Here is a 56,542-nt window from a genome sequence, read left to right on the forward strand (position 1 = left end):
AACTGATTTGGGAATCCACTTTGTCCACACGGCCTAGTAGACAAAATATAACTACCTTGTAAGGTCAATAAATCATTGAAATTAAAAAATTTAATTAAGTTCGGTTAAACCCAAACCTACAACACAAACCGGCTCAGATCGGTGTTTTTCGACAGGCCGTCGACTTTTTCACGCACATAAGCGCCCGTGATCTCAATGGTTTCGCCGCCACGGTCGGTGGCGTGGAAGCTGATGTCGTCCAGAACGCGTTCCAGCACGGTGTGTAGGCGGCGGGCACCAATATTTTCCACGCTGGTATTTACCGCCACGGCCACATCGGCAATGGCATCGACGGCTTCTTCGGTGAAGGAAAGCGTCACGCCTTCGGTACCCATCAGGCCAACATATTGCTTTACAAGGCTGGATTCAGGCTCTGTCAGAATGCGGCGGAAATCATCGCGGCTCAGGGCTTGCAACTCTACCCGGATGGGCAAGCGGCCTTGCAGTTCGGGCAATAGATCGGACGGCTTGGCCACATGGAAGGCACCCGAGGCGATGAACAGAATGAAGTCTGTCTTCAAAGCGCCGANAGCGGCAAGAGATCGCGCTGCACGCCTTCGCGGCTGACATCGGCCCCTTGACGCTCTGCACGTGCGCAAATCTTGTCGACCTCATCGATAAAGACTACGCCTTCGGTCTCGGCCAGAAGCAAGGCTTCTTGCGTGATGGAATCCTTGTCCAAAAGCTTGTCGCTTTCTTCGGTCACCAAAGGCTCATAGGCTTCGGCCACGGTGGTTTTGCGCGTGCGCTTCTTGGTGCCAGACAAGTTCTGCAGCATGGTGCCCAGATCAATCATACCGCCAGGGGCGCCAGGAAATTCCATCATCGAGGCGGCAGGAGAGCTCACGTCAAAATCAAGCTCGATCTCTTTGTCGGCCAAGAGACCGCCGCGTAGTTTTTTGCGGAATGCTTCGCGCGTGCCTTGGCTCGCCTCGGTACCGACAAGGGCGTCCAGAACCCGGTCTTCTGCCATGGCTTCGGCTTTGGCGCGCACATCTTTGCGGCGGCGGTCGCGCACCAGATGAATGGCTGCCTCCACCAGATCTCGGATGATCTGATCCACGTCACGGCCGACATAGCCGACTTCGGTAAACTTGGTGGCTTCGACCTTTACAAAGGGTGCGCCGGCCAGCTTGGCTAGACGACGGGCAATCTCGGTCTTGCCGACGCCCGTGGGCCCGATCATCAAAATATTTTTGGGTGTCGTTTCTTCGCGCAGCTTTTCCGGCAAGCGTTTCCGCCGCCAACGATTGCGTAGCGCGATGGCCACTGCGCGCTTGGCATCAGACTGGCCAATCACATGGCGGTCAAGCTCGGAAACAATTTCACGGGGGGAAAGGTCAGTCATTCTACAGTCGCCAATTGTTCTAGGGTCAGATTGCCATTGGTATAGACACAAATATCGGCAGCAATCGCCATGGCTTTACGGGCGATGGTTTCAGCGTCGAGGTCTTGCTCATAAAGGGCGCGAGCAGCGGCCAAAGCGTAGCCCCCACCCGAGCCGATGGCCGCGACCGCATGGTCGGGTTCCAGCACATCACCTGTGCCGGTCAGCACATAGGTGCCATGTTTGTCGGCGCAGATCAGCATGGCTTCTAAGCGGCGCAAATAGCGGTCGGTTCGCCAATCCTTCGCCAGTTCCACGCAGGCGCGCAGCAATTGGTTGGGAAAGCGCTCCAGCTTGGCTTCGAGGCGCTCAAACAAGGTGAAGGCGTCAGCTGTCGCCCCGGCAAAGCCCGTCAACACGGTGCCGCCTGCCAAGGTTCTAACCTTGCGCGCCCCATGCTTCATAACTGTATTGCCAACCGAGACTTGCCCGTCGCCCACGACGACCACTTTGCCGCCTTTGCGCACTGCCAAAATCGTTGTGCCGCGCCAGTCGGCGGCGGGACGTTCAAAATCGCTCATGCCTATGTAATGGCGTCTGTGCGGGCTGACTTCAAGGCGCGCGCCGCCCTCTTAGCTGGTACGGCGCAGTCCCTCGATGGTGGGTGCAGGGCTCAAGCCATCGGCCCGGGCCGCCCAATTGCGGGCGTGGGCTTCAAATTGGTCAGCAGACATGGGCGAGCCAAAGAGATAGCCTTGGCCTAAAGTCGCGCCGCGTTTCTTCAAGAAGGCCGCTTGTTCTTGGGTTTCAACCCCTTCGGCAACCGTCTCATAATTCAGACCGCCAGCCATCGCGATGATGGTCTCAATCATGGTCGGCGCATTGCGGTCCTTGCCCAAAGCGCGGATAAAGCTTTGGTCGATTTTAAACACGTCAAACGGCATACGGGTAAGCGCAGCCAAGTTGGAGTGGCCTGTCCCAAAGTCATCAATGGCAATTCGCACGCCCTTATCGCGCAAGGGTTCCAGCAGGCGGATCACCCGGTCTGGATTGCTCATGGCGATAGATTCGGTGATCTCCAACTCAAACAGCGAGGCGGGTAGGCCCGTCTCGGCCAAAATACTTTGCACCTTGGCTGTGAAGTTGTCGTCATTAAACTGCATGGCCGACACATTGACCGCGACGCGAAGGGCAATGCCCCGGCGCAGCCAAGCGGCCGCCTTTTTTGCGGCATCGCGCATGATGTAATCGCCCAAAGGTGCGATCAGACCAGTTTCTTCTGCGGCGGTGATAAATTTGGTGGGCGACACCATGCCTTGGGTCGGATGGTTCCAGCGCACCAAGGCTTCGCAGCCATGAATGCGGCCGGTGCCCAAGTCCACTTTCGGCTGGAAATAGGCCATGAACTGGCCTTGCTCGATCCCCGCACGAATTTCATTCTCCAAGACCAGCTTTTCCAACGCGCGCTGGTTCATCTTGCGGGTGAAGAACACGCTGCGGTTGCGACCGCCGTTGCGGGCATGGCTGAGGGCTAGATCGGCAGAGCGCAAAACTTCTTCGCCTGTCTCGCCATCTTGCGGGAAGATCGCGATACCCGCGCAGGCCCCAAGCACGATGCGGTGGCCACCCAGTTCAAAGTGCTGGCGCAAGCCCGCAGCAACCAATTGCGCAAAGCGGCCGGCTTGGGTCGGGTCATCAATATCGGGGATCAACACGGCAAATTCTGAAATTCCCGTCCGCGCAAGCAGCGCAGGTCGGGCAATACAGGTCTGCAGGCGTACAATCCGGTCGGACGCCCGCACGGCCGCCGAAAGTCGTTCCGCCACAAGGCCCAATAATTCCTCGCCCGCAATCTGGCCGAGCGTTTCTTGCACGCGGATAAATTTGTCGACGTCGATGGAGATGACAGCCCCTACCAGATTATTTGCCGCATTGGATTTGGCGGCCTCATCGGTTTCTTGGCGGAAGCGGTCTCGGTTGGGCAGCTCGGTGATGGTGTCTACAAAAGCCAATTGCTGGATACGCTTCATGGAAGCATCCAAGCGCTGCATCATACGGTTTAAGGCACGAGCCAGAATCTCAAGCTCATCGCCAGAGCGAATATCGAGGCGAACGCCCAGGCGCTTTAGATTGGTCTGTTGGGCAAATTCGGTCAGGTCGCGCAACGGATCGGTAATCCGCGTCACAAAGGCATAGAAGGCCGCAGTCGCCAGCACCGCTGACAAAGTCGACCCGCCAATGGCCCAAGCTAGGGCTGGTCCACGACCAATTGTAAAGCTTAGCATGACGATCATGCCCAGCATCACAAGACTCATCAAGCCAAGGAAAGCCAAAGTAAGCTTCCCGGCGAGCGTCTTTAGGATGTTTTCCAGCCAGTCTTTCACTAAACTTTGCGCCCAAAAGTTCGGGATTCGGCGACAGAGCCAATCAGTTCCCAGAACACCTTATCCTGTTTGCACACATTAGGTTGACGTGGCCTTAACCCGCAGGCCGCAGATGCACACTGTAACCAGCACGATCGCTGGTTTCCTTTGTCTTCCCAAAGCGCTAAGAGGGGGCCGTTCGCGCCAATTTATGGCGGGTTCACCTAGACCATCAGCGGAAAGATCTCATCGTGCGAACGGCTACCATTCAGCGCAATACGAAAGAAACGCAAATCTCGGTCACCATGAATTTGGACGGGACGGGCATTGCCAAGGTTTCGACTGGAATTGGCTTTTTTGACCATATGCTGGAAAGCTTTGCTAAGCATGCGCTGATTGATCTGACGGTTGAGACCAAGGGCGACCTGCATATCGATATGCACCACACGGTCGAGGACACCGGCATTGTGATGGGCCAAGCACTCAAGAGCGCTTTGGGTGACTTTGCCGGCATTCGCCGCTTTGGCCATGCCTATATCCCGATGGACGAGACCTTGTCGCGCGCTTCCCTTGATTTGGCCAACCGGCCCTATTTGGTCTGGAATGTGCATTTTGAGCGGCCAAAGGTCGGCGAGATGGACACTGAATTGTTCAAGGAATGGTTCCATGCCTTTGCAGGCAATGGGGGCGTGTGTCTGCATGTCGAAAACCTCTATGGGCAGAATACGCACCATATTATCGAGAGCTGTTATAAAGCCCTCGCGCGCGCCCTGCGGGTCGCGATTGAAATTGATCCCCGTTTGAATGGGGCGGTCGCCTCCACAAAGGGCGTCCTTTAAGGCACGGAAATGCTTACCTTAATTGACTATGGCTCTGGCAATCTTCGTTCCGCGGAGAAGGCGTTGGTTGCAGCAGGAGCGCGCGATGTCTGTGTGACAAGAGACCCCGATCGTATCGCTAGGGCCGATCAGATCGTTTTGCCCGGTGTGGGTGCCTTTGCCGATTGCGCGGCCAATCTGGATGCCGTCGATGGTCTGCGCGAAGCTTTAGAGACCCGCGTGCGCGAAGAGGGTGCGGCCTTCCTTGGGATTTGTGTCGGCATGCAACTGCTCGCCGATGTGGGTATTGAGTTTGGTTCAACTCCCGGCCTTGGTTGGATTGGCGGAAAAACGTCGGTCATTGAACCGGGCGCGGCAGAGTTGAAGGTCCCCCATATGGGCTGGAACACGGCTGAGCCCACCGGCAGTGCGGTGTTGGAGAAGGCGTGGGGCGGCGCGCAAGATGTCTATTTCGTCCATTCCTTTGCGTTTCGCGCGGCGCATGCAGGCGATGTCGCAGCTTGGTGCACTTATGGGGCGGATCGGTTTGCCGCCGCCGTCCAGAAGGACAATGTGATGGGCGTGCAATTTCACCCCGAAAAAAGCCAAAGGGCCGGCCTCGCCCTTTTGGAAGAGTGGCTAAAGCAATGATCCTGTATCCCGCAATTGACTTGAAAGACGGACAGGCCGTGCGCCTCTATAAGGGCGACTTTGCGCAAATGACGGTGTTTGACACCGATCCAGCGGCACGCGCGGCAAGCTTTGAAGCCATGGGCTTTGGCTATTTGCATATTGTGGATTTGGATGGTGCCCTAAAGGGAGCCGGGGCAAATCTCGACGCCATTGCCGCCATTCGCGCCCGGACAAGCCTGCCCATGCAAGTGGGCGGCGGTATTCGCGACTTGAAAGCGATTGAGAAGACCCTTTCCATGGGCGTTACCCGCGTCATTCTAGGCACGATTGCCGCCAAACAACCCCAGTTCGTGCGCGAAGCCGCCAAAGCCTTTCCGGGCCAGGTGGCGGTAGGCATTGATGCCATTGACGGCATGGTCGCGGTTGAAGGGTGGGTGGAGACAACGAATTTGGCGGCGCTAGACCTCGCCCGCCAGTTTGAAGATGCAGGCGTGGCCGCCTTGATCGTTACCGATGTCGGGCGCGACGGCACCAAGACTGGGATTAACATCGACTTCACCGGTGCGATTGCTGATGCGGTCGCCATGGATGTCATCGCGTCTGGCGGCTTGGCAGGGGTGCAGGATATTGCCGCCCTCAAAGTCCGTCCGGGTACGCCAGTAGCGGGGGCGATTTTGGGCCGGGCGTTGTATGATGGCCTGATCGACCCGGTCGAAGCCTTAATGGCTGCGGCATGAGCCTAAAAGTTCGCATCATACCTTGCTTGGATGTGAAGGACGGCCGCGTTGTTAAAGGCGTCCAGTTTGAAGGGCTACGCGATGCGGGCGATCCGGTCGAACAAGCCCAATTTTACGACGCCGAGGGGGCAGACGAAATTTGCTTTCTCGATATCTCGGCCAGTCATGAAGGCCGGGGTACGCTTTTAGACGTCGTCCGTCGCACGGCAGAAGTCTGCTTTACGCCTTTGACGGTTGGGGGCGGTGTGCGCACGACTGACGATTTCCGCGCACTTCTGCTCGCGGGGGCCGATAAGGTCGCGATCAATACATCCGCCGTCAAAGACCCGAACTTAGTGACTGCTGCCGCGCGCCGCTTTGGGGCCCAATGTGTCGTGGTCGCCATTGACGCCAAGCAAACAGGCCCAGAACGTTGGGAAATCTTCACCCATGGTGGCCGCAATCCAACCGGCCTAGATGCATTGGCCTTTGCCAAGGACGTCGTTGACCGTGGTGCGGGGGAGCTTTTGGTCACCTCCATGGATAAGGATGGCACCAGGTCGGGCTATGATTTGGCCCTGACGCGCGCCATAGCCGATCGCGTCTCGGTGCCCGTGATCGCTTCGGGTGGGGTTGGCAATTTGGGCGATCTCGTCGCTGGCATCACGCAAGGCCATGCCAATGCCGTTCTGGCAGCATCGATTTTTCACTTCCGAACCCATACATTGGCCGAGGCGCGGGCAGCTTTGGCTGCAGCCGGTGCCAAAGTGCGGCAACCGATCCAAGGAAACCTGCGATGAGTGAAACCTTAGGCCACGCCTTAGACCAGCTGTTGGCGGATGTAGCTGAAAAAGCCAAAGCCGATCCAGGCCAAAGCTATACCGCGAAACTGCTGCAAGGCGGTCCAGTCTTATGTGGCAAGAAGCTAGGCGAAGAAGGTGTTGAAACCGCTTTGGCCATTGCTGGCGGCACGGCAGAGGAAATCGCTAAGGAAGCTGCTGATCTTCTCTATCACTTAAGTGTAGGTCTCCTCGCACGGGGGGTAACCGGGGCCGATGTCGCCGCCATTCTAGAAGCCCGCCGTGGCACATCGGGCCTAGATGAAAAGGCTGCGAGAGCACAATCATGATCGGCGAGCTGCATATTCGATTGGCTGAAGACGCCGACGCAGAAGCTTTAGCAGCCTTTGGTGCCAAGACATTTCTCGCCACCTTTGGCCACCTCTATCCACCAGAAGACAAAGAATTTTTCATGGCCGCCCGCTATAGCTTGGAGCGGACCTTGCAAGATATTCGCGATCCCGTCAGGGCTATGACCGTGGTTTATCACGGCGATGATCTGGTTGCCTTCCTCGATTGTGGACCTTTGACCCTGCCTGTAGAGGCCCCTGAGCCTGACGCCTTGGAGCTTTATCGCCTTTATCTCGATGAAACCCAAAAGGGCACGGGTCTGGCTCACAGATTGATGGACATGGCGATCGATTGGGCGCGCGAAAAACCGGCCCCTGCCCTTTATCTCGGGGTGTGGTCACAGAATGAGCGCGCCAAGCGCCTCTACACCAAATATGGCTTTGAAATTATTGGTGCCTATCACTTCAAAGTCGGCAATACACTCGATGATGAGCGGATCATGCGGCTCGCGCTCTAGGTTGTGGCGCTTAGACCAGACCCAAAGCTTTGGACAGAGAAAATAGGCTCGTTACAGTCAAGACCGTGCCGACCAGATACAACAATTGTTTGGCGGGGACCCGCTTGGCCAAAATCGCCCCGAAGGGGGCTGCCATCAGGCCGCCAATGATCAGGCCGACGGTAGCCAGCGTAAAGGCTTCCCAGCCCAAGGTGGCGATAAAGGTGGCTGAAATAACCGTGGTGAGGAAGAATTCTGCCGTATTGACGGTTCCGATCGTCATGCGCGGCTCTGTCCCCTGAACCAATAGGTTGGAAGTCACCACTGGCCCCCACCCGCCGCCACCGACCGCGTCCAAAAAGCCACCAACCAAACCGAGGGGTCCGGCATATTTGGCTGTCCGATGGGGTTGGCCCTTTGTCATGCGCCAACCGCGCCAGAGCAGATAGACGCCGATACAGGCCAAATAGGCCATCACATAGGGCCGTGCGGTGTCCGCATGAATATTGGCCAAGAGGTAGGCCCCAGTAATCCCGCCAATCATGCCGGGGATAACCAGTGTTGCGAAAAGCTTCCAATTTACATTGCGGTGGATCGTATGGCTTACGGCTGAAGCGGCCGTGGTAAAGACCTCAACAATATGGACCGTCGACGATGCTTTGGCCGGCGGCATGCCCATGACACTGACCAATAAGGTGCTGGTGATCACGCCAAAGGCCATGCCTAAAGCCCCATCCACCAATTGCGCGACAAAGCCGACCGCGATGAACGGCCAGATGTCGTGCCAATGATGGCTGATGAACTCAATCACAAAAAGCGCTCCAAGGCTGGCTTCGTTGAAAGTTATCTATAAGCATCTGGGTTTATCCTAGCGATGAATGCAAGCTGCAAACAGCCGTTAGAGATACTATTGAACAGAGGTGCCGGAAAAATCGACATGTCAGGTCCGCATCGCTTGTCGCGCTTTGGCCAGCCTGCCAATCGCTTCCCGCAGAACCGTCTCTTGCTTGGCAAAACAGAGGCGGATGATGGGTGGGGCTTCCTCGGGCTTTTCGTACAAGCTCTGCAGCGGAATTGCGGCAACGCCATAGGTCTTTACGGCTTCAAAACAGAAATCAAGCGCGGGTCGATCAATGCCGGATTGTTGTAGGTCAAGGCACATGAAATAGGTTGCCGCACTGTCGAGCACGCAAAAACCCTGATCCGACAGCCCCTGACGCAAATTCTGATACGCGGCTTGATAGCCTAGGGCTTGCTCTTCAAACCAGGCTTTATCCCAGCCAAGCCCTTGCGCCACCGCGCCTTGTAGATGGGGTGGCGTGGTGAAGGTCAGAAATTGATGGGCTTTGCCAATCACCTTGGCAATCTCAGGGGCGGCACAAACAAAGCCCACTTTCCAGCCTGTCACGCCAAACATCTTACCCGCTGAGCCGATCTTAACCGTGCGGTCCGCCATGCCGGGCAGGCCCAGCAGCGATCGGTGTGGCTGATCGGTCAGGCGTACATGCTCCCACACTTCGTCACAGATGGCGATCAGATCATGGTCGTGGCAGAGTTTCCCAAGGCCCATAAGTTCTGCGTGGCTAAAGCTTCGCCCGGTCGGGTTCATGGGATTATTGAGGACAATGGCGCGGGTCTTTGCCGTGATGGTCGCTTCAATCTCGGCCAAATCGAGATGCCAATGCGGCGGCTGCAGCGTGACGGTGCGCGGGATGGCGCCAGCCCGTGCGATCAAGGGGCGATAGGCGTCATAGGCTGGGTCAAGCACGATCACCTCATCGCCGGGGGACAGAAGCGCCAGAAAGTTTGCCGCCAAGGCCTCCGTTGCGCCCGAGGTAACAACCACCTGCTCAGCGCTCAGTGCCAAACCCTGATGGGCGGCGTAATGCTCTGCCACCGCTGCCCGAAGCGCTGGAATCCCCAGCATGGGGGGATATTGATTGCTGCCGGTCATCAGCCCCTCGCAGGCTAAACGTCGCAGCGCTTCTGGGCCTTGGCTGTCGGGGAAACCTTGGCCCAGATTGATGGCATCATGCGTGCGGGCCAGACCCGACATCACTTCGAAAATTGTGGTCGGCAGGTCCGAAAAATGGGGGTTAAAGCCCGTACTCACAGCCAATCTGCCACTGGAAGACCTTTGGAAGTCAGGAAATCGCGGTTGAACAATTTGCTCTGATAGCGGCTGGCATAGTCACACAAAATGGTGACGATCGTTTTGCCTGGTCCCAAGTCCTTGGCCAAGCGCATCGCACCCACAACATTCAGGGCCGCAGATCCGCCAATGGTTAAGCCCTCATTCTTGACCAGATCAAACAAGACCGGGAGCCATTCCTCGTCCTCGACGCGATAGGCATAATCGACCAGCACATCTTCCAGATTTGCGGTTACACGGCCTTGGCCAATCCCCTCGGTGATCGATGTGCCCGTCGCCTTCAACTCACCATCCTTGTACCAATGATAGAGCGCAGCCCCGCCCGGATCGGCGATACCGATGGCGATGTTTGGGTTGCGGGCTTTCAGCGCGCGGCTGATGCCGCCCAAGGTCCCGCCGGAGCCGACCGAACAGATAAAGCCATCAATTTTGCCCTCGGTCTGCTCCCAGATTTCTGGGCCGGTGGTTTCCTCATGTGCGCGGCGATTGGCAAGATTGTCAAACTGATTGGCCCAAAGGCCGCCTTGTTCTTCAGCAATACGCCTAGATACTTTGGTGTAATGGTCAGGGTGGGAAAAGGCCACGGCATCGACTTCGACGAGTTCAGCGCCAAACAGTTTCACCGCATCCTTCTTCTCTTGCGATTGCGTGCGTGGCATGACGATGATGCAGCGATAGCCCAAAGCATTGGCCACCATAGACAAGCCAATGCCCGTATTTCCAGCAGTGCCCTCAACAATCAGCCCGCCGGGCTTTAAGGCGCCGCTGGCTTCAGCATCACGAATAATGCCTAGTGCCGCTCGGTCTTTTACCGATTGACCGGGGTTTAAAAACTCGGCCTTGCCCAGAATTTCACAGCCTGTCGCCTCACTTGCCGCGCGCAGACGGACCAGCGGTGTCCCTCCAATCAAGTCAATCACTGTTTTGGCATAGTGGGTCATCACGCATCAGGTCCTTTGGCTTTAAGCCGTAGCTTGTTTCTATCTCGCCCTCACTTGGGGGTGGCTGTCAATGTCAGCAAGGCCTGAAACTTTTTGGACGCGCGCGATTCTGTGATTGGCTAATTTGTTCAACTTCTTTAAGGCAGTAACCAGTTTAAGCGGTGTGCCTGTGGCGTACCATGCTATGTTCTGATTTGCTCTTTGTGGTCTATTTGGTCGCGGGCAAGCTATAGTTTGAGCCAAGGGGCGCGATTAAGGCCATGACGGAAGCCGCATTAAAAGCCTATCTCCATATTGCTGAATGGCCCACGGGCGACGCTGTCGCTGAAATGATTACCAATCAAAGCCAAGCGGCAGCGGCGGTTGCCGCAGTCTCGGCCCAGCTTGCCCATGCAGCCGATGAAGCGGCAGCCCGATTGGGGCGAAACGGTCGCCTGATTTATGCTGGTGCTGGCACCTCTGGCCGGATTGGCGTGCAGGACGGGGTCGAGCTGGGCCCCACCTATGGCTGGCCGAAGGAGCGCATGATCTTCCTAATGGCCGGCGGGCAGATGGCTTTTATGCAAGCGGTTGAAGGGGCGGAGGATGATCATGCCAAGGGTGTGGAAGAGGCCCGCGCCTTAAAGCTAACCGCCAGCGATGTTGTCATTGGTTTGGCCGCTAGCGGCTCTACACCTTATACAATCGGGGTAATTGAGGCCGCGCGGGAGGAAGGGGCCTTGACCATTGGCCTTGCCAATAAACTTCCTGCTCCTTTGTGCGACGCTGCTGAGATTGGCATTCTGATTGAGACCGGGGCCGAAGTGATTGCCGGTTCTACCCGCATGAAGGCCGGAACAGCGCAGAAGATCGCACTCAATGTTCTCTCCACCGCCATTATGATCCGCTTGGGCTTTGTTTATGAAGGGCGGATGGTGGCGATGCAGATCTCCAACCGAAAGCTTCTGGCCCGGGCCAAAGCCATGATTGTGGAGCTAACAGGCTGCGGGGAAGAGCAAGCCGCTGTTGCCTTAGAGCAAGGAGGGCGTAACATTCGCGTCGCGATCCTGTTGGTGAAGGGTTGGACTTTGGATCAAGCCAAAGCCGATCTAGACCATTGGGCCGGAAATCTTGCAGCTGTCCTGCAAGCAAACTCTCGCGGATAGATCCGAAAGGCATGTCATGACCGACCTCTCTCCAACCAAAGGCCTTACATCGGACCAAGTGGCAGAGCGGGTGGATCGGATTCTGGCCGAAGCTACTTTGGCGGAGAAAGTGCGCATGATGTCAGGCAAGGGCTTCTTTAAGCTCTTTGCCGAAAGCGGTCGGCATTGGGGCGCGAACCCCTATCCGGCAGGCAGTGGAGTGGAGCGGCTCAACGTGCCGCCGCTCTATTTCACCGATGGTCCTCGTGGGGTCGCTCGCGGCAATTCCACCTGCTTCCCCTGCACCATGGCGCGCGGTGCGACCTTTGATGTCGATCTGGAGCGGCGCATTGGCGAGGCGATGTCGATTGAAATTCGCGCCCAAGACTGCACCTTGTCTGGCGCGGTGTGTGTCAATCTTTTGCGCCATCCGGCCTGGGGTAGGGCGCAGGAAACCTACGGCGAAGATCCGTGTCATTTGGGGCAGATGGGTGCGGCCCTAGCCATCGGCCTCCAAACCCACAATGTGATTGCCACCGTCAAACATTTCGCGCTGAACTCGATGGAGAATGCGCGCTTCAAAGTCGATGTCCAAATCGATGAGCGCGCCTTGCATGAAGTCTATCTACCGCATTTCAAAACTATTTTGGACGCAGGCTGCGCCACGGTGATGAGCGCTTATAACCAAATGAACGGCAGCTTCTGCGGGCAGAGCAAAGCCCTGCTGACTGACATTTTGCGTGTCGAATGGGGCTTTGAGGGCTTTGTGCATTCCGATTGGGTCATGGGCTTGCGCCATGTCTATGCGGCCTCTGCGGGTCTCGACATCGAAAATCCCGAGCCCTTGGTCTTTGGCAAGCATTTGTTGGCTGCGGTGGAGGCAGGCCAAGTTGAGCCCCAAGTGATCGATCAGGCATGCCGCCGCATTCTGTCGACCCAATACCGCTTTGCGTGCGCCGAAGACCCCTTGCCGGACTATAGCCTTGATATGGTGGCACAGCCTGCTCATATCGCATTGGCGCTGGAGGCGGCGTTGAAGGCAGCGGTGCTTTTGAAGAATGACTCCATGCTCCCGCTGGATCGGAAAAAGCTGAAAAAGCTCGCCGTGCTGGGCCAACTGGCGAATAAGGAGAATACGGGCGACTTTGGCTCCAGCCGCGTTCGTCCACCCTATGTCGTCACCGCGCTCCAAGGTCTACAGATTGCGTTGGGTGAAGCGACCGAGATTGTCACAGGCGATGAAACTGACGTGGTAGCCGCGGTCGCCAATGCCGCAGATGCTGACGCCATCATCGTTGTGGCAGGCTATACCGCACGCCAAGAGGGGGAATATATTCCTGAAGACATGACCCTTGGTGTGGCCAGTGACGTCTTGCCCGCACCTAAGCCAGCCGCAGCTAACGAGCCCAGCGCTGAAGAAGCCCGCGGCGGAGATCGCACCAATCTATCCCTGCCCGCTGATCAGATCGCTTTGATCGAAGCCGCCTGTGCAACGGGTCGGCCCGTCCTTGTCGTCCTTGTCGCGGGTTCTGCCGTGCTGGTGGAGGGTTGGCAAAGCCAAGCCAGCGCGATCTTGCAAAGTTTCTATTCTGGCATGGAAGGCGGCACGGCCTTGGCGCAACTGGTGTTGGGCGAAGTGGCCCCTTCGGGAAAACTGCCTTTCACGGTAGCGAAAGACCCGGCCCATTACCCCTTCTTTGATAAGGATGCCGACGCCATCGTCTATGATTATTGGCATGGCTATACCAAGTTCGCGCGCGAACAAATTGAGCCACGTTATGGCTTTGGCCATGGCCTGTCCTATACCTGCTTTGGGTATCGTGCTTTAAGCCTGCGGCGGACAAAGCGGGGCTTTCAAGCCCAAGTCAGCATCACCAATTTGGGTGAGCGGGCCGGGGAAGAGATCGCCCAACTCTATGTTGGCTTTCCAGGTCATGTGGTCGAACGCCCTGCCAAGGTCCTGAAGGCCTTTTCCCGGGTTGCATTGGAGCCCGGCCAAACCAAAGTCATCCGCTTTGAGGTAGATGCCGAGGATTTGCGCTATCGCGACACCCAGACCCACTGCTGGCGGATAGAGCCTGGCACCCACACGGTTTATGTTGGAGGTTCGGCCGCGCTGGCCGATCGGCTCAGCGCGACCATTTCCCTTTGAGGCCTAAATCGTCAAAAGGCCGTGGTCGAGCTTTGGCAGAACGTAGCGGCCAAACAGGTCGCACTCGGTCGCGTGGGGATAGCCGGACAAGATGAAGGCATCAAAGCCGACGTCGCGATAGGCATTGATCTTGGCGAGCACCTGATCTGGGTCGCCGACAATCGCAGCCCCACAGCCCGAGCGGGCGCGACCAATGCCAGTCCACAGATTATCTTCCACATAGCCATCATTGGCGCTGGCCGCTTCGCGCAGTTCGGCTTGACGGCGCACGCCAACAGAGGTTGCATCCAAAGACTTGGCGCGGATGGCATCACCTGTTGCGGCGTCTAATTTGCTCAGCAAACGATTGGCGGCTTCGCGCGCTTCGGCTTCGGTCTCGCGCACCACGACATGGACTCGGAAGCCGTGCTTCAATGTCCGGCCGTATTTGGCAGCCCGCGCATTCATATCGTCCAAGACGGCCTTGGAATTGGCCAACGTATCGGGCCACATCAGGTAGACATCGGCGGCCTTGGCTGCGACTTCACGGGCATCTTCCGACAGGCCACCGAAATAGAAATAAGGCGACTTGCCTGATTGTGTAGTGATGCGCGGTGGGGCCAAGTCAAACTGGTAGAACTCACCTTGATGCTTGACGGTCTCGCCATTCATCCAGGCACGCAGGATTTCCATCGCCTCTAATGTGCGGGCATAACGGGGGGCGGAACCCATGGTCTCGCCCGGCATTTCAGAGGAAATGAAGTTCACCGCCAGACGGCCCTGCATCATCCGGTCGAGCGTGGCTAATTGCCGCACGATCTGTGGCGGCCACATCTCCCCGACGCGAATCGCCAGCAAAAGACGCATTCGGCTGGTCAGCCCAGCAATGCCTGCAGCAAACACTGTGTTGTCGATACCCAGCTGATAGCCCGATGGCAGCAGGATGTTATCAAACCCATTTTTCTCGGCAGTCAGTGCGATATTGCGACAATGTTCCCAACTCGACTGCAAAGCAGGCTCTGATTGGCCCAAAAACTCGTAATCATCATCGCACAGGGCGGAAAACCAACTGACTTCAACGGGATTACGGGCCATGATTATTTCCTCATACTGCCAAGAGGGCGTGTATCGCCCGCCATTATGCTTATGATGTCTTATAACGAGTCAAAGCAGCTTCGGGGAGAGGTCATGGGCGGCAAAATACGGGTTGGTGTCATCGGCACGGGCATGATGGGCTATGAGCACATCAATAATCTCAAGCTGATGCCGGAAGTTGAGATTACGGCATTGGCTGACCCCACCGATCACATGCTGGCTTTGGGTAAAGGCATGTTGGGCCCCGCTGGCGAGAAGGTTGCAACCTTTAAGACCGGTGATGAGCTTTTGGCCGCAGGCCTTGTCGATGCTGTGGTGATCGCCTCACCAAACTTCACCCACCATGATGTTTTGCAGCCCGTGTTCAAAAGTGGCGTACATGTCTTGTGCGAAAAGCCCTTATGTACCACTGCCGAGGACGCCGCCCGCATCCGCGACCAAGCTGAGGCCTATAAGGGCGTGTTCTGGGTTGGGATGGAATATCGCTTCATGCCGCCTGCGACGGAATTTGTGACCCGCGTGCACCGCGGGGATGTTGGCCGTCTGGTCATGGTGTCGATCCGTGAGCACCGCTTCCCCTTCCTGCAAAAGGTCAATGATTGGAACCGTTTCTCGGCCAATACCGGCGGGACGATGGTGGAGAAATGTTGCCACTTCTTTGATCTGATGCGCCATATTATCCAGTCAGAGCCAACGCGCGTCTATTGCTCGGGCAATATGGATGTGAACCATCAGGACGAGCGTTATGATGGTCGTAAGCCCGACATCATCGACAATAGCTTTACGGTGGTAGATTTTGCCAATGGCACGCGCGCCATGCTCGATCTGTGCATGTTTGCCGATGGGGCCGAACATCAGGAAGAGATTTCGGCCACGGGCGATAAGGCCCGCCTGGACGTTTTGATCCCACCCGGTGAAATGGTGATGAGCCCACGGGTTGGCTTCCGGCAGCCCAAGCAAGTGACGCGGGAAACCATCCATGTCGATCCGGTTGCTCTCGAGGCCGGGTCGCACTTCGGCGCGACCTTCTACCAACAACGGGCTTGGATTGATGCGATCTTGAATGGCGCATCGGTGCAAGTCACCGCGCAAGACGGCCTGCAAGCCGTGCGCATGGGTGCGGCGGCAGAGCTTTCGGCGGCAACCGGTCGTGCGATTGAGATGAGCGAAATCGCCGGCGGCTGAAGCCGGGCTAATGGGCTTCCCGCGCGCGGGGATCATCGCCAAACAATTTGTCGAGGATTTGGCCTTCAAGGGCGGCAAATTCGGGTGTGCCGCGTTTGCGGGGGCGGGGTAGGTCTACGGCCAAATCCAACACCACTTGACCATGATCAATCAGGATCACGCGGTCACCCAGCGCCACCGCTTCGCCCACATCATGGGTGACCATCAAAGCGGTGAAGCCAAGGTCTTGCCATACCCCTTCCAGCAGCGCCTGCATATCGATGCGGGTCAAGGCGTCGAGTGCGCCCAAGGGTTCGTCCAAGGCCAGTAAAGTTGGTTGTGAAACCAGCGCGCGGGCTAAAGCCACGCGTTGCCGCATCCCGCCCGAAAGCTGGGATGGCCATAGGCCTTCACGGCCTTTCAGGCCCACTTCTTCTAGGATCGCTGCGGCTTGTTGGTCGGCGGCTTGGCCAGATTGGCCCTCGCCCAAGCCCACGGCCACATTGTCCTTGACACTCGCCCAAGGCAGCAAACGCGGTTCTTGAAACACAATGCGGGCCGCTTGCTCTTTTAGCGCCGGGGCGTCCAAAACGCCGCTGGTCACCGTGTCGAGGCCAATCATCAGGCGCAGGAGCGTGGACTTACCACAGCCTGACTTGCCCACGATGGATACAAACTGGCCCGCAGGGATTTCCAGATCAATCCCTTGCAAGACCACATTGCTGCCGAAGGCCTTTTTCACATCTTTGAGGCTAACGCGTGACCCGCCGGTTGGTTGGCTGCTCATGGTTTAGACCTTCGCATAGGCTGGGTTCCACGCCAGGAACTTGCGCTCTAAGGCGCGGGTGGCGCTATCGGCCAGCTTGCCCAAAATCGCATAAATGACGATGGACAGGACCACGATATCTGTCTGCATAAATTCGCGCGCGGCCATGGCCATATGACCAATGCCAGAATTTGCCGCAATGGTTTCTGCCACGATCAGTGTCAACCACATGACACCCAAGGCAAAGCGCAGACCCACAAAAATGGAGGGCAAAGCGCCCGGCAGAATGACCTTCAAGAATAAGGTCCGGTTATTCATGCCATAGATGCGGCCCATCTCGATCAATTGCGGGTCGACATTGCGCACACCATGCAAGGTGTTGAGATAGATCGGGAAAAATACGCCCAGCGCCACCAGGAACAAACGCGCGCTTTCGCCAATCCCAAACCAGATGATGACCAATGGGATCAGAGCCAAATGCGGGATGTTACGGATCATTTGCAAGGTTGGGTCCAAAAGCATTTCGCCCGTTTTGCTAAGGCCGTTGAGCAATCCCAGGCTAAACCCGATCGCCCCACCAATGATTAGGCCACTCATGGCACGGGCAAAACTCACCCCCAAATTGTCGATGAGGCTGCCATCTTGTAGCTTAGTCCAAGCCGCTTCCAGCACAGCAGTTGGGGCGGGAAGAATATTGGGCGGCAGCCAGCCGAGGCTGGATGAGACTTGCCAAAGAATGATCAGTGCCAAAGGCACCAACCAGGGAAGTGCCCGACTAAAAGGACCCTCGGAGGCCGTTACTGCCATCTTTTACCCTGTCCAGCCGCGCCAAGCGGCATCATTGATGCTAACTTTCTTCGGTATGATCCCCAATTGTGCAAAGCGGTCAACCGTTGCTTGTTGTGCGGCCAGCACATCATCGGTCAAGGGCTCTACTTTGAAGTCCGTCCGCTTCATCGTGTCTTTGAGGAGCTCAAGCTCTAGGCCCGAGGCTTTGGCAGAGATTTCAGCAACCGCATCGGTGTTGGCCGCGCACCAGTCACCCTCTTTGGCGATGGCTGACAACAACACTTTCAAGTCTTCCGGACGGGCTTCGACGAACTTTGCATTCGCCAAGAGGAAGCTTGCGCCACCGCCTAATTGGTCGAGGCCTGAGAGAACCCGTGCGCCCTGATCGCGGATCGCAAGGCTGTAATAGGGGTCCCAAATTACCCAGCCATCAATGCCCCCTTGGGCAAAGGCGGCGGCGGCGTCTGCCGGGCCCAGATTGACGGCCTCCACATCGGCCAATGTCAGGCCAACGCTTTGCAAGGCAATCACGGCACTATTATGGGCGGAGGAACCGCGCGTGAAGCAGAGTTTCTTGCCTTTCAGGTCCTTCAAGGACTTAATAGCGGAATTCTTAGGCGTGATGATGCCACCGGCTTTGCCTGAAAGGCGAACTTGGGCGACATATTTGATTGGCGCATTGGCGACTTGGGCAAAAATCGGCGGGGTGTCGCCCGTCAAGCCCAAATCAACCGAGCCGACAGCCATGGCTTCTAAAAGAGGTGGGCCGGACGGGAACTCAACCCAATTCAGCGGCGTGATGCCAGCTGCTTTCAAGGGTTCGACCAGCGAGCCGCGCGTTTGAGCCACGAGCATGACCCCATTTTTTTGAAAGGCGAGATTAACGCCCTTGCCTGTGGAACCGCTGCCTTGGCCACAGGCGGCAAGGGCAGCCGAAGCTGCCCCTGCTACCAAGAGACCGCGACGCGAGAACCTGTCCGCAATCGCTGTCATAGGATTAGCCCCCGAACTTCGCGCGCAGGGTCAAACCGACATAACGGTCTGCATCGCGTGGGATCAGATAACGCAACGCGCCACCTGGGCCGCCTGGCGTGATCAGTGACGCATATTTCTCGTCGGTCAGGTTTTTGATGTTCAAGGTCAAGCGATAGCGATCTTGCTTGTCGCTGATACCAATCGACGCGTCGACGATGGTGGTCTCAGGAATGCGCAGCAAGGGGTTTTCGCCAATGTCCGAGAATTGGTCGCTGCTGTAAGAAACCTGGCCATTCAAGTGAATAATGCCGGGGATCGAAGCAGGCTCCCACTCATAATTCGCGCCCAAGGAAGCCTTCAGGCGAGGCGACAGGGCCAAGCGTTCACCACGGCGGGCGGACGACAGAACCAAGTTGGCATCGCGGAATTCCTCGATCTGGGCATCGGTGACTGCCAAACCGCCATTGATAGTCAGGCCACCATCGGTGCGGATCAACCAGTCGAGTTCAAGACCCGTGGTCGACACATTACCAGCATTGGTCAACCGCGTGATGACCACGCCGTTCAAAGTGTCGAAGTTGTTGGCTTGGAAGTTTTCATAAACGGCGCGGAAGACGGCGAAGTTTACGATGACGCGATTATCCAAAAAGGCCGTTTTCACGCCACCTTCAGTCGAATCCACGGTTTCTGGCGCAATCGCGTTCAACCCGGTTGGATTCATGTTGAAGAAGACGTTGTAGGCGGGGCCCTTATAGCCGCGCGACTGGGTCAGATAGAAGTTGATGTCGTCGGTGGCTTGATACTTCAGGCCCAATTTACCCGAGACATTATCTTCCTTGGTATTGCCTTTAAAGCCGCTGGTGTCGTTGCGCAAACCAGGCAGACCACCCACAGGGGAAGGGATTCGGTTGTGGTAATAGCTCAACTTGTCTTGGGTAACACGAACGCCGGCGACGATGGACAGACGCTCAGTCGCCTTATAACTGCCGTCAGCGAACAAAGCGACGTTACGCGATTCAGAACCAAAGTTCGCGCTCGAGAAAGCGGTCACAAAGGTGGAAACACCGGTTGCGGTCGAGCACGGACGCTGGCCCGTGGTGTCGATGGCCAAGGTCGAGGCGGTGCAGACGGTCACGTCACGACGGAAGTCACGCTCGGTTTCGGCATTGGCGAAATAAGCGCCAACCACATATTCCAAGGGCTTGCCTGCGGGCGAGGTCAAGCGCAATTCTTGGCTGAAGGTGGTCGACGTCTGGGGGCCGTCGTCATGCAATTGGGCAAAGCCGTTGCCGACATAGGCGGCTGGACGGTCTAGCCAGTCGCCTTCACGGACTTCCCGGTTGTCCCAGCCTCGGTAAGCGGTGATGGAGGTGATGGTAAAGTCGCCCGCATCCCAATCGGCTTGGGCCGAAATGCCCCAAGATTCTTCTTCAGTACGGGTGACGAGATTGTTGCGCACGGCGCGGGTTTCATCGCCGGCAAAAGTGATGCCGGGCAGAAGCGAGAGAAGGGCAGCTCCGTTTGCGCCGGAGGGTGCCGTGCCAATGACTTCGCCGCAGCAATTGTCGTCTGCTTTGCGATAATCGCCGATCAAGCGCACCTTCAGGCTTTCAGAGGCATCGATATCCAAAATGCCGCGAACGCCATAACGCTCATAGCCGTTGATTTTGCCGCCGGTGGTCAGATTGGTGATGTTGCCATCATAGGAGCCACCAAACACGGTAACGCGCGAACGCACGCTGTCGCTGAACGGCATGTCGACCGAGGCGCGCAGCTTGTATTCATTGCCATCGTTCGCGGTCAGTTGGATGTCGCCGCTATGGACGCGACCTGGGCTGTTCGAGATGATGTTGACCACACCGGCAGAGGAGTTCTTGCCGAACAAAGTGCCTTGTGGGCCGCGCAACACTTCGATGCGCTGAATGTCGGACAAGTCGCCGAAAGCTTCACCAGCACGTGCCAAAACAACGCCGTCCAAGACCACAGCGACGCTGGGCTCTGCTGCGATCGAGAAGTTGATGGTGCCGACGCCGCGCAGGAACAGCGAGGAGTTCAGATTGGTGCCGCCCTTACGGAAGTTCAGAGTTGGGATTTGGGTCTGCACGCTTTCAATATTGTAGCCACCTGCACGCGCGATTTGCTCGCCCCCGATGACCGAAACCGCAGCTGCCACTTCTTGCACGTTTTGAACGCGCTTTTGAGCCGTCACGATAATGACTTCAGCGCCTTCATCGGTTTTTGCTTCGGTAGATGCTTGCGCAAAGGCGCTTGTGCCCATGGCAAAGAAAAGTGTGGCCGCCGCAGCAGACCCAAGTAAAAGATGACGCATTTTATCCCCTCAGTGATGACGGATCTCTAAGTATCCTTCGATTGACTTCAAAATCACGTTCTCGTCGTGAAAAGCAAGTAGGGCGAGTGCGCGAAACCGACGAATTGAACCGCGGGTGCTATTCGCGCAACACTTTGACCTTATACCTTTTCTCTTAGGCCATGCGGGCAGATTGCCCAAGCAGCACAGCTAACCATAGACCTAAGCAATCCTTAGGCTTAGTTTGGTTGGCCTAAGCCAGATGATGCGCCATGAGGTCTTGTCGATGAATAGCGTTGAAATTGTTGAGGTTGGTGCGCGAGATGGGCTGCAAAACGAGCCGGATATTCTGCCGACTGAGCAAAAAGTGGCGCTGATCCAAGCCGCGATTGCGGCAGGCGTGCGCCGGATCGAGACCGCAAGCTTTGTTAATCCGCGCCGTGTCCCCCAGATGGCCGATGCAGAGGCCGTGATGGAAGCTTTGCCCGATACCGATCAGGTGACTTATATTGGCCTTGTGCTGAATGAACGCGGGGCAGAGCGAGCGCTTCTGACGCGCGTGCATGAATTGGGTGCCGTTGCCGTGGCGAGCGACAGCTTTGCGATGCGAAATCAAGGCCAAACCAGCGCGGAAAGCATTCAAGTGGCTAATGCGATTGTTGCTATGGCCAAAGCGGCAGGCCGCTCCGGGCAAGTCACCATTTCTGCGGCCTTCGGTTGCCCATTTGAGGGCGAGGTAGACCCTGACCATGTGGTTGGCATGGCTGAGGCCTTGGCCAAAGCTGGCCCGCGCGAAATTGGTCTTGCTGATACGATTGGCGTTGCAGTGCCCCGTCAGGTTATGGCCTTGGTAAGCCGCGTCCAAGCCGTGGTCGGCGATATACCCATTCGCGCGCATTTTCATAATACCCGCAATACAGGCCTCGCCAATGCGTGGGCGGCTTTTGAGGCAGGGGCAGTAACCCTAGATTCCAGTTTGGGCGGGCTGGGCGGTTGCCCGTTTGCGCCTAAGGCCACCGGCAATATCCCGACCGAGGACTTACTCTATTTGCTGCATCGATCTGGCGTCGCCACCGGCATTGACCTGGATGCCATGATTGAAGCGGGGCTGTGGTTGACGGACGTGATGGGCAAGCCTTTGCCGTCCATGGTCACCAAGGCTGGTAATTTTCCACCCCAAACCGCTGTCGCGTGAGGAAGCCCATGTCGGAAGCAACTGGCCCCCTCAAAGGTTTGCGGGTAATCGAATTAGGGGTTCTGCTTGCCGGGCCCTTTTGCGGACAAATCTTGGGCGACCTCGGGGCCGAAGTCATCAAGGTTGAGCCCCCTGGCCAAGGCGACCCTCTGCGCGAATGGGGCACGGTCAAAAAGGATGGCCATGGGGTTTGGTTCCCCATTGTTGCTCGCAATAAAAAGTGCATCACGCTGGATTTGCGAAAGGAAGCTGGCCAAGCCGTCTTGAAGGATTTGGTCAAGGAGGCGGACTTTCTCCTTGAGAACTTCCGACCCGGAACTTTGGAAAAATGGGGCTTAGGCTATGACGCTTTATCCGCCCTTAATCCTGGCCTCATCATGATTCGCGTGTCCGGCTATGGCCAGACCGGGCCCAATAGTCACAAGGCAGGCTATGCCAGTGTTGGCGAGGCGATGGGTGGTCTGCGCTATGTGATGGGCGAGCCTGACCGGATGCCATCGCGGGCCGGGATCTCGATTGGCGACAGTCTGGCCGCCACCTATGCCGCCATTGGGGCTTTGGCCGCCCTTGAACACAGACGCACTACGGGGCGCGGCCAGATCGTCGATTCGGCGATTTATGAGGCCTGCTTTGCCATGATGGAAAGCCTCGTGCCTGACTATCATTTTGGCGGCTATATCCGGGAACGGACAGGCTCTTTCTTGCCCAAAATCGCACCATCGAACATCTATCCAGCCAGCGACGGCATGCTGATCCTTGCCGCCAATCAAGACACGGTATGGCGGCGCTTGGCCGAAGCCATGGGTCAGCCCGAACTGGCCGATGACCCGCGCTTTTTGACCCATGTCGCCCGTGGCGAAAACCAAGCAAAACTCGATGCCTTGATCAGCGCTTGGACCCTGAACATGACCTGTGTGGAACTAGAGGCGGTCTGCGAGGCCCATGGCGTGCCGTGTGGCCGCATCTATCGCGCGCCCGACATGTTGGCCGACCCCCATTTCGCTGCGCGCGAAGCGATTGTGACGGTGGAACATCCAGAACTGGGGCCGTTCCCCATGCCGAATGTCTTCCCCAAGCTGTCCGGCACACCAGGCAATGTGCGTTGGACGGGGCCAGAGCTTGGCAGCCATACCACCGAAGTTCTTGCCACTCTTTTGGGCTATGATGAGGATACGATTGCGTCGCTCAAGGGCGCAGGGGTGATCTAACGCGCTGAATCGTCAAACAAGCCAGGTTGCGGTGGTGCCTTTGGCTCCGGCAGGCCAAAGAGCTGGTAGGCCCGGGCGGCAGCAACCCGCCCACGCGGCGTGCGCATGATAAAGCCCTGCTGCATCAGATAGGGCTCAATGACATCTTCCACCCCGTCGCGGGCTTCGGAGATGGCCGCCGCCAAGGTCTCCACGCCCACGGGACCCCCGCCATAAGTCTCAACCAAGGCCCGCAAATAGCGGCGGTCGAGCATGTCGAGGCCGTCTGGATCAATGTCGAGGCGGGCAAGGCCATGGGCGGCGGTCTGGGCGTCCAAGGGGCTGCTCAAGGCATCAGCAAAGTCCCGGACGCGTCGCAACAAGCGCACCGCGATGCGGGGCGTGCCACGCGCGCGGCGCGCAATCTCAGTCGCCCCATCTGGTGTCAATGGCGCACCCAATTTTCCAGCCGCGCGCCGCAAGATCATTTCCAGATCGGCCACGCTATAAAAATCGAGGCGGGAGACGATGCCAAATCGGTCGCGCAGCGGCGTGGACAGCAGGCCCGCCCTCGTCGTCGCGCCCACCAAGGTAAAGGGCGACAAATCGATGCGGATTGATCGGGCGGAGGGGCCTTCGCCAATGACGAGATCGAGGGCGTAATCTTCCATCGCTGGGTAGAGAATTTCTTCAACCGCCGCGGACAGTCGGTGAATCTCGTCGATGAACAGGACATCTCGCGGTTCAAGATTGGTCAGGAGGGCCGCCAGATCGCCTGCCTTGGCGATCACAGGTCCCGATGTCGTCTTGAGGTTTACGCCCAATTCGCGGGCGGTAATCTGGGCTAAAGTTGTTTTGCCCAAGCCCGGTGGGCCAAACAACAACAAATGATCCATGGCATCGCCGCGCCCTTTGGCGGCGCGGACAAAGATTTCAAGATTGGCCTTAAGTTCTGTTTGGCCGACAAATTCGTCAAAGCCAGAGGGGCGCAGCGCGCGGTCTAGCGTGTCGCCCACGCGCAATTCCGACGAGATCAGGCGTTCCCCGCTGAGGCCATCTTCTGGCTGATTCATCGGCCAATCTCCTTCAAGGCCGCCTTCACCAGCGCACCCACACTAGCCTCCTCACCAAGGCTGCGGCTGGCTTGGGCCACAGCGCGCAAGGCCTCGGGCTGGGCAATGCCGAGGTTGAGAAGGGCTGAAATGGCTTGCGAGCGGTCGGCCAAAGCAGGGCCTTCTTGAACCTGTGTGGTCTGGGCTTGGGGTTCGGCAGAAAGCGGCGCACCGCCTTCGCTAAAGCCAGAGGTTCCAGTTTGCCCCATCAGACTGGCTGGCGGTGGGCGGCCTTTCAGTTCGGTAGCAATGCGGGCAGCAAGCTTTGGGCCGACGCCGTTGGCTCGCGCAATGCTGACCTTATCTTCAAGGGCTGCGGCCTCCATTAATTGATTGGGCGAAAGAACGTCCAAAATCGACAGCGCCACTTTGGCCCCAACACCGCTAATCTCTTGTAATTTGGCAAACCAAGCCCGCTCAGCATCAGATAGAAAGCCATAAAGCTTCAATGAATCTTCGCGCACTTGCGTCTCGATGAAGACATGGACCGCAGCCCCTTGGCCGAGACGCGACAACGTCCGTGTTCCGGCAAAAACCAAATAGCCCACACCCCCGACTTCGATCAAAGCGCGATCTTCGCCCGTTGCGGCCACTATGCCTTTCAGCGAGCCTATCATCCTTTAGCAGCCATTAGGTGGTTGCTGGGGCTGCGCCGCTCTGCTGCATGGCAGATGGCGGCGGCCAAAGCATCGGCGGCATCGGCGGAAACCGCCCCCGATTGCGGCAAGAGACGGCGAACCATGAAGGCCACTTGCTCCTTCTCCGCCCCGCCAGTTCCGACTAGCGCCTTTTTGATATGGCGGGTTGCATACTCCGTCACGGCAACATGGTGTTGCGCCAAAACCGACAGGGTCGCGCCACGGGCGTGGCCGAGCAATAAAGCCGATTGCGCATTCTTCGCCATGAACACCTCTTCAACCGCTGCTTCGGTCGGGTTGTAGAAATCAAGCACGTCTTTGATGCCGCTGGCAAGCGCGCCCAAACGCTCTGTCAAAGGCAGTTTTGTGGCGGGTGCGATCACGCCATGGGCGACCCATGAAATACGGGCACCTTCGCACGCAATGACGCCCCAGCCGGTGCGTTGGAGACCGGGATCAATGCCCAGAAGGATCGTTTGAAGTGACATGTCTTTCGTTCCGTAAAGCGAATCGCAGCCTTCGTGCACCAGGGTACCTTAACAGAACATAACCAGAACAATAAAGCGATGCTATTTTTTCTTCAACAGCATCACTTCAATCCGCCCGTCGTTGGCGCGCCACGTCTGATGGACCTCAAAACCAGCAACTTCGTGGGCGAGCGTTTCGGTGGTAAATTGCTGTGCGGCACCCATGGCCAGCCAGTCGCCAAGCTTAAAGCCGCAGCCTGCATCTTGCCACTGGATACTGGCATCCTTCTGGGCCACAGCCCCAAACTGAACCTGTTGACTGGCAGCTTGATGGAAAACGCGGGCTTCAAAGCCATGGCTTTTACCCAAACGGGTTAGGCAGGTGCGCACCAAAGATTGGCCAAATTCTTGATAGGCGGCTTCGACCATTGCGGCATCTTGGGCTAATTCGATTGTGACCAGCAGGAAGTCATCGCTTGTCAGCGTCAGTGAAGCGCCGTGAAACAGTTCCTTTCGCTCCTCCGCCGTCAAAAAGCCCAATCCGCCGCCAGAGATGATGGCGAGTGTTGTGCCTGACCCGATCGCCGGTAAGTCCCAATTTGCCGGGTTGGCACTTGCCGGTGCCACGCTGATTTCTGCAGTCGTATCTTTCGCTTGCAGGGTATCGAAGACCCGTGGGTCGATCTCGCGATTCATCAAGACAATCGCCTTTGGGCGTTCCAATGTCGCTAAAGTTTGGGCGGTCCGCAAACCCGTAAATGGCCCGCAGTCGATCAGGCGGGCAGCAGGCCCAACCAAGGTGGCGATGTGCGGCAGGATACGATCAAGGACTTCGCGCTCTGCCCGCTCGACATGGGAAGCAGGGTTAGCCAGCCCAAGCGCAATCGCGAAACTTCGTTCGCCAGCCAGCAGACCCTGTTGGTGGTGCCGGACCAAATCTTCAAACATGGACTCACAAACCTCAGGGAATAATCTTCAAACTAACTCACACAGCGGACAGACCAGCACCACTTGCCCGAAGCGCTGTGGAGGATAGGGGATTCCAACGGGCGGGTATATAGACCCAGGCCGGTGGTACAGCACTTGGACAGGCCATGGCATTGACCAAGTTCAGCCGTGCGTGGGGGAAGCGTTGTGCCAACCGCCCAAGCCGGGCGCGCGGTCCAGCCCCTGGGCGCGACACAACACAGATCGGCACCAAGCGCGCAATATCCTGCCAGCCGCGCCAGCGCTCAAACCCACTTAAATTGTCGGCCCCCATCAGCCAGACAAAATGCACGCCGGGATAACGTCGTTTTAGGGCCCGGAGCGTGTCGATGGTGAATTGGGTTTTTAGGCGGGTCTCAATATCGGTGACAATATTGTTCGGACCGCGCGCCACACTTCGCGCAGAGGCGAGCCTGCGTTCCAAGGGTGTGGATTTTGGCTTTAGCGGGTTTTGCGGCGATACCAGCCACCAGACACACGTCAGGCCCAGCCGGGCACGGGCTGTCTCGGCCACGTGGGCATGGCCAGAATGGGCAGGATCAAAAGAACCACCGAGGAGCCCGACCTTCATCCCTCGCGGCGCTTGTAGCGCGTATCGCATGGGCCACGATTACGGGAGAGTCCGGCATAGGGGAAGGGGTTATGCTCAGATTGAGGATAGATTGCTGCTTTAGCTGGGACGTAGGCGCGAACCAGCTTCAGGCCGAAACCGCTTGCTTATTGGGTAAGAAGGGCGCATAGGGCACATGTCTAATGACGGGTCTATGCTTGTCTGTTCGCTGAGATCTTCGGCGCTGCTCTCAAAAATACCTCCTGAAATGTCGACGCCAAAATGCCTGCACGTGCAGGCATCTAATTCTCTATGAACGGAACTACGCTAATGACTACCGGAACAGTAAAATGGTTTAATGGCCAAAAAGGCTTTGGCTTTATCGCTCCTGATGACGGCGGCCCTGATGCCTTCGTCCACATCAGTGCAGTGGAACGCTCGGGCATGAGCGACCTGCGCGACGGCCAAAAGGTCAGCTATGACCTCGTGGCAGATCGCAAGAGCGGCAAAATGTCTGCCGAAAACCTGCAAGATCGCGCGTAAGCTCTTGGCTTCTGTTAGAAGCCAGATGCTTTAGCCCCCTTGGATGCGGCCGGTGCCTTGGCATTGGCCGCAGCCTGAGATCTCGTCCCTCTACACCATCCTTAAAGTGAGTACCCAATGGCTAAGGGACAGAAAAAAAGTAATAAGGAAATCCGCAAGCCAAAGGCGGAAAAATCCAAGACCGAAGCGCCGACCCCTCTGTTCTCTAAGGGTGCGACCACGGCCGACAAAGTCCCGATGGGCAAACGCTAAAGCCTTTGGAAACTGGGTGTTGAGACCGGTTGCGCAGGATTAGGCTCCACCCGACGATACGCCAAAGCTTCTGCGACATGAATCCGCTTTACACCGTCTGCGCCATCAAGGTCTGCGATCGTGCGGGCTACTTTTAAGGTGCGATGATAGGCGCGCGCCGATAGACGCAGCGCCTCTGCGGCTTTTCCCAACAAATCCCGACCCGGTCCATCCGGGGCCGCAACCCGGTCCAGCACAGCGCCGCTGGCAACCGCATTGGTGGCCATTGCCAGCCCATCATTCTCATAGCGTTCTGCTTGGGCGGCTCTGGCACGTGCCACACGGGCAGCAGCCTCGTGAGTGCCCTCGGAACTCGCGGGCAGAGCCAAGTCGGCAGCCGTCACGGCGGGGATGTCGATTTGCAGATCAATCCGGTCAAGGAAGGGCCCTGATATGCGCGATTGATAGCTGACCATACAGCGCGGGGCCTTCCCACATGTCCGCCCGGCTGCAGCTCCACAACGGCACGGGTTCATGGCTGCAACCAGTTGAAATCGAGCAGGATAGGTGACGTGCCGATTGGCGCGTGCAACCACCACTTCACCGGTTTCCAAAGGCTGACGCAGGGCATCGAGGGCTTGGGCCGAAAACTCGGGCAATTCATCGAGAAACAAGACCCCGTGATGGGCCAGCGAGACTTCGCCCGGCTTGGCACGCAGGCCACCGCCGGTCAAAGCTGCCATGCTGGCGGAATGGTGGGGTGCGCGGAAGGGCCGTGACCGGGTAAGTGAGCCGCGCTCTAGCATGCCCGCCACGGAATGGACCATGGAAACTTCTAACAGTTCTCGCGCGTTTAAGGGTGGCAAAAGGCCGGGTAGGCGCTGGGCCAGCATGGATTTGCCAGCCCCTGGCGGGCCAACCAGCAATAAATTATGCCCCCCTGCAGCGGTAATCTCTAGCGCCCGTTTGGCCTGTTCTTGGCCGCGTACATCTTTCAAATCCGCCACGGGCGGTGCCTCGAGGAGGGCACCGGGCACGGCAAGTTCTAGGGGCCGCGCTCCGCGAACGTGGTTGATAAAGCCCATCAGGCTCGACACCCCAATCACGCGCCCACCTGACCACGCCGCTTCGGCAGCAGAAGCGGCTGGACAAACCAAGGTCAAATCTTCCCCATGGGAGGCCATGGCCGCTGGCAAAGCGCCAACAATGGGTTGCCAATCTCCGTCCAACCCCAACTCACCCAATACGGCGAGGCCATCTAGCGCGTCTGACGGCAGAACACCCATGGCCGTTAAAAGCGCTACAGCGATGGGCGCGTGATAATGGGATCCTTCCTTGGGAAGGTCAGCCGGAGCTAGATTCACCAGCACGCGCTTGGATGGAATTGAGAGGCCGATGGCGGCAAAAGCCGAACGCACACGCTCCCGACTCTCGGCAACAGCCTTGTCTGCCAAACCGACAATGGAGAAATAGGGGTTGGCCCCAGCGTCCGTTATTTGGACTTGTACATCTACTCTGCGCGCCTCGGCCCCATCAAAGGCCCATGTAACCAATCGAGCAACCATTGTTTCGCTTCCGAATTATCCACATTCCAACCCGAAATCAGAACATATATCGAACAGACAACGAACAAAAGGATATTTTCGACGCTAGATTGTGATCCTCAACCTTGATAGGCTGTGAACAATTTGATTACCACAGAGTAAGCTCTAATTCAATTTGCGGCTGATCGCGTCCCACATCAGGGAAACAGCATTGACGCCCGAAAAAGCTTTGAGGGCTAAAGCACCGGTCGGAGAGGTCACATTGATCTCCGTCAATCGCCCGGCAATCACGTCGATTCCCACGAATAAAAGCCCCCTATCCCTCAGCGTTGGGCCAATGGCGCGGCAAATTGCGAGATCAACTTCACTCAACTCAACGGGATGGGCCGTCCCACCCACAGCCAAGTTCGAACGAATATCATTGCCCTTAGGCACCCGATTAATGCCCCCAACCGGCTCGCCATCGATCAAGATGATGCGCTTATCACCGTCAAATACGCCTGGCACAAAGGCCTGCACCATGATCGGGTCGCGGCTTGTGGTGAAAAACAAGTCGAGTAGGGCGCCGAGATTGCCATCTTCAGGCTTGATCCGGAACACCGCGGCACCGGCATTGCCATACAAGGGCTTGACCACAATGTCCTTATGCTCAGCCTGAAACGCCTTGATGGTTGCAACATCGCGCGAGACCAAGGTCGGCGGCATTAAGTCGGGAAACAGAAGCGGGACGATCTTTTCAGGGCTCGACCGCACCCAAAACGGGTCATTGACCACCAGTGTCTTGCCCTTCAAGAATTCAAGCAGATGCGCGGCGGTGATATAGCTCATGTCAAAGGGCGGATCTTGCCGCATCAGGACAACGTCGACATCCTCGGCCAAATCCAGAATGACTTCGTCGCCGAGGCTGACATGGTCGCCCTTTACGCGTTGGACTTTAGCGGGCTTGGCGCGGGCGGTAACCTTGCCCTCCTGCCAGCTCAAAGTGTCGACCTGATAGACAAAAATCTCATGCCCGCGGTTCTGCGCTTCTTCAGCCATGGCAAAGGTCGTATCGCCGTCAATATTGACGTGCTCAATCGGGTCCATCTGGATGGCAATACGAAGGAGCTTTGAGACAGGGGAATCAGACACAGGATGTACTCGCTAATTGAGCTTCTGGCGCAGAGTTTGAGTTCTATCGCGATCAGCTTGGGTGTAGCCTTGAAGTTGGCTTGCCCGCTGCGCCCATTCAAGGGCTATATGAATTTGTCCGGCGGCTTCTGCAGCTTGGGAATAGTCGAGCGCAACTTGATAATTGTCTGGGGCCAGTAAAGCGCGGCGATAGGCTGCCCGCATCCACGCCTCAATCTGGCCCGAGGCCCGCGCCCGCGCCGCTAAATTGGTCTGCAGGCGCACCGCCATCACCCGATCCGATACGGGGGCGAGCATCGCCTCGCTCAAGGCCTTGATCCCAACTCGACTGGCGATCTCAGATAGACCCAGCTCATCCACAATCGCACCACCTGCGAGCGGGTCGATGAAGATAGGCCCATCGGTCGCCTCGAGACGCAAGAGGAAATGCCCCGGGGTATCAACCCCATAGAGGGCCGCATGAGACAGGCGAGCGACATGACGCCAGATCACACCCAAGCCAACGGGCAAGCCGGCGCGTGCGTTCAAAATACTGATTAAATCGGCATTGCCCGGATCATCAAAGTCCTTGGTTGAACCCGCAAACCCCATTTCGCCAAAGATCAATTGGGTGAGTGCCAGCGCCGATTGCGGCTTTCGATGTTGGGCCAAGGCTGTCAATTGATCGAGAACCTTCAACGCTTCTGACACATCACGATCGGGGCTTTCATGAATGGCGCAAGCCAGTGCACAGGCGGTCAAGTCAAAGCGATCTGCCGGCATGCTGGCACAGACTTTTAGGGCACTTTCTGCATCGAGGCGGGTCCTGGGGATCATTTGCGCCGCGCCCGAAAGGAAATCACATTGCCGAATGGGCTGTGCCTGCTCAACATCGGGTCCACTTCTGGCCGCCACGCATCGCGCACATGTTTGGGCCAACGCCAGCGGGTGACGACCATGAGATCATAGCGCCACGTGAAGTGTTGGGTCCATTCACGTCGTGCGGTCCAGCCTGTTGCGGCGCGCACAATGCGCGACATTTGCCGAGGACGTAGGACCTCCGCCGGATCAATTTCATCTCGGCGCATTTTAACTTCGATAAAGGCTAACACATCCCCGCGCCGCGCAATCAGATCAATCTCGCCCGCGGGAGTCTGCACGCGCCGCCCCAAAATCGCGTAACCTTTCAGCTGCAGTACAAAGGCAGCCCAAGTCTCGGCCCAGCGGCCAGAGCGCTCGGCAAGGGCGCGCCGGGTTAGGTTCATGACACAGCCTGCTTGCGCGCCGCCGCCAAAGCGAGAGCGCGGCTATAGACATCGCGGCGTGCTATCCCGGTCTGAAGGGCAACGGCTGCGGCTGCATCCTTGACGCTGAGGCGGGCCAAGGCTTCTTCCAATGCCGCATCCAGATCAATTGCCTCGGCTTCCTGGCTTTCCTGGCTTTTCCCGCCGACCACGACCACAATTTCGCCCCGCGGTGCATCGGTCTGACCATAATGTGCTGCCAAGTCCGACAAGGTCCCGCGGCGGGTTTCTTCATAGAGCTTGGTCAGTTCGCGCGCGACACAGGCAGGGCGGTTGCCAAATATCTTCGCCATGTTCGCAAGGCTTTCAGCCAAGCGCGGCCCTGTCTCGTAAAAGATCAAGGTGGCGGGGATAGCTGCAAATTCATGGAAGAAATCCGCCCGCGCGCCCGCTTTCGCTGGTGCGAACCCGGCAAAGAAAAACCGGGCGGACGGCAAGCCCGAGACAATCAAGGCTGCCAAAGCTGCAGACGCCCCGGGCACGGCCAGAACCTTATATCCCGCCTCAATAACGCCCCGGGCCAAACGTTCGCCCGGATCGCTGACGCCCGGTGTGCCAGCGTCCGAGCAGAAGGCAACTGAACCACCCTGATCTAGAATCTTCAGTGCGTGTTTCAGGCCCGTTTCGGTCGCGGACTCATCACAGCGCACAACTTTGCCCTTTATCCCATGCAAACCCATTAAGCGCTTGGTAACACGTGTATCTTCCGCCAGGATCAGATCACAATCGCTCAACGTTTTTGCGCCCCGCGGGGTGAAATCACCCAAATTACCAATGGGTGTTGCGACAAGGTAAAGCCCCGATTCTAACAGCATTTTTATAGGCGTTTCCAGTTGGTGCGATTGCACCAGACTGCCCTCACGCTTAGACTTAGGCCTGTTATTGGGAGTAGCGTTGGCCATGTCATCCATTTCTTCGGCAGAAGGTTCATACTTTCCGACTGGGATACCAAGCCTTAAACGCGCGCTGGGCGCAAGTCTTTGCGCAGCTATGTTGTTCGGGCTCGCGTCATGCGCATCGACACCCACAACCAAAGCACCGCCACCTCCGCCGCCCCCGCCCGTGGTGCAAGAGCCGGTCAACCCCTATGTGATCAAGGCGACCAACAAGCTGACACCGCCCCATATGGCTGGGCGCAAGCTTGTCCGCGTGGCGCTGCTGGCCCCATTTAGCAGCGACAATCCAGCTATTCGCAATGAGGCGCAGACCCTGCAAAGTGCAGCTGAACTGGCATTGTTTGAGCATGGTGATGCCTCTATGCTCCTCATTCCAAAGGATTCTGGCGACACGCCAGAGTCGGCGCGCGATGCTGCGGTCGATGCCATGCGGTCCGGCGCAGACTTCATTTTGGGCCCGTTGTTTGCCAGCGGTGTTTCAGCCATTGCGCCCTATGCGCGGGCCAATGATGTGCCGATGTTTTCCTTCTCTACCGATACGTCTGAAGCTGGTCGCGATATCTATGTATTGACCTTCCTGCCAGAGGATGAGGCTCGTCAGATTGTCCGCTATGCGGCCGAACAAGGCGTCAAACGGCTGGTGGTTTTGGCCCCAGAAGGCCGCTATGGCGACCGCGTGGCGGCGGCAGCGCGCGAAGCTGCGGCGACGGCTGGTATCGAGTTCATGGGCGATGAGCGCTATAATCCGCGGTCAACGACCATGACATCTGCCCTAGAAGTGTCGCGCCGGGTCGCAGGTCGTGTGTCTGGCGGCACCGCGAGCCGCGAGACCGCTATTCTTATTCCAGAGCGCGGTGCGATGTTGCGCGCCATTGTGCAAACCCTCGGGCAATCTGGGGCGAGTTCCCGTCAAGTCCGTTATCTGGGTACTGGCCTGTGGAATGATCCCGATACGTTGAATGATAGCCGCATGATTGGGGCATGGTTTGTTACCCCCGATGTGGCTGCCCGCAGCGCGTTTGAGCAACGCTTCAACCAAGCTTATCAACGCCGGCCAACCCGTCTGGCTGGCATGGGCTATGATGCAACGGCCATGTTGGCGCGCATGACCCGCGAAGGCAATAAATCAGGGGCCTCTGCCCGTGCTATTGAGGCCCAAGACGGTTTTATCGGTGTGGATGGCCTGTTTCGCTTTAGAAACCACGTGGTTGAGCGCGGCATGGCTGTCAACGAAGTCGTTGCACGCGGAAGCAAAGTGGTGCAAGTCGCCCCCAAGGCGTTTCCAAAGTAAGCTGTTGGTTTCAAAGGTGAAACATGAGTGATATTCGCGTACGACCTCTTGAGGCTAACGATCGCGCCGTGTGGGAAGAATTGTGGCACGGCTATTTGAGCTTCTACAAGGTCAGTAATTTTTCGCCAGAAGTGACCGAAGCAACGTGGCAGCGTCTGTTGGACCCCAATGGTCCGCTACATGGCCTTGTGGCTGTCGAGGGTGATGAGGTTTTGGGCTTGGTCCACTATCTCTTTCATCCGTCTTCTTGGACGATTGGGCCCTATTGTTATCTGCAGGACTTGTTCACCTTCCCCGCTGCGCGCCGGCGCGGGGTGGGCGAGGTACTGATCGAAGCGGTTGCCGATGCGGCGCGTGCGCAAAATGCCGCCCGAGTCTATTGGCTGACGCATGAGAGCAATGCCCCCGGCCGCAGCCTGTATGACCGCGTCGCACGCCATGCTGGCTTTATCCATTACATCAAGGATTTGTAGTCAGAGACTTTGGATTTTGCGGCCAACCTTATTGGCATACATGGCCTCGTCAGCCCGCGATAAGGCCCGCTCGCCCGTATCATCTGACTCAAAACAATAAGAGCCATAGGCAGCGCCAACGCGAAGTCGGTGGCCTTGATAGGTGATCTCAGTACGCGAGATGGCTTCAGCCAATTGTGCGCCCTTCTTTCGCGCGTCTTCTGGGCCCGCTTTTGCTAAGATAACGGCAAATTCATCCCCGCCGACGCGGCCAACCAAGTCACTCTCGCGGATGTTCGCTGCCAAGGTTTCCCCCACAGCCAAAAGGATTGCATCACCAGCAGGATGGCCAAAGCGGTCGTTGATCTGTTTGAAACCATCGAGGTCAAAATAGACGAGGCTCGCTTGCACCTCATAGCGATGGGCAAAACTAATCACTCGGTTCAACTCACGCTCAAACGCACGGCGGTTAAAAACCGGCACCAAAGTGTCGCGGTCTGCCAATTCCTCTGCGCGCCGTAACCGTTCCACCAAGCGCGCCCGATCAGACTTAAGACTTGCCACCTGATCCGATAAATGTTTCAGCGCACGGCGCACAAGGGGGGTAAGTTCTTGTGGTGGAATACCCAGAATCATGGGCTTTTCTGCAGCCTGACTCTCTGCCGAGGCTGACGAGGGCGGGGTGGCTCTGGCCTCAGCGGTGGAGTTACGTTTGGCGGCCGCGGCGGCTTGAGTAGCACGCTCCAGCACCGATTTAGGCTGCAAGGACGGCAAGGTCGCTTTTGGCTTTTCATCAGACTGATGTTGTGCAAACGACACCGCCAAACGCTCCTGTCTTGGCCGCCGCACACGGCCCGATTTCCCGCTTGATATAGCATGCCGCAGCCTGTGCGGTAAGGGCGCAAGTTCCATTATTTATGCCTTTAGGCTGTGCGCGCGATTGGTTAACAAGATGTTTACAGGCACTGATTTCCAATCACCTCTTCCATTTCCCGCCCATTCCGACTAGAAGCCCCGCTTTCTTGGATGGTGACGCAGGCGCAGGCTTAAGCTGAGTGTTTTCGTCCCAAGTGTCGGAAAGCACAGTCGATGGCCTCTAACCCGCAAATTGGATTGATTATGGGCTCCCGCTCGGATTGGGAAACCATGATTGAGGCGGCCAAGATTCTCGACGATTTGGCGGTGCCCTATGAAGCCAAAGTCGTCTCTGCCCACCGCACCCCCGATAAAATGAGCCTTTATGCGAAAGAGGCCAAAGGCCGCGGTCTGAAGGTGATTATTGCCGGTGCTGGCGGGGCTGCACATTTGCCCGGCATGGTGGCCGCGATGACGACATTGCCGGTTCTTGGCGTGCCTGTCCGCTCAGCTGCTTTATCCGGGCAAGACAGTCTGTTGTCGATTGTACAAATGCCCAAGGGCATCCCAGTGGGGACCTTGGCGATTGGCCCGGCCGGGGCTGCAAACGCCGCCTTGCTGGCTGCCTCCATTCTCGCCTTGACCGATGATGCCTTGGCCGAGCGCCTTTCGGCGTGGCGCGAGGCGCAAACCGAAGCCGTTGGGGACGATCCGCGCGCATGACACCTGCCTCTGATCGCCTCGCCCCCGGTTCGACCATCGGCATTTTAGGGGGCGGACAATTAGGCCGTATGCTGGCGGTAGCCGCAGCTGAACTGGGCTTTGATTGCGTGATTTACGAGCCAGAGCCTGATTGTCCCGCCGGGCGCGTCGCCGCCAAATGCTTTACGGCTGCTTGGGACGATCAAGAAGCGCTGGCCGCCTTTGCCGATCGCGTCGACGTGGTGACCTTCGAATTTGAAAATGTGCCCGCCGCCTCGCTCGCCTTTTTGGAAGCACGCGCCATCATCCGCCCTGGGCTGAAGTCGTTGCAATTGACGCAAGACCGCTTGGTCGAAAAGCAATTCATCCAGAGCTTGGGTCTTGAGACGGCCCCTTTTGCCGTCTGTGACAGCCTTGAAGATCTTGGTCGCGGAGTTGAGACAATCGGCCTGCCGGCCATCTTGAAGACCCGCACCTTGGGCTATGACGGCAAGGGTCAATTCCGCTTAAGCCAGATAACCGATGTGGCTGAAGCTTGGGCCGCTTTGGGTGGGAGGCCAGCGATTTTGGAGGGCTTTGTGCCCTTTGAGCGCGAGGTATCGGTCATTCTAGCCCGCGCAATCGATGGCAGTGTTGCTGCCTATGATGTGACCGAAAATGTCCACCAAGGCGGGATATTGCATACCTCTACTGTTCCGGCACAAATTTCTGACGGGCTCGCCACCAAGGCGATAGCGGCTGCTGCCCAGCTTGCTGCAGCTCTAGACCATATTGGAGTCTTGGCTGTGGAGTTCTTTGTTGTGGGTGGGGACCAATTGGTGGTCAATGAAATTGCACCGCGTGTCCATAATTCTGGCCATTGGACCCAAGATGGCTGTGCGGCCAACCAGTTCCAACAGCATATTCGCGCTGTCGTCCACTGGCCTTTGGCCTCGACACAGCGCCATGCACCACAGGTCGTGATGACCAATCTGATTGGCAAGGATATGGAGGCTTGGGCCGACCTATCTGGTCAGCCCGATACATTTGTCCATCTCTACGGCAAACGCTCTATCCGCGAAGGCCGCAAAATGGGCCATGCGATCCGTCTTTACGGCTTAGGCTGAGGCCCATAGCGCAGGCGGGTCAGAATGCCTAAGGGGTCGGGTATTTTATCGACCAGCTGATTGACCTGGGCTTTCACTTTTTCAAACTGCATTACACCCTTAATTTGCTTGTCCAAAAAGGCCCAAGTCGCGGCATTATCGTCGCTCTCATCCTGTAGCCAATAGGCCAAGGTCGCCAGATGCACGCCCGAAAGGATGGTGCGCTTAGAATAATAGTTGAAGTCGGTTGACGGGTCGCCCATTGCCACCCAAGCCCGGTCTGCCGCGCGCCAGCCTATCCTAACTGCATCGGGGGCATTATTCGGTGCCGCCAGATAGATGGCCGCGCGGCGCAGGCTTTCCTTATGTGTCGACAGCGCCTCCAGCCGCACACGCACCGCCAAGGTCGCCTTTTCGCGAATTTTTGTGCCTGGCGCACAATCTTCAATGGCGCGTTCCATTGCGCGCTCTGCCCGGTCAAACCAGGCATCAATCAAATCCACGGCCCCGCGCGGTGCGGCAAGCAAGGCCTCCCCCTCGCTCAAATTCGCCGCAACACGGGCGCGCTCTAGTGCATTTGGCAGCCAGCCGGAAAAGTTCGCCTCATCCAAGGCAGCATCAAGATAGCGATCCCGCAGCACTTGGATCGGGTCATGGTGGGAAATCGGGTTAGAGAGGTCAGCGGAAACAGTCATAGGGCCTAAGATAGGTCATGCACCGCCTATGGTCCATCGCTGTTTTCGCAACTGACATGATTCGACATCATGAGGTGGACAATTGGGACTGATTTCTGTATGTCCCCCGCTCTACTTTCACTTGGCCAGTTTTCTGGTCGTTCGTCCAATTTATAGGGGGCTCCCCTGGTTCAGATCCTTGTGCGCGATAACAACGTCGATCAGGCGTTGAAAGCACTGAAAAAGAAGATGCAGCGTGAAGGCACCTTCCGCGAAATGAAGCGTCGTAATCATTTTGAAAAACCTTCTGAGAAGCGTGCTCGTGAAGACGCCGAAGCCGTGCGCCGTATGCGCAAGCTGCAGCGCAAGCGTGCGCAGCGCGAAGGCCTGGTTCTGAAGCGCTAAGCCATTTGGCTTGACTAAATTCATAAGCCGCCGCTGGGGTCGCCTAGCGGCGGCTTTTGTGCTTGTTAGGGAGATACATGCGTGCACGATCAACCGAGCGCGGGCCGCTTTGAGGGCCGCACCCATTTTCTGCCTGTGCGGATCTATTACGAAGATACCGACATGTCGGGCATTGTCTATCATGCCAATTATCTGCGCTATTTTGAGCGCGGGCGGTCAGATTTTTTGCGGCTAGCCGGAATTCACCACACCCAATTGCTCGAGCGCGACCCGCCCTTGGCCTTTGCCATCACCGGCATGGATGTTAAGTTCAAAAAGGCCGCCCGGATTGACGATAGTCTTGTGGTTCAAACCCAGTATGATGCCATCAAGGGCGTACGTCTTATCATCAATCAGACGATCTTTCGCGGTGAGGAAGTCATAGCGACAGCAGCGGTTGAGGCCGTGACGATTGATCTACAGGGCCGACCCAAGCGCCCGTTCAAAGAACTTGAAGCCCAGTTGGCACCCTATCTTCTGGCTTAGGTTGGTTTGCGTTTGCGGCGCAGGCGCAACGCATTTTTCACCCGGTTCCAAACCTTATAGCGCTCCATGACTGGAAGCGGGTCAAGGTTCTCAAGGAATTGCTCGGCACACGCGCGCCATGAAAAGCCTTCGGCATAGGCGCGAACCTGTTTGCGGTCGAGGTGCAAGCACGCCTCAATGCTGGCGGTCAAATCATCGCCAATGGCACCCGCGTTAGAGCCCGGGATAATGTCTTTCGGGCCCGGCGCGATAAAGGCTGCCACAGGGGTACCTGTTGCCATGGCCTCTAAGATCACCAGCCCGAACGTATCGGTATAGCTTGGGAAAACAAAGACATCAGCATTGGCATAGCAAGCGGCAAGTTCGTTGCCGAACTTTGCGCCGAGGAATTTAGCCTCGGGGAAACGGGCTTCAAGGTCTGCCCGCGCAGGGCCGTCGCCGACCACGACTTTGGTGCCGTTGAGGTTACAGGCCAGAAAGGCCTCGACATTCTTTTCAACCGAAACCCGCCCAACATAAAGGAAAATCGGCCCATCTATGCCAGCCAAAGGTCCACGATCAGCTGCCCGCAGGCGGGGGTGAAATTGCTCAGTATCCACGCCACGTGTCCACATCGCCAAGTTCTTAAAGCCGCGAGAGACCAAAAGATCGTGCATGGTGGGCGTGGCCACCATCACGCGGCCGGCCATATGGTGGAACCAGCGCACATAGGCATAGCCCCAGCTTACCGGGATTGGGAATCGCGCCGAGACATATTCGGGATATTGGGTGTGGTAAGAGGTGGAGAAAGGAAATCGATGTTGGATGCAAATGCGGCGCGCTGTTAGGCCCAAGGTACCTTCAGTCGCAATATGGACCGCCTCGGGTTCAAACGCTTCAAACCGCTCTTCAATATCATCCTTGGCAAACAGGGCCATTTTGATTTCAGGATAGGTCGGCAATGGAATGGTTTTGTAGCCATCGCTGGGCGTAACCATCATCACATCATGGCCCATCTCGCGTAATTCCTGCACGGTCCGCGAAAGCGTCCGAACGACTCCATTGACTTGTGGTTCCCACGCGTCTGTTACCAGCATGATGCGCATATAGAGGCCCTTGTTTTTTCCGTGGTGTCCTTACAGTGTGCCGCCATAAAAGGCCAATAAGGCCTGCATCACCTGCGCTTGAAGAAAGATCGTCATGCTGACCCAAACAGACTTAGAGGCCATGGATGCCACCAAATATGGCGATGAAGTTGCCTTGGTGCAGGGCCTGATCGACACGAGCCCTTTGCGCGGCGCGGTTCGATCGCAGGCCTTGATGGACGCTCAGGCCATTGTGCGCAAAGCACGCGAGCGGGCCACGCCCGTTGGCATGTTAGAGACCTTTTTGGAAGAATTCGGCTTAACGACGCCCGAAGGCCTCGCCCTCATGTGTCTGGCTGAAGCGCTTTTGCGGGTGCCGGATCAAGAAACCGCTGACCGCCTGATCGCGGAAAAAATCACTAGCGGCGATTGGGGTGGGCGGGCTGGCAAGTCAGACAGCACATTGGTCAATGCTTCGGTCTGGGGGCTCATGCTGACGGGCAAAGTGGTCGATGTTGGGGCAGAAGCGCGCAAGGATTTAGGTGCCTTCATGCACCGCCTAACCCGAAAAGCGGGCGAACCTGTCATCCGCGCTGCTGTCGGCCAAGCCATGCGAATCATGGGTGAGCAATTCGTGTTGGGCCGCACGATTGAGGCGGCGATCAAGCGCGGCCAGGGCGCAATTCGCAAGCAACAAGCCAGCCACTTCTCGTTTGATATGCTGGGGGAAGGGGCGCGCACGCAAGAAGATGCAGCCCGCTATGCCAAAGCCTATGCCGAAGCGATTGAGGCGGTGGGCAAAACTTCCAATGGGATGGGGCCTGTGAAGGCGTCGGGCATTTCGGTCAAGCTCAGCGCCCTCTCACCCCGCTATGAAGCCCGCCAGCGCCAGCAGGTGCATCAGACCCTTTATCCCGTCGTCCTCAATCTCGCCTTGATCGCCAAAAACTATGATATTGGCTTCTGTTTGGATGCTGAAGAAGCCGATCGCCTCGTCCTATCGCTTGAAATCCTTAACCGCCTTGCCCACGCGCCAGAGCTTGCTGGCTGGAACGGTCTTGGCCTTGCCATACAGGCCTATCAGAAACGCGCCCCCAAGACAGTCGAGACGGTGATAGCAATTGCCCGGTCGTCGGGGCGGAAGATCATGGCGCGCTTAGTCAAAGGGGCCTATTGGGATGCCGAGATTAAGCGCGCGCAAATGGCTGGTCGGCCGGATTTCCCGGTCTATACCACCAAGCCCGCGACCGATGTGTCTTACCTAGCATGCGCAGACCTGATGCTGCGGGCACCGGACGCCATCTATTGTCAGTTTGCCACCCACAATGCCCATACACTCGCCGCTGTCCGCAGCTTGGCGCAGGCTGCTGGCCAAGACTCTTATGAGTTTCAACGTCTGCACGGCATGGGCGAGACGCTCTATGCTACAGCGCGCGACCTCTTTGGCGAAATGAATGTGCGCGTCTATGCCCCCGTCGGTGCCCATGAAGACCTGCTTCCTTATCTGGTTCGCCGCTTGCTGGAGAATGGAGCCAATACCAGTTTCGTGCATGCCTTCTTGGATGAGGATGTGCCAGTGGAGCGCGTGGCAGGCGACCCGTTGACGGCCTTAGAAGCGGGTGCACGGCGGCATTTGAAAGTGCCTGCCCCGCCTGCGCTTTATGGCGACGCCCGCGCCAATTCCAAAGGCCTTGATCTAACGCTGGCCCCCGATATCACAGCTCTTGAGCAAGCCATCCAAACCCAAGCCAAGATAAGCGAAGGTCAAGGCACAATTGCCATTACCTCACCCCAAAACCATAAAGTCACGGTCGGCTATGTCGAAGAGACAAGGCTTGAAGCCCTTGATGCCGCTTGTGAAAAGGCGCATCTGGCCCAACCTGCTTGGGATCGGTTAGGTGGCTATGCCAGAAGCCTGATCCTCTTGCGTGCCGCCGATCTGATGGAGGCCGACCGCGCCCGCCTGATGGCACTTTGCTCAGCTGAGGCTGGCAAGACCTTACAGGACTGTATCGATGAAGTGCGCGAAGCCATCGATTTCTTGCGCTATTATGCTGCTCAAGCCGCACAAGAGTTTCAAACCCCGGTGGAACTGCCCAGTCCAGCGGGTGAGACCAATGTTCTGTCGCTGCACGGGCGGGGCGTATTTGGCTGCATCAGCCCGTGGAACTTCCCCTTGGCGATTTTCATGGGCCAGGTTTCTGCCGCGCTCGCCGCAGGCAATGCGGTGGTGGCCAAGCCTGCGGAACAGACCCCCTTAATCGCCCAAGCCGCCTGCGCTTTTCTCTATCAAGCCGGGGTGCCGAAAGATGTGTTGCATTTGGTTCTCGGCGATGGCCGCCTTGGAGCGCATCTGGTCAGCAATCCAAAGATCGCTGGCATTGCCTTTACCGGCTCTACCAGCGTCGCACGCTTGATCGCCCGCACCTTGGCGCACAAGGAAGGCCCAATTGTGCCTTTGATTGCAGAGACGGGCGGCCTGAACGCCATGTTTGTCGATACCACCGCTTTGAAAGAACAAGTGGTGGATGATGTTGTCCTCTCAGCCTTTGGCTCGGCTGGGCAACGGTGTTCGGCGTTGCGCCTTTTATTTTTGCCGCATGAAACCGCCGATGCGGTGCTCGATTGCCTGATGGGGGCGATGGATGAATTGGTGCTAGGCGATCCTGCCCAGTTGTCCACCGATATTGGCCCTGTGATTGATGCCGATGCGCGGGCCATTTTGGAAGCCCATGAAGCTCGCATGGCGCAAGAGGCTAAGATTTTGAAGAAAATCGATATTGGTGCGCTGGCAGATAAGGGCCATTTCTATGGGCCATGTCTGGTGGAGATCGATCATTTGGATGTTCTGGAAACCGAAGTGTTCGGCCCCATTCTGCATGTGATACGCTATCATCCTGAAGCGATTGAAACCGTGGGTGCAGCCCTCGCGCACAAGGGCTATGGCCTGACATTGGGCTGTCACACCCGTCTCGACAGCTTTGTTGAGGCGGTGGAAGCAGCCGTCCCTGCAGGAAACTACTATGTCAACCGCTCCATGACCGGTGCCGTGGTGGGCGTTCAACCCTTTGGCGGCGAGGGGCTCTCCGGCACCGGCCCCAAAGCCGGCGGTCCCCATTATCTCCACCGTTTCGCTACCGAACGCACCAAAACCATCAACCGCGCCGCCCAAGGCGGTGACCCCCGCCTGTTCAATCTGTAAGGGGGCTAGCCTAACGATTGCCATTCAGCACGGCTTTGGCCGAGGCCCAGACCTTTTGCCGCAAGGTCCCCTGAGGTCCCCGCTCGCAGCTCACGCTTCGGCGGGAATGACATGGCGAGAGAGGGATAGCAGGCTCAGTCTTGCCAAACTGGGAGGGTCATGGCCGGAAAAAGGCCGGCGAGACCGAGAGCGATGTCTTCCCGGCCCGGTGCCGTCATGGCATGGAAGCCGATGGGCAAGCCGTCGATCAAGCCCATAGGCGCGCTGATCGCAGGCAGGTCGCCGACATTGGCATACATGGTGGCATAGGCCTGATCCACGGGTGGGCCGACATCGTGATCAAAGGCAAGGTGCGATACGGTCGGGCTGATCACGCCCGCCAAGTCTTCACGTGAAAAGCAGTTGCGCAACCGTTCCTTGGTAAGCGCAATCGTCTCATATGCCTGGTCAATCCGAGCTTGCAGCGCGCCTTGGCCATAGCTTAGCATGGCCCTAAATTCAGGCGTTAAGCCGGAATCCGGGTCGGCTAGTTCTGCAGCCCATTCACGCGCGCCTTCCACTTCGCAGACCAGCAGACAAGCCAACACGACGTCAATGTCGGTGAAGCCTAAAGCCAGATCGACCTCGATGACCTGTGCCCCCGCGTCGAGCAAGCGTTGGCATGCCACCGCAAAGCTGGGCTGGATCAGCGCTGGTGGGGCTGCTCGGTCCCGGGCTACGGCAAAACGTAAGCCCTGCAGGGAATGAAGTGCGGCAGGCGCGCCCAAGGCTTTCGCGACGGCCCAAAGTGTTTCAGGATTTTTGGCCAATGGTCCGACTTGATCCAATGTGGTCGACAAGGGCACGACACCGCTCTGAGACACCAAAGTGCCCGAGGGCTTCCATCCATACACACCACAATAGGAAGCCGGCAGACGGATGGAGCCCATCGTGTCTGTTCCCAAGGCCGCATCGACAAGACCTGCGGCAATCGCCGCACCCGATCCACCTGACGAGCCGCCGGGTGAGAAATTGGCCCGCCATGGGTTGATGCAGCGGCCGTAAGCCTTGTTGTCGGTCGTGGCCCCCAAGGCACCTTCATGCATATTCAGGGTGCCGACGATTTCTGCACCAGCCTTACGCAACAAAGCGACAACGGGTGCATCATGGGTGGCAATTGCCTGGCGGCGCGCCTGCGAGCCAGCCGTATTGGCAAGGCCCTGAACCGCAATATTGCCCTTTACCCCCAGCCGAAGGCCCGCAAGCGCGCCTTCGCTCTGTGGCGGGGTCTCATCAAAGGCGATGAAGGCCCTGATGGCTTGATTGGCGGCGAGAAGTTTTGCGTGATCCATCAGCGGTGGTCTAGCAGGCGAATAGGCTTTTGTCTGGACTCAATCTGGGTCAAAGCAGCGGTGCCTCCCGGTGGTACCAATTCGACCTGTGCTTCAATACCCAGCTTGCGCTTTAAGGTCTCGCGATAAGTTTCTGGATTGCCACCGCGATCTTCGCAAATCACTATCAACTCGTCGCGGCCCTGCCCATCGCGCACGACTTTACAGATCCACTCGCCGGCAAAAGCTGGAAGCTCTGCCAGGATCGGCCCAACGGCTTGAGGGAAGACATTGATACCACGCAGCTTCACCATATTGTCGGATCGACCGAGGAAGCCTTCGATGCGCTTGAACTGCACGCCAATCGCGCTTGTGTCGGTACGGAAGGCACTGACGTCATGGGTGTTGAAGCGGATGATGGGATAAACATCGTCCTTGAACAGACAAGTCACGACGAGATCGCCTGTTTGGCCATCCGGTACGGGTTGTGCGGTGTCGAGATCGCAGATTTCCACCCAGTGCGCGTCTTCCATCACATAATGACCATCCCGGTCGGGGCCTTCGCCCGCGATCATGCCGGTATCGCCGACGCCATACCAATCATAGCAGGCCGCCCCGCCCCAGAGAGCAGAGACCGTATCCTTATCTTCCCGGCCAAATTGACCCGAGATCATGCGAATGGGGATATCCACCCCGGGCTCTAGCCCCTCAGCGCGAGCCACTTCTGCCAGCTTTTTGATATAGTCGGTGAAGCCCAAAATCACTGTTGCGCCAAAGTCGCGCATCAAGCCGACTTGCGCCGCACTGCGTGTTTCGATGCCGGTGCCAGCCGACATGAAGGTTGCACTGGTCCAGCGGGTGACGGCCTCGCGGATATAATGCCCGCCATTGATCATGCCATGACCATAGACGGAGTGGACGACATCGCTGGGGCGCATGCCCTGCCAGCGAAATAGGCGGGCGAGCAAGAGGTTTTGCACCTCCCGCGTTTTGGCACCGAAGAAGAGCGGCTGCGGTCGCCCCGTTGTTCCGCTGGTTGTGTGAAAAATCATCGGCGGGCGGGCACTATCTGGATAGGAATCTAAGCCCGCAAAGTCACCAAACGGGGGGTAAAGCGCTATACTTTCGACAATCTCTTGCTTGCCGAAAGTAGGTAATTTGGGCAAATCGTCGAGAGAGCGGATGTCGCCTGCTTCAATGCCGTGCTTGCCCCACAGGCGCTGATAAAAGTGGGTTTTGGCGGCCCGCGCCAAGAGCTTTTGAAACAGGCGCTCTTGATGGGCGCGTAACTGGTCGCGGCTGATGCTGGTTGCCATCTTCACAAAGTCATCGCCGATCGGGTGGTCTTTGAGGAGGGCTGGATAATCGAGGCTTTGGGCAAAGCTGGTATGTAAATCCGTCACGAGAGGATCCCTGCGGCAAGGCGGCCCAATAGGCCGACATCAATGAGTTCGGTCAGATGGTCTGTGGCCTCGATGAGGGCGTCTTCCAGCTCAGGATTGGCCCGGCCAAAGCCAAATGCGCAACAGGCCCGGAACTTTGCCAAATGGGCTTGCCGGCTCAATGGGCGTTGGGGTGTACCCAAAAGTTTGTCTATTGCCACCTCCAGGACCCGACCATCCTTCAGAACGGCGCGCGCCGATTGCGGCACAAAGGAGGAGGCTTCTGTCACCTCATTGACTTCAACCTGGATGCGAGCCGCCAGTGCGTGAATTGCCGGATCATTGAGCCAGTCTGCTGTAAAGTCTGTCAGCCCGACATCGCCCTTGGTCAAAGCAATTGCGCCAACATAGGGCAGACACAAGCGTGCATAATTGACTTCCAATGGCGGTGGCGCGATCGGGCGACCAACTAAATGATGGATCAAGGGCGGGGCCGAAATCGTCAGATGGTCGAGATTATCAGCCGTCAGACCTTGGCGCGCCAAGTCTTGGATCATGTCGATCCCTCCGTGGGAGGCGCGGCCACTGGGGAAGGGTTTCCAACTGACCTCTGCGGCGCGCCAAATTTGGCCAAGGCTTGCCATCACGGGCTCAAGCGCTGTGTCGCGTTCAAACAGTGAGAGATAGCCAAACGGCCCATCAATGGAGCCCATTGGTCCGGGCAGACCGGCTTCGACCAAATCGACTGCGACAAAGGCAGATCGTGCAGCCCCGGCGACACTGGCCGCCAAAGCGGGCGTGCCTTCAACATGGGCCTGCATCGTGCCGGATGCAAAGGCAAGCGCATAACCAAAAGCGTGGGCCGTCTGGTCACCACTTAAGCCTCTGGCATGAGAAAGCGCCGCGACCGCGCCAAACAAGCCGCAGGTTGCAGGTCGGAAGAAGCGGATTTGGGACTTCGCCGCAACACCGAGTCCTGCTGCAACATCAACCCCGATCGCCGCCGCCGAAACATAGCGTTCACCCCTGAGGCCTACCCGTTGTGCTTCCGCCAGTAAGACCGGGACTACTACGGTAAACGGGTGCAATACCGCCCCCTCATGCACACAATCAAACTCTAACGCATGGGCCTGAAACGCATTGACGAATGCGGCATGGGGCGCTGGCAAAGCCTCGCCTGTGGCAAAAACATTCGCCTGGGTCCCATCGCCCCATTTTGCTGCCGCTTGGCGGACACCTTCTGCATAGGGCGAACGTGTGCCCGCAATTCCAACGCCGATCAAATCCAAGGTAAAATTGCGGACGGCTTGGATCGCTTCGGGCGGTAGATCGGCCAAAGTGGTTGAGGCCACATGTTGGGCGAGCTTTTGCGCCGCTGTGTGTGACGCATCCGTCTGTATAGACTCTGAGCTTTGTCCGGACATATTGGGGACATAGCATGCTACGAGGGAAGCGCAATCGCTCTGACCCATTTTGCCGATCGAGACTGGAAAAACCTGCAGACCATGACGCCTAGGCCACCCAATGCCCCATCCGTGAAACTGCCGAGGCTGGCAGAGGCCGCGAGACTATTGGCTGAACGGGCGCGCGGCGGGCGTGTTTTCATTCCTGCCGGGCCGGTGGAGCCCTTAGCCTTGGCAGAAGCTTTTCGGGAAAGGCCTGGAATGGCCGATGGGGTTCGCTTTTGCGGGTTGTTCATTCCGGGGCTTAATCGTTTGGATTGGGCTGCTCTATCGCCTAAAGCCCAAGCAGAGGTTTTTTTGCCAAGCCCGGACTTTGTGGCAACCATCGCCACGGGGCAGACCCGCGTGATCCCAAGTCATTATTCAGCGGCATGGCGCTTCTTCCAGACGGCACCGTTCAAGGCGGCGGTGTTTCACCTTTCCGCACCAGATGCCGATGGCTATTGCTCGCTGTCCTTATCGGCCGACGCCAGCCCTGCCTTTTTTGACCGCGCTGTGTTTAAGTTGGGCCTGATCAATCCCAGCTTGCCCGTGATAAGGGGCGCGCCACAGCTGCATTTGAGCGCTTTGGATGCGTGGGTGGAGGCCGATGACCCGCCTGCGGAATTATTGACGCCAACGCCTTCGGGTGATGTGGATGCCTTGGTTCAGCACGTGACAAGCTTGATTGAGGATGGGGCGACGTTGCAGGCGGGGATTGGCAAATTGCCCGGTGCGATTATGGCGGGGCTGACCAATTTGCGCGGGCTGTCCATCCATTCGGGCTTGATTGGCGACTGGGTCCTACCGCTCATAGAAGCTGGGGCCTTGGCCGAAGCCGAAGGAAGTTTGAAGGCTGGCGTTATTCTTGGCAGTCGCACACTCCAAGCCCGGATGACCCAAGAGGTGCGCTTAAAGTTGATCCCAATTGTCGAGACCCACGGCGCGGCCCATCTTGGCGCAATTGCGCGCTTTATCAGCCTCAATTCTGCACTGGAGGTAGATTTGTTCGGCCAGATCAATTGTGAATTCGCAGGATCGCGTACTCTGGCCGGCGTTGGCGGGGCGGTCGATTTCTTGCGTGGCGCGCGTCTCAGCCCCGGTGGCAAGCCAATCGTGATGGTGCAAAGTCTCGGCAGGCACGGAGAAAGCCGAATTGTGCCGCGCCTTAGTGCACCAAGTGTGTCTATTGCCCGTTCGGATGCGCCTATCTTAGTAACAGAGCAAGGTGCAATTGATCTTGAGCCCCTCGACACCGAGGCGCGCGCCCAGGCGATTATCTCGCTCGCGGCCCCTCCGCATCGTGCGGACTTGTTGGCTGCTTGGGCGCAGCATAAAGGTGCCAAGCCATGAGTTCGCCCAACTCCCTCTACCGCCGTTTGGCAGACGAGTTGCGCAAGGCGATTGCGTCGGGCCAGTATCCAACCGGCAGCCTACTTCCCACCGAATCTGATTTGTGTGCCACCCATCGAGTCTCACGCCACACCGCCCGTGACGCGTTACGGATCCTGACTGACGAAGGCCTGATTGAGCGGCGGCGGGGTGCAGGTTCCGTTGTGATTGCCGCCAAACCTGTTGGCCCCTTTTCGCAAGGCTGGGGCGAGATTGGCGATATTCTTCAATATGCACGCGATACGCGCCTTGTTATTCAAAGCTATGGCGTCGCTGATCCCGCAGATCTGGTAGCTATGGACCTTGACCCAACGTTGGATTGGATCGGGATTTATGGCCTGCGAGTTCGCACTACCGGCGGCAGGCCTCTTGCCCATACCCGTATCTGTGTCCGGGCAGACCTTGCGCCACCACGCGCCGCTTTAGACGATTGGCCCCTTGCCATCGCAGAATATATCGCCCGCTATTCTGGAGTTCTGGCGGCCACGATTGAGCAAGACATTTCCGCGATCAAGTTAAGCCGCGACCTAGCCAAGCGCCTGCACGAGCATGCAGGAGATCCAGCACTTCGCACACGCCGGCGCTATGGCGATGCTTCGGGCCATATTTATCAAGCCAGCATCAGCATCCATCCAGGCGAGCATTTTACTTATTCGATGTCGGTCAGTCGCTAACTTGCCATCATCATGATCCCGACGCCTGTAGCGGAGATGGCGGCAATAATGGCGGTCTGGATCAGGAGGGCGCTTACCGCGCGCGGGCCCAATAGCATAACGCCCTTGATTGAGGTGTTGGCCCCTAAAGCGACCATAGAAACAATCAGGCAGATGCTGGAGATTTTGGTGAGGGCGGCAATGCCCTCAGGAGTCAACCAGCCTGTATTGGCGACCACGATGGCGGCCACAAAGCCCAAGAGGAAGACGGGCACAGTAGCTTCGTTTTCCTCCTGTTCACCTTCTTTGCGGTCGCGCCAAGACAAGATCATCAACAGGCCAAAAATCACGACTGGCATCATAGCGACGCGGATCATTTTTACGGTGGTGGCGGCTGGTGTTGCCGCTTCGCCATAGACGTCCGAAGCTGCGACGACTTGGGCAACTTCATGAATGGATGCGCCAAGGAACACCGCTGACGGAATCATTGGGATATTGAAGAAGTGACAGAGTGCTGGATAGGCCACGACTGCAATCGTGCCAATAATGGTAATGCTGGCCACAGTAGCGACCACGTCGCGCTCCACATTCGAATTCGGACGTCGCGCCAAAACGGTGGCAATTGCCAAAGCCGCCGAAGCCCCGCAAATCGCAACCGAGGTGGCAGTCAAAAACGCTGTCGCACGGGGTAACTTTAATGCGCGCCCAGCAAGATAGCCCAAGCATAAGGTGCCAAAAGCGGCAGAAACGGCGATTACGGCGGGTTGCCAGCCCAGAGCCTGCAAGTCTGAGATTGTGATTCGAAAGCCCATCAGGGCAACGCCAACCCGCAATAAAGGCTTCGCCAATAGATCATTGCCGGGCTTGAAGTTAGGTTTCGTTAAGACGATCGCCGCCAGCATACCCAGAAGCAAAGCGATCAATAGGGTGGGAACGCGCGTGCCCTGGGTCGGAAAATAAGCGATGGCGGCCAGAAACAGGCCCAAGCCTACACCGGGGCCAAACTTTGTAAGCGATTTAATCATTGGGCCCCACACTCATGCGCATCACCCCACGCGCTGACTAGTTTAGCTTAGGGCCGTTTCACCAGGTTGTGCAATCGGGGCTCCATTAGCGGTATGCTTGCGGTTGCGGTGCACGACCATTCGATCATGCAGACAACAAATAGTTTGGCTGCCGGTCGATTTGAATAAACCGGGAATTAGACCATGAATGATACAGGCAAAAGCCGCCCCCAACATTTGGAAACCAAAGCTAAAGGCCACCCCCAAATGTTCAAAATAGGTTTCGCCAACGCTTTCTGGATGCTCGACGAATAATTTTTTGAACATGTCCACTCTCTCCCATTTGCCGGAAAAGGTTCTCACAGATTCTATGGTAAATTTTCACTTTCTTATTGAGTATCAGTGCGGTCTTGGTATAATTCTTCGATCATGAAGCCAGAAAATCAAAAAATCGACGAAGCAGACATTAAGCTTTTGTCCATACTTCAAACCGATGCCTCTGTATCTTTGGAGGAAATATCGTCGCGCACTGCGATGTCGGCCAATACAGCTTGGCGACGAATTAGGCGGATGGAAGAAGCCGGCATTATCGCCAAGCGGGTGGCCTTGATCGATCCCGAAACGGTCGGCCTTGGCATGACGGTCTTTGTCGCCATCAAAACGTCGGACCACTCTGACGAATGGCTGGAAAACTTTGCGCGCTCTGTCTCGGCAATCCCTGAGGTGGTGGAGTTTTACCGGATGAGCGGGGATACCGACTACTTGCTCAAACTCCTGGTGGCCTCGATCGCCGATTATGACCGCGTCTATAAAAAACTGATCCGGAGTGCGAAGTTGAGCGATGTGAGTTCCAGCTTTGCCATGGAGACGATTAAGTTCACCACCGCCGTTCCTTTGCGAATTTAGCTTTTGGTACAAGTTTTTATGGTCTAAAGGGCAGGCATGAGCCTAAAGCGCGTCCTCTTGATCGTAGGTGGCGGAATTTCTGCCTATAAGGCCCCGGAATTGGTGCGGGCGCTGGACAAGCGTGGCATTGGCTGTCGGGTTATCCTGACCCAAGCGGGCAGCCAATTCGTGACACCTTTGACTTTGGCGAGCCTGACCAAGGATGACGTGCATCAAGAGCTGTTCAACCTGACCCATGAAGCCAAGATGGGCCACATTGAATTGTCGCGCAGTGCGGACTTGGTTTTGGTGGCCCCTGCGACGGCGGATTTGATTGGCAAAGTTGCTCATGGCTTGGCCAATGACCTAGCCTCAACGGCTTTGCTGGCGACAGATAAGCCCGTCTTGATGGCCCCGGCCATGAATGTCCGCATGTGGGAACATCCTGCGGTGCAGCGCAATCTGGCGACGCTGCGCGCAGATGGTGTTCACTTTATTGGCCCCGATGAAGGGGCGATGGCCTGTGGCGAGTTTGGGCTAGGGCGCATGGCAGAGCCTGAAGCCATTGCTGCGGCCATAGAAGTCTTTTGGCACAAAGCCTGTTCCGATAAGCCGTTGCAAGGCAAGCGTGCCATTGTGACTGCCGGGCCAACTTTAGAGGCGCTTGACCCCATCCGCTTTTTGTCGAACCGGTCTTCCGGCAAGCAAGGCTATGCCATTGCGCACGCACTCGCCGAAGCTGGCGCAGAGGTGACCTTGGTGTCGGGTCCCACTGCGCTGAACGATGTGCCGGGTGTGAGCATGGTGCGGGTGGAAAGCGCGCGGGAGATGTTGGAAGCCTGTCAAAGCGCTTTGCCCGTCGATATTTTTGTTGCCGTTGCGGCTGTTGCTGATTGGCGGCCCGAGACCAAGGCAGAGGTAAAGCTGAAGCTCAAGGGTGACGCCAAAGCACCCGCCATGACTTTGGTTGAAAACCCAGATATTCTTGCCACCATTGCCCAATCGGGGCCGAAAAGACCGAAACTGGTCATCGGCTTTGCGGCCGAAACGCACGAAGTCTTGGCCTATGCCACGGCCAAACGGACAAAAAAGGGTTGTGATTGGGTGGTGGCCAATGATGTATCTGGCGATGTGATGGGTGGGGAAAGCAATCAGATTCTTCTGGTCACCGCGGAGGGGCACCAGAGTTGGCCCGAAGCGCCAAAAGCCCAAATCGCCATCCGCCTCGCTGAAGAAATTTCAGCGTATTTCAAGACTTGACCAGCTTAGAACGGCCAGAAAATCCCTAACATTAAGAGGCCGACCACAATCCGATAATAGGCAAAGGGCGCAAAACCCATGCGCTGCACGATGCCAATGAATAGCTTTATCACAAAAATCGCGGTGATAAACGAGACGATAAAGCCAATGGCGACCAAAATTAGGTCTTGTCCGCCTTGCGCTAGAAGAGCCTCGCGATTGCTCCAGCCTTCATAGGCAAACACCCCCACCATGGTTGGGATAGAAAGGAAGAAGCTGAATTCTGCCGCAGGTTTGCGGTCTACACCCAGCATCATGGCCCCAATAATGGTGGCTCCCGAACGCGACATGCCCGGGATCAACGCCAGACATTGGCACAAACCAATCTTCAAACCCATGCTGACCGAGATGTCGTCGACATCAAGTACTTGCGGCTGCGGACGGAACCGTTCGGCTAGTAGGATCAAGATGCCCCCAACAACTAAAGTAACCGATACCACGACCGGGCTGAACAAAACGCCTTTGATGAAGTCGTGTAGCAAGGCACCAAGCAACATCGACGGAAAGAAGGCGAGCAGGACAGCTGCCGCAAATTGGCGCGATGCGGGGCTCGAAGGAAGCGTGATGAAGGCCCCCCAGAGCTTTTCAAAATAAAGGACCACGACGGCAAGGACCGCCCCGAGCTGTATCATCGTCTCAAACGTGTCGGGAACATCGCCAGGCAGTAATTGCTCGGCCAGAATTAAGTGTCCTGTCGACGAAATCGGCAAGAATTCTGTCAGGCCTTCGATAATGCCCAATAAAACGGCTACGAGGTAATCGCTCATCTCATCCATTCAACAGTAAGCGTGGTGAAAGGCCTCATGGCATGGCTTCACGCGCAAAACCAGCCGAGCGCGCATTTGTATAATAGGTATAATTCTTGACCTATATGACTGCCTAATCCTTCACCATATCGCGATCATTTGGAGGTCGGCTTCGTCTTTCCAGCCCATATAGGTCTTGAAATATACCTAATTGTGCAGTTTGAACTTGGCAAAGCTGAGCTTTGACGGTAACGGAAGCCAGACTGGCGTGGCGAGTGCGCCGGTGATCTTTGGAATTGCGAGACAATTATGGCCGAACGGCTCCTTAAATTCGTCAGTATTGACCCCCAAACGCCCGAGAAGCGTCCTGCCTCAGCGCGTACGGCGGATTTCCACGAGATTTATGGGGAGTTCATCACCCAAAAGGCCAATGAGCAGGCGTCCCGCTGTTCACAATGCGGTGTCCCTTTCTGCCAATCAGGCTGTCCTCTGCAGAACAACATTCCTGACTGGCTGAAAATGACGGCGGAAGGCCGCCTTGAGGAGGCCTATGCGCTATCTTCTGCGACAAACTCAATGCCAGAAATCTGTGGCCGCATCTGCCCGCAAGATCGTCTGTGTGAAGGTGCCTGCGTGATTGAGCAGTCTGGCCATGGCGCTGTCACGATTGGGGCGGTGGAGCGCTATATCACCGAGACTGCATGGGAAAATGGCTGGGTCGAGCCGATTGTGCCGCCCAAAGAACTCGCAGAGCATGTTGGTATCATTGGTGCGGGCCCTGGTGGCTTGGCTGCCGCAGAAGCGCTGCGCAACAAGGGCTATCAGGTCACAATTTATGACCGCTATGACCGTGCAGGCGGACTGTTGATGTATGGGATTCCCGGCTTCAAGCTGGAAAAAGATGTGGTGACCCGCCGCGTCGAGCATTTGAAGGCTTCGGGCGTGAAATTCATGCTCAATTATGAAATAGGCCGAGATGGGACGCTGGCCGATCTTCGCAGCACTCACGATAGCATCTTGGTTGCGATCGGCGTCTATAAAGCCCGTGCTTTACCTTGCCCTGGCTCGAGCGGCCCCGGTGTAGTTGAGGCATTGGACTATCTGACCGCTTCTAATCGCGTGGGCTTGGGTGATCATGTGGCAGACTTTGAGGCAGGCGTGCTCAATGCGGCGGGCAAGCGTGTGGTGGTCATTGGCGGCGGCGATACAGCGATGGATTGCGTTCGCACCGCCATCCGGCAAGGGGCGGCAAAAGTCACCTGTCTCTATCGGCGGGATCGCGCCAACATGCCGGGCAGTGCCCGCGAGGTCAGCAATGCCGAAGATGAAGGCGTAACATTTGAGTGGTTGGCTGCACCAAAGGCGGTCCACTCGAATGAAGCTGGTGTTACCTCCGTTCTGGCCGCACGCATGCGCCTAGGCGAAGCTGATGCCTCGGGCCGGCAAAGTCCTGAAGAAGTTGCGGGTGGCGAGTTTGAGGTGCCTGCTGATCTGGTCATTAAGGCACTGGGCTTTGACCCCGAGAATGTGCAAACCTTGTTTGATGAGCCTGCGCTGAAAGTCAGCCGCTGGGGCACAATTCGGGCGGATGCGATTACGGGCGAGACCTCCATCCCGAACGTTTTTGCCGCAGGTGATATTGTTCGCGGGGCATCCTTGGTTGTTTGGGCCATCAAGGATGGCCGTGAGGCCGCTGAGCACATGCACACGGCGATGCGCAAACAGGCCCGGATGCGCGCCACTGCAGCTAAATTTGCGGCCCAGTAGGCTGCCCTAAACTTCGCAGACAAAACAGGGCTTCGGCTCGCCAAAGGCACAAGACCATGACCATTTCTTTCCCGCCCACCGGTTCTAGCGCTATCGACCTCTATCTCAAGAACCGGCAGATTCTGACCGATGGAAACGCCTATAATCCAGAGGATGAGAAGGATTCGTGCGGCGTCGGTCTCGTCTGCGCGCTCGATGGCAAACCCCGCCGCGACATTGTGGCCATGGCGCTGAAGGCCTTGAAGAACGTCTGGCACCGTGGGGCCGTCGATGCCGATGGCAAGACCGGCGATGGGGCGGGGGTGCGGGTCGATGTGCCGCAAGACTTCTTCCGCGAGCAAGTGGCACGCACGGGCCATAGCCCAACAGATGATCCAATCTGCGTGGGCATGATCTTCTTGCCGCGCACCGACTTTGGCGCACAAGAGACCGCGCGGACTATTGTTGAACGAGAAATCCTGAATTTTGGCTTTTATATCTATGGCTGGCGACAAGTGCCGGTCGATATCTCGGTTATTGGTGAAAAGGCCAATGCAACCCGGCCTGAGATTGAGCAAATACTGTTCTACGACCCACGTGGCCGCAGCGCCGAAGAGCTGGAACGTACCTTGTTCATCTGCCGGCGCCGCATTGAAAAGCGCGCCTTGGCGTCGAGCGTAACGGGCTTTTATGTCTGCTCATTTTCGTCCAAGTCGGTCATCTACAAAGGTATGTTTTTGGCTGAAAGCATCGACACCTTCTTCCCAGATTTGCAGAATGAGAAGTTTGTGTCGGCGGTGGCGATTTATCACCAGCGCTATTCGACCAATACGTTCCCGCAATGGCATCTGGCCCAGCCCTTCCGCATGCTGGCCCATAATGGCGAAATCAACACGGTTAAGGGCAATATCAATTGGATGAAAAGCCATGAGATCCCCATGGCTTCTGAGGCCTTTGGCGATTATCAGGAAGATGTGAAGCCGATTGTGCAGGCTGGCGGATCAGACTCTGCAGCGCTCGACAATGTGTGCGAAGTCTTAGTCCGCGCCGGACGTTCGGCCCCGATGGCCAAGGCGCTCTTGGTGCCAGAGGCTTGGGCCAAGCAAGAAAACATTATGAAGCCGAGCCATATGGCGCTTTATGCCTATTGCAATGCGGTGATGGAGCCATGGGACGGGCCAGCCGCTTTGGCGATTTATGACGGTCGTTGGGCGGTGGCCGGGATGGACCGCAATGGCCTCCGCCCCATGCGCTATTCAGTGACAGCCGATGGCATTCTGGCCGTCGGCTCTGAAACCGGAATGTGCCCACTCGATGGGCGCGTCATCACCAAAAAGGGCCGCGTTGGGCGCGGTGAAATGCTGGCCGTCGATATGGAGAAGGGCAAGCTCTATACCCACGAGGCGATCATCGACAAATTAGCCAGCGCCCACCCCTATGTGAAGTGGAACTCCAATGTTGTGAATCTGGAGGCCCGCATCGGACCGGGACCAGAGCCTAAGCTTTATTCGCGCCAAGAATTGTTGCGCCGGCAAGTGGCCGCGGGCTTGACCTTGGAAGAATTGGAGGTTGTCCTCGCGCCAATGGCAGAAGAGGGTAAAGAAGCCTTGGGCTCGATGGGCGATGATTCCCCGCTGGCGGTTCTGTCTTCGCGCTATCGGCCGTTGTCGCACTTCTTCAAGCAGAATTTCAGCCAA

The 56,542-nt window shown here is 57.2% G+C and carries 55 protein-coding genes and 1 pseudogene (1 of these 56 cut by a window edge); 26 read left to right on the forward strand and 30 right to left on the reverse strand.

Features of this window, described 5'->3' with window-relative positions:
• Positions 1-116: 116 nt before the first annotated feature.
• From hslU to B7364_RS13510, 3 genes and pseudogenes are all read right to left on the reverse strand, one after another.
• Positions 117-1,387: pseudogene (gene hslU / locus B7364_RS13500) on the reverse strand (ATP-dependent protease ATPase subunit HslU).
• Complete coding sequence (gene hslV, locus B7364_RS13505; protein ID WP_085340567.1) at positions 1,384-1,947, reverse strand: ATP-dependent protease subunit HslV; 564 nt, start codon at positions 1,945-1,947, stop codon at positions 1,384-1,386. The pseudogene hslU and the gene hslV overlap by 4 nt, the downstream one beginning before the upstream one ends.
• Positions 1,948-1,998: 51 nt before the next feature.
• Positions 1,999-3,750, reverse strand: a complete 1,752-nt coding sequence (locus tag B7364_RS13510; protein WP_085340568.1) for a putative bifunctional diguanylate cyclase/phosphodiesterase — start codon at positions 3,748-3,750, stop codon at positions 1,999-2,001.
• Positions 3,751-3,977: 227 nt separating this feature from the next.
• Here B7364_RS13510 and hisB point away from each other — a divergent pair, with 227 nt between their 5' ends.
• Genes hisB through B7364_RS13540 form a run of 6 tightly spaced genes read left to right on the forward strand, consistent with a single transcriptional unit; the run spans position 3,978 to position 7,543 of the window.
• Positions 3,978-4,568 (forward strand): imidazoleglycerol-phosphate dehydratase HisB, encoded by a 591-nt coding sequence (gene hisB / locus B7364_RS13515; RefSeq protein WP_085340569.1) that lies wholly within the window; start codon positions 3,978-3,980, stop codon positions 4,566-4,568.
• Positions 4,569-4,577: 9 nt separating this feature from the next.
• Positions 4,578-5,198, forward strand: coding sequence for an imidazole glycerol phosphate synthase subunit HisH (gene hisH, locus B7364_RS13520; RefSeq protein ID WP_085340570.1), 621 nt, complete (start codon positions 4,578-4,580; stop codon positions 5,196-5,198).
• Entirely contained in the window at positions 5,195-5,917 is a 723-nt protein-coding gene (hisA, locus tag B7364_RS13525) for a 1-(5-phosphoribosyl)-5-[(5-phosphoribosylamino)methylideneamino]imidazole-4-carboxamide isomerase (protein ID WP_085340571.1), read from the forward strand. Before hisH ends, hisA begins: the two co-directional genes overlap by 4 nt.
• A complete protein-coding gene (hisF, locus tag B7364_RS13530; protein ID WP_085340572.1) occupies positions 5,914-6,696 on the forward strand; it encodes an imidazole glycerol phosphate synthase subunit HisF in 783 nt (260 codons plus the stop codon). The genes hisA and hisF overlap by 4 nt, the downstream gene beginning before the upstream one ends.
• On the forward strand, positions 6,693-7,025 hold the full coding sequence (gene hisE / locus B7364_RS13535; RefSeq protein ID WP_085340573.1) for a phosphoribosyl-ATP diphosphatase: 333 nt from the start codon (positions 6,693-6,695) through the stop codon (positions 7,023-7,025). The genes hisF and hisE overlap by 4 nt, the downstream gene beginning before the upstream one ends.
• A complete protein-coding gene (locus B7364_RS13540; RefSeq protein WP_085340574.1) occupies positions 7,022-7,543 on the forward strand; it encodes a GNAT family N-acetyltransferase in 522 nt (173 codons plus the stop codon). The genes hisE and B7364_RS13540 overlap by 4 nt, the downstream gene beginning before the upstream one ends.
• Positions 7,544-7,553: 10 nt before the next feature.
• Here the strand turns inward: B7364_RS13540 and B7364_RS13545 are convergent, their stop codons facing one another.
• The 3 genes from B7364_RS13545 to B7364_RS13555 all read right to left on the reverse strand — a co-directional run bounded on the left by B7364_RS13545 (position 7,554) and on the right by B7364_RS13555 (position 10,615).
• Complete coding sequence (locus B7364_RS13545) at positions 7,554-8,333, reverse strand: sulfite exporter TauE/SafE family protein (protein ID WP_085340575.1); 780 nt, start codon at positions 8,331-8,333, stop codon at positions 7,554-7,556.
• 129 nt (positions 8,334-8,462) lie between these two features.
• Positions 8,463-9,635, reverse strand: a complete 1,173-nt coding sequence (locus tag B7364_RS13550; RefSeq protein WP_269798783.1) for an aminotransferase — start codon at positions 9,633-9,635, stop codon at positions 8,463-8,465.
• A complete protein-coding gene (locus B7364_RS13555) occupies positions 9,632-10,615 on the reverse strand; it encodes a cysteine synthase A (protein ID WP_085340576.1) in 984 nt (327 codons plus the stop codon). Before B7364_RS13555 ends, B7364_RS13550 begins: the two co-directional genes overlap by 4 nt.
• Before the next feature lie 260 nt (positions 10,616-10,875).
• On the opposite strand from B7364_RS13555, the gene B7364_RS13560 reads away from it, so the two are divergent.
• Positions 10,876-11,760, forward strand: a complete 885-nt coding sequence (locus B7364_RS13560) for an N-acetylmuramic acid 6-phosphate etherase (protein ID WP_085340577.1) — start codon at positions 10,876-10,878, stop codon at positions 11,758-11,760.
• Between the two features lie 16 nt (positions 11,761-11,776).
• The gene (locus tag B7364_RS13565; RefSeq protein WP_085340578.1) at positions 11,777-13,891 is read left to right on the forward strand and encodes a beta-glucosidase; all 2,115 of its coding nucleotides are present in this window, start codon (positions 11,777-11,779) and stop codon (positions 13,889-13,891) included.
• Between the two features lie 3 nt (positions 13,892-13,894).
• Here the strand turns inward: B7364_RS13565 and B7364_RS13570 are convergent, their stop codons facing one another.
• A complete protein-coding gene (locus B7364_RS13570) occupies positions 13,895-14,965 on the reverse strand; it encodes an LLM class flavin-dependent oxidoreductase (protein ID WP_085340579.1) in 1,071 nt (356 codons plus the stop codon).
• A gap of 93 nt (positions 14,966-15,058) precedes the next feature.
• On the opposite strand from B7364_RS13570, the gene B7364_RS13575 reads away from it, so the two are divergent.
• Complete coding sequence (locus tag B7364_RS13575) at positions 15,059-16,150, forward strand: Gfo/Idh/MocA family protein (RefSeq protein ID WP_198534254.1); 1,092 nt, start codon at positions 15,059-15,061, stop codon at positions 16,148-16,150.
• A gap of 7 nt (positions 16,151-16,157) precedes the next feature.
• Here B7364_RS13575 and B7364_RS13580 read toward each other — a convergent pair whose 3' ends face one another.
• Genes B7364_RS13580 through B7364_RS13590 form a run of 4 tightly spaced genes read right to left on the reverse strand, consistent with a single transcriptional unit; the run spans position 16,158 to position 20,988 of the window.
• Positions 16,158-16,916, reverse strand: a complete 759-nt coding sequence (locus B7364_RS13580; protein ID WP_085340580.1) for an ABC transporter ATP-binding protein — start codon at positions 16,914-16,916, stop codon at positions 16,158-16,160.
• Positions 16,917-16,919: 3 nt separating this feature from the next.
• Positions 16,920-17,702 (reverse strand): aliphatic sulfonate ABC transporter permease SsuC, encoded by a 783-nt coding sequence (gene ssuC / locus B7364_RS17750; RefSeq protein ID WP_106407647.1) that lies wholly within the window; start codon positions 17,700-17,702, stop codon positions 16,920-16,922.
• Positions 17,703-17,705: 3 nt separating this feature from the next.
• A complete protein-coding gene (locus tag B7364_RS17755; RefSeq protein WP_106407648.1) occupies positions 17,706-18,677 on the reverse strand; it encodes an aliphatic sulfonate ABC transporter substrate-binding protein in 972 nt (323 codons plus the stop codon).
• A gap of 4 nt (positions 18,678-18,681) precedes the next feature.
• Complete coding sequence (locus tag B7364_RS13590; protein WP_085340581.1) at positions 18,682-20,988, reverse strand: TonB-dependent receptor; 2,307 nt, start codon at positions 20,986-20,988, stop codon at positions 18,682-18,684.
• A gap of 241 nt (positions 20,989-21,229) precedes the next feature.
• On the opposite strand from B7364_RS13590, the gene B7364_RS13595 reads away from it, so the two are divergent.
• Together B7364_RS13595 and B7364_RS13600 are read left to right on the forward strand one after the other, a co-directional pair.
• A complete protein-coding gene (locus B7364_RS13595; RefSeq protein WP_232780916.1) occupies positions 21,230-22,162 on the forward strand; it encodes a hydroxymethylglutaryl-CoA lyase in 933 nt (310 codons plus the stop codon).
• 8 nt (positions 22,163-22,170) lie between these two features.
• Positions 22,171-23,370 carry a CaiB/BaiF CoA transferase family protein gene (locus B7364_RS13600; protein ID WP_085340582.1) on the forward strand — a complete coding sequence of 400 codons (1,200 nt, stop codon included), beginning with the start codon at positions 22,171-22,173 and terminating at the stop codon, positions 23,368-23,370.
• On the opposite strand, the gene ruvB is transcribed toward B7364_RS13600, so the two are convergent.
• The 5 genes from ruvB to B7364_RS13625 all read right to left on the reverse strand — a co-directional run bounded on the left by ruvB (position 23,367) and on the right by B7364_RS13625 (position 27,154).
• Complete coding sequence (ruvB, locus tag B7364_RS13605; RefSeq protein WP_085340583.1) at positions 23,367-24,422, reverse strand: Holliday junction branch migration DNA helicase RuvB; 1,056 nt, start codon at positions 24,420-24,422, stop codon at positions 23,367-23,369. The genes B7364_RS13600 and ruvB overlap by 4 nt on opposite strands.
• Complete coding sequence (ruvA, locus tag B7364_RS13610; RefSeq protein WP_085340584.1) at positions 24,419-25,078, reverse strand: Holliday junction branch migration protein RuvA; 660 nt, start codon at positions 25,076-25,078, stop codon at positions 24,419-24,421. The genes ruvB and ruvA overlap by 4 nt, the downstream gene beginning before the upstream one ends.
• A complete protein-coding gene (gene ruvC, locus B7364_RS13615) occupies positions 25,075-25,587 on the reverse strand; it encodes a crossover junction endodeoxyribonuclease RuvC (RefSeq protein WP_085340585.1) in 513 nt (170 codons plus the stop codon). The genes ruvA and ruvC overlap by 4 nt, the downstream gene beginning before the upstream one ends.
• 81 nt (positions 25,588-25,668) lie before the next feature.
• Complete coding sequence (locus tag B7364_RS13620; RefSeq protein WP_085340586.1) at positions 25,669-26,514, reverse strand: L-histidine N(alpha)-methyltransferase; 846 nt, start codon at positions 26,512-26,514, stop codon at positions 25,669-25,671.
• A gap of 37 nt (positions 26,515-26,551) precedes the next feature.
• The gene (locus B7364_RS13625) at positions 26,552-27,154 is read right to left on the reverse strand and encodes a nicotinate-nucleotide adenylyltransferase (RefSeq protein ID WP_085340587.1); all 603 of its coding nucleotides are present in this window, start codon (positions 27,152-27,154) and stop codon (positions 26,552-26,554) included.
• A 279-nt stretch (positions 27,155-27,433) separates the two neighbouring features.
• Here B7364_RS13625 and B7364_RS13630 point away from each other — a divergent pair, with 279 nt between their 5' ends.
• Both B7364_RS13630 and B7364_RS18420 read left to right on the forward strand, forming a co-directional pair.
• On the forward strand, positions 27,434-27,646 hold the full coding sequence (locus B7364_RS13630) for a cold-shock protein (RefSeq protein WP_085340588.1): 213 nt from the start codon (positions 27,434-27,436) through the stop codon (positions 27,644-27,646).
• 117 nt (positions 27,647-27,763) lie between these two features.
• Positions 27,764-27,898, forward strand: a complete 135-nt coding sequence (locus tag B7364_RS18420; RefSeq protein WP_346383667.1) for a hypothetical protein — start codon at positions 27,764-27,766, stop codon at positions 27,896-27,898.
• Here B7364_RS18420 and B7364_RS13635 read toward each other — a convergent pair.
• The 5 genes from B7364_RS13635 to rsmI form a co-directional block, all read right to left on the reverse strand.
• Complete coding sequence (locus B7364_RS13635) at positions 27,895-29,442, reverse strand: YifB family Mg chelatase-like AAA ATPase (protein ID WP_085340589.1); 1,548 nt, start codon at positions 29,440-29,442, stop codon at positions 27,895-27,897. The two genes, B7364_RS18420 and B7364_RS13635, sit on opposite strands and share 4 nt — an antisense overlap.
• A gap of 144 nt (positions 29,443-29,586) precedes the next feature.
• Positions 29,587-30,552, reverse strand: a complete 966-nt coding sequence (gene gshB, locus B7364_RS13640) for a glutathione synthase (RefSeq protein ID WP_269798784.1) — start codon at positions 30,550-30,552, stop codon at positions 29,587-29,589.
• Between the two features lie 12 nt (positions 30,553-30,564).
• Positions 30,565-31,368: a transglutaminase family protein gene (locus B7364_RS13645; RefSeq protein ID WP_085340591.1), complete on the reverse strand. Its 804-nt coding sequence runs from the start codon at positions 31,366-31,368 to the stop codon at positions 30,565-30,567.
• Positions 31,365-31,796: a YraN family protein gene (locus tag B7364_RS13650; protein WP_085340592.1), complete on the reverse strand. Its 432-nt coding sequence runs from the start codon at positions 31,794-31,796 to the stop codon at positions 31,365-31,367. The genes B7364_RS13645 and B7364_RS13650 overlap by 4 nt, the downstream gene beginning before the upstream one ends.
• A complete protein-coding gene (rsmI, locus tag B7364_RS13655; RefSeq protein ID WP_332835087.1) occupies positions 31,793-32,737 on the reverse strand; it encodes a 16S rRNA (cytidine(1402)-2'-O)-methyltransferase in 945 nt (314 codons plus the stop codon). Before rsmI ends, B7364_RS13650 begins: the two co-directional genes overlap by 4 nt.
• On the opposite strand from rsmI, the gene B7364_RS13660 reads away from it, so the two are divergent.
• Positions 32,736-34,022, forward strand: coding sequence for a penicillin-binding protein activator (locus B7364_RS13660; RefSeq protein ID WP_085340594.1), 1,287 nt, complete (start codon positions 32,736-32,738; stop codon positions 34,020-34,022). The two genes, rsmI and B7364_RS13660, sit on opposite strands and share 2 nt — an antisense overlap.
• A gap of 23 nt (positions 34,023-34,045) precedes the next feature.
• Entirely contained in the window at positions 34,046-34,495 is a 450-nt protein-coding gene (locus tag B7364_RS13665) for a GNAT family N-acetyltransferase (RefSeq protein WP_085340595.1), read from the forward strand.
• Here B7364_RS13665 and B7364_RS13670 read toward each other — a convergent pair whose 3' ends face one another.
• The gene (locus tag B7364_RS13670; RefSeq protein WP_157893706.1) at positions 34,496-35,293 is read right to left on the reverse strand and encodes a GGDEF domain-containing protein; all 798 of its coding nucleotides are present in this window, start codon (positions 35,291-35,293) and stop codon (positions 34,496-34,498) included.
• A gap of 270 nt (positions 35,294-35,563) precedes the next feature.
• On the opposite strand from B7364_RS13670, the gene purE reads away from it, so the two are divergent.
• On the forward strand, positions 35,564-36,052 hold the full coding sequence (purE, locus tag B7364_RS13675) for a 5-(carboxyamino)imidazole ribonucleotide mutase (protein ID WP_085340597.1): 489 nt from the start codon (positions 35,564-35,566) through the stop codon (positions 36,050-36,052).
• Positions 36,049-37,137, forward strand: a complete 1,089-nt coding sequence (locus B7364_RS13680; RefSeq protein WP_085340598.1) for a 5-(carboxyamino)imidazole ribonucleotide synthase — start codon at positions 36,049-36,051, stop codon at positions 37,135-37,137. The genes purE and B7364_RS13680 overlap by 4 nt, the downstream gene beginning before the upstream one ends.
• Here the strand turns inward: B7364_RS13680 and B7364_RS13685 are convergent.
• Entirely contained in the window at positions 37,122-37,811 is a 690-nt protein-coding gene (locus B7364_RS13685) for a COQ9 family protein (RefSeq protein WP_085340599.1), read from the reverse strand. The genes B7364_RS13680 and B7364_RS13685 overlap by 16 nt on opposite strands.
• 165 nt (positions 37,812-37,976) lie before the next feature.
• On the opposite strand from B7364_RS13685, the gene rpsU reads away from it, so the two are divergent.
• On the forward strand, positions 37,977-38,195 hold the full coding sequence (rpsU, locus tag B7364_RS13690; RefSeq protein WP_085340600.1) for a 30S ribosomal protein S21: 219 nt from the start codon (positions 37,977-37,979) through the stop codon (positions 38,193-38,195).
• 81 nt (positions 38,196-38,276) lie between these two features.
• Positions 38,277-38,720 carry a YbgC/FadM family acyl-CoA thioesterase gene (locus B7364_RS13695; protein ID WP_085340601.1) on the forward strand — a complete coding sequence of 148 codons (444 nt, stop codon included), beginning with the start codon at positions 38,277-38,279 and terminating at the stop codon, positions 38,718-38,720.
• On the opposite strand, the gene B7364_RS13700 is transcribed toward B7364_RS13695, so the two are convergent.
• A complete protein-coding gene (locus tag B7364_RS13700) occupies positions 38,717-39,805 on the reverse strand; it encodes a glycosyltransferase family 4 protein (protein WP_085340602.1) in 1,089 nt (362 codons plus the stop codon). The genes B7364_RS13695 and B7364_RS13700 overlap by 4 nt on opposite strands.
• 94 nt (positions 39,806-39,899) lie before the next feature.
• Here B7364_RS13700 and putA point away from each other — a divergent pair, with 94 nt between their 5' ends.
• The gene (gene putA / locus B7364_RS13705) at positions 39,900-42,986 is read left to right on the forward strand and encodes a bifunctional proline dehydrogenase/L-glutamate gamma-semialdehyde dehydrogenase PutA (RefSeq protein ID WP_085340603.1); all 3,087 of its coding nucleotides are present in this window, start codon (positions 39,900-39,902) and stop codon (positions 42,984-42,986) included.
• Positions 42,987-43,120: 134 nt separating this feature from the next.
• Here the strand turns inward: putA and B7364_RS13710 are convergent, their stop codons facing one another.
• From B7364_RS13710 to B7364_RS13720, 3 genes are read right to left on the reverse strand one after another with little or no spacing between them, the layout of a single operon-like run.
• Positions 43,121-44,317, reverse strand: coding sequence for an amidase (locus tag B7364_RS13710; RefSeq protein WP_085340604.1), 1,197 nt, complete (start codon positions 44,315-44,317; stop codon positions 43,121-43,123).
• Entirely contained in the window at positions 44,317-45,699 is a 1,383-nt protein-coding gene (locus B7364_RS13715; RefSeq protein WP_198534255.1) for a phenylacetate--CoA ligase family protein, read from the reverse strand. Before B7364_RS13715 ends, B7364_RS13710 begins: the two co-directional genes overlap by 1 nt.
• Complete coding sequence (locus tag B7364_RS13720) at positions 45,696-47,102, reverse strand: MmgE/PrpD family protein (protein ID WP_085340605.1); 1,407 nt, start codon at positions 47,100-47,102, stop codon at positions 45,696-45,698. Before B7364_RS13720 ends, B7364_RS13715 begins: the two co-directional genes overlap by 4 nt.
• A gap of 81 nt (positions 47,103-47,183) precedes the next feature.
• Between B7364_RS13720 and B7364_RS13725 the strand changes: the two genes are divergently transcribed.
• Positions 47,184-48,473 carry an acetyl-CoA hydrolase/transferase family protein gene (locus B7364_RS13725; RefSeq protein WP_085340606.1) on the forward strand — a complete coding sequence of 430 codons (1,290 nt, stop codon included), beginning with the start codon at positions 47,184-47,186 and terminating at the stop codon, positions 48,471-48,473.
• The gene (locus B7364_RS13730) at positions 48,470-49,186 is read left to right on the forward strand and encodes a GntR family transcriptional regulator (RefSeq protein ID WP_085340607.1); all 717 of its coding nucleotides are present in this window, start codon (positions 48,470-48,472) and stop codon (positions 49,184-49,186) included. Before B7364_RS13725 ends, B7364_RS13730 begins: the two co-directional genes overlap by 4 nt.
• Here B7364_RS13730 and B7364_RS13735 read toward each other — a convergent pair.
• A complete protein-coding gene (locus B7364_RS13735; RefSeq protein ID WP_085340608.1) occupies positions 49,183-50,190 on the reverse strand; it encodes a YeiH family protein in 1,008 nt (335 codons plus the stop codon). The two genes, B7364_RS13730 and B7364_RS13735, sit on opposite strands and share 4 nt — an antisense overlap.
• 42 nt (positions 50,191-50,232) lie before the next feature.
• Positions 50,233-50,496, reverse strand: coding sequence for a DUF6356 family protein (locus B7364_RS13740; protein WP_085340609.1), 264 nt, complete (start codon positions 50,494-50,496; stop codon positions 50,233-50,235).
• A gap of 102 nt (positions 50,497-50,598) precedes the next feature.
• Between B7364_RS13740 and B7364_RS13745 the strand changes: the two genes are divergently transcribed.
• Together B7364_RS13745 and coaBC are read left to right on the forward strand one after the other, a co-directional pair.
• Positions 50,599-51,075, forward strand: a complete 477-nt coding sequence (locus B7364_RS13745; protein ID WP_085340610.1) for an Lrp/AsnC family transcriptional regulator — start codon at positions 50,599-50,601, stop codon at positions 51,073-51,075.
• Positions 51,076-51,111: 36 nt separating this feature from the next.
• Positions 51,112-52,314, forward strand: coding sequence for a bifunctional phosphopantothenoylcysteine decarboxylase/phosphopantothenate--cysteine ligase CoaBC (gene coaBC, locus B7364_RS13750; protein ID WP_085340611.1), 1,203 nt, complete (start codon positions 51,112-51,114; stop codon positions 52,312-52,314).
• Positions 52,315-52,319: 5 nt separating this feature from the next.
• On the opposite strand, the gene B7364_RS13755 is transcribed toward coaBC, so the two are convergent.
• Positions 52,320-53,120, reverse strand: coding sequence for an undecaprenyl-diphosphate phosphatase (locus B7364_RS13755; RefSeq protein ID WP_198534256.1), 801 nt, complete (start codon positions 53,118-53,120; stop codon positions 52,320-52,322).
• 288 nt (positions 53,121-53,408) lie between these two features.
• On the opposite strand from B7364_RS13755, the gene B7364_RS13760 reads away from it, so the two are divergent.
• Both B7364_RS13760 and gltB read left to right on the forward strand, forming a co-directional pair.
• Positions 53,409-54,866 (forward strand): NAD(P)-dependent oxidoreductase, encoded by a 1,458-nt coding sequence (locus B7364_RS13760; RefSeq protein ID WP_085340613.1) that lies wholly within the window; start codon positions 53,409-53,411, stop codon positions 54,864-54,866.
• Between the two features lie 56 nt (positions 54,867-54,922).
• Positions 54,923-56,542, forward strand: partial view of a glutamate synthase large subunit gene (gene gltB / locus B7364_RS13765; protein ID WP_085340614.1) — the 5' portion only. Its footprint extends 2,937 nt past the window's final position; the window shows 1,620 of its 4,557 coding nt (coding positions 1-1,620); its start codon is at positions 54,923-54,925; its stop codon lies off the right edge, out of view.

Source organism: Aquidulcibacter paucihalophilus (genome assembly GCF_002105465.1).
Lineage (GTDB): Bacteria > Pseudomonadota > Alphaproteobacteria > Caulobacterales > Aquidulcibacteraceae > Aquidulcibacter > Aquidulcibacter paucihalophilus.

Bases quoted from the DNA above. Each gene is read 5' to 3' on its own strand.
- B7364_RS13540 (WP_085340574.1), top strand. From the start codon at position 7,022: ATGATCGGCGAGCTGCATATTCGATTGGCTGAAGACGCCGACGCAGAA.
- B7364_RS13760 (WP_085340613.1), top strand. From the start codon at position 53,409: ATGGCCGAACGGCTCCTTAAATTCGTCAGTATTGACCCCCAAACGCCC.
- rsmI (WP_332835087.1), bottom strand. From the start codon at position 32,737: ATGGCCAACGCTACTCCCAATAACAGGCCTAAGTCTAAGCGTGAGGGC.
- B7364_RS18420 (WP_346383667.1), top strand. From the start codon at position 27,764: ATGGCTAAGGGACAGAAAAAAAGTAATAAGGAAATCCGCAAGCCAAAG.
- B7364_RS17755 (WP_106407648.1), bottom strand. From the start codon at position 18,677: ATGACAGCGATTGCGGACAGGTTCTCGCGTCGCGGTCTCTTGGTAGCA.
- B7364_RS13630 (WP_085340588.1), top strand. From the start codon at position 27,434: ATGACTACCGGAACAGTAAAATGGTTTAATGGCCAAAAAGGCTTTGGC.
- B7364_RS13645 (WP_085340591.1), bottom strand. From the start codon at position 31,368: ATGATCCCCAGGACCCGCCTCGATGCAGAAAGTGCCCTAAAAGTCTGT.
- B7364_RS13720 (WP_085340605.1), bottom strand. From the start codon at position 47,102: ATGTCCGGACAAAGCTCAGAGTCTATACAGACGGATGCGTCACACACA.
- purE (WP_085340597.1), top strand. From the start codon at position 35,564: ATGGCCTCTAACCCGCAAATTGGATTGATTATGGGCTCCCGCTCGGAT.
- B7364_RS13725 (WP_085340606.1), top strand. From the start codon at position 47,184: ATGACGCCTAGGCCACCCAATGCCCCATCCGTGAAACTGCCGAGGCTG.
- B7364_RS13730 (WP_085340607.1), top strand. From the start codon at position 48,470: ATGAGTTCGCCCAACTCCCTCTACCGCCGTTTGGCAGACGAGTTGCGC.
- B7364_RS13565 (WP_085340578.1), top strand. From the start codon at position 11,777: ATGACCGACCTCTCTCCAACCAAAGGCCTTACATCGGACCAAGTGGCA.
- B7364_RS13560 (WP_085340577.1), top strand. From the start codon at position 10,876: ATGACGGAAGCCGCATTAAAAGCCTATCTCCATATTGCTGAATGGCCC.
- B7364_RS13665 (WP_085340595.1), top strand. From the start codon at position 34,046: ATGAGTGATATTCGCGTACGACCTCTTGAGGCTAACGATCGCGCCGTG.
- putA (WP_085340603.1), top strand. From the start codon at position 39,900: ATGCTGACCCAAACAGACTTAGAGGCCATGGATGCCACCAAATATGGC.
- hisE (WP_085340573.1), top strand. From the start codon at position 6,693: ATGAGTGAAACCTTAGGCCACGCCTTAGACCAGCTGTTGGCGGATGTA.
- coaBC (WP_085340611.1), top strand. From the start codon at position 51,112: ATGAGCCTAAAGCGCGTCCTCTTGATCGTAGGTGGCGGAATTTCTGCC.
- B7364_RS13700 (WP_085340602.1), bottom strand. From the start codon at position 39,805: ATGCGCATCATGCTGGTAACAGACGCGTGGGAACCACAAGTCAATGGA.
- B7364_RS13575 (WP_198534254.1), top strand. From the start codon at position 15,059: ATGGGCGGCAAAATACGGGTTGGTGTCATCGGCACGGGCATGATGGGC.
- ruvA (WP_085340584.1), bottom strand. From the start codon at position 25,078: ATGATAGGCTCGCTGAAAGGCATAGTGGCCGCAACGGGCGAAGATCGC.
- B7364_RS13755 (WP_198534256.1), bottom strand. From the start codon at position 53,120: ATGAGCGATTACCTCGTAGCCGTTTTATTGGGCATTATCGAAGGCCTG.
- B7364_RS13600 (WP_085340582.1), top strand. From the start codon at position 22,171: ATGTCGGAAGCAACTGGCCCCCTCAAAGGTTTGCGGGTAATCGAATTA.
- B7364_RS13625 (WP_085340587.1), bottom strand. From the start codon at position 27,154: ATGCGATACGCGCTACAAGCGCCGCGAGGGATGAAGGTCGGGCTCCTC.
- B7364_RS13590 (WP_085340581.1), bottom strand. From the start codon at position 20,988: ATGCGTCATCTTTTACTTGGGTCTGCTGCGGCGGCCACACTTTTCTTT.
- B7364_RS13660 (WP_085340594.1), top strand. From the start codon at position 32,736: ATGTCATCCATTTCTTCGGCAGAAGGTTCATACTTTCCGACTGGGATA.
- hisA (WP_085340571.1), top strand. From the start codon at position 5,195: ATGATCCTGTATCCCGCAATTGACTTGAAAGACGGACAGGCCGTGCGC.
- B7364_RS13635 (WP_085340589.1), bottom strand. From the start codon at position 29,442: ATGGTTGCTCGATTGGTTACATGGGCCTTTGATGGGGCCGAGGCGCGC.
- B7364_RS13620 (WP_085340586.1), bottom strand. From the start codon at position 26,514: ATGTTTGAAGATTTGGTCCGGCACCACCAACAGGGTCTGCTGGCTGGC.
- B7364_RS13735 (WP_085340608.1), bottom strand. From the start codon at position 50,190: ATGATTAAATCGCTTACAAAGTTTGGCCCCGGTGTAGGCTTGGGCCTG.
- B7364_RS13555 (WP_085340576.1), bottom strand. From the start codon at position 10,615: ATGACCCACTATGCCAAAACAGTGATTGACTTGATTGGAGGGACACCG.
- B7364_RS13680 (WP_085340598.1), top strand. From the start codon at position 36,049: ATGACACCTGCCTCTGATCGCCTCGCCCCCGGTTCGACCATCGGCATT.
- B7364_RS13580 (WP_085340580.1), bottom strand. From the start codon at position 16,916: ATGAGCAGCCAACCAACCGGCGGGTCACGCGTTAGCCTCAAAGATGTG.
- ssuC (WP_106407647.1), bottom strand. From the start codon at position 17,702: ATGGCAGTAACGGCCTCCGAGGGTCCTTTTAGTCGGGCACTTCCCTGG.
- B7364_RS13710 (WP_085340604.1), bottom strand. From the start codon at position 44,317: ATGGATCACGCAAAACTTCTCGCCGCCAATCAAGCCATCAGGGCCTTC.
- ruvC (WP_085340585.1), bottom strand. From the start codon at position 25,587: ATGTCACTTCAAACGATCCTTCTGGGCATTGATCCCGGTCTCCAACGC.
- ruvB (WP_085340583.1), bottom strand. From the start codon at position 24,422: ATGAATCAGCCAGAAGATGGCCTCAGCGGGGAACGCCTGATCTCGTCG.
- B7364_RS13745 (WP_085340610.1), top strand. From the start codon at position 50,599: ATGAAGCCAGAAAATCAAAAAATCGACGAAGCAGACATTAAGCTTTTG.
- B7364_RS13595 (WP_232780916.1), top strand. From the start codon at position 21,230: ATGATGCGCCATGAGGTCTTGTCGATGAATAGCGTTGAAATTGTTGAG.
- B7364_RS13650 (WP_085340592.1), bottom strand. From the start codon at position 31,796: ATGAACCTAACCCGGCGCGCCCTTGCCGAGCGCTCTGGCCGCTGGGCC.
- B7364_RS13740 (WP_085340609.1), bottom strand. From the start codon at position 50,496: ATGTTCAAAAAATTATTCGTCGAGCATCCAGAAAGCGTTGGCGAAACC.
- hisH (WP_085340570.1), top strand. From the start codon at position 4,578: ATGCTTACCTTAATTGACTATGGCTCTGGCAATCTTCGTTCCGCGGAG.
- hisF (WP_085340572.1), top strand. From the start codon at position 5,914: ATGAGCCTAAAAGTTCGCATCATACCTTGCTTGGATGTGAAGGACGGC.
- hslV (WP_085340567.1), bottom strand. From the start codon at position 1,947: ATGAGCGATTTTGAACGTCCCGCCGCCGACTGGCGCGGCACAACGATT.
- B7364_RS13570 (WP_085340579.1), bottom strand. From the start codon at position 14,965: ATGGCCCGTAATCCCGTTGAAGTCAGTTGGTTTTCCGCCCTGTGCGAT.
- B7364_RS13685 (WP_085340599.1), bottom strand. From the start codon at position 37,811: ATGACTGTTTCCGCTGACCTCTCTAACCCGATTTCCCACCATGACCCG.